The organism is Nocardiopsis sp. FR4, from assembly GCF_009830945.1.
Classification (GTDB): Bacteria; Actinomycetota; Actinomycetes; order Streptosporangiales; family Streptosporangiaceae; genus Nocardiopsis.
Genome location: NZ_VWVV01000035.1, coordinates 1 through 57,671, shown reverse-complemented (window position 1 = coordinate 57,671; position 57,671 = coordinate 1). Strand labels below are relative to the sequence as shown.

The following is a 57,671-nucleotide window of genomic DNA, read 5'->3' as shown; positions in this document are numbered from 1 at the left end:
ACTCCCACCGGGCCGTCACGTAGGCGTCGGAACGGCGCCTACTTGTCTTCCTTGACGTCGATGTGCGAGGAGTCGCCGTGCATCCCGGCCTCCTCGGCGCGCTTGACCGAGGCGATGATCTCCTGCTCGGCCTCGTGGCGGCCGACCCAGGTGGCGCCCTCGACCGACTTGCCCGGCTCCAGGTCCTTGTAGACCGTGAAGAAGTGCTCGATCTCCAGGCGCTCGAACTCGTTCACGTGGTGAATGTCACGCAGGTGCTCCTGGCGCGGGTCCGTGGCGGGGACGCAGAGCAGCTTGTCGTCGCCCCCGGCCTCGTCGCGCATACGGAACATGCCGATGGCACGGGCCCGGATGAGGCAGCCCGGGAAGGTCGGGGCCTTGAGCAGGACGAGGGCGTCCAGGGGGTCGCCGTCCTCACCGAGGGTTCCCTCGACGAAACCGTAGTCCGCGGGGTAGGTCGTGGAGGTGAACAGCATGCGGTCGAGACGGATACGACCGGTCTCGTGGTCCACCTCGTACTTGTTGCGCTCCCCCTTGGGGATCTCGATCGTAACGTCGAATTCCATGCTGATCTCGGCTCCCAATGCGACTAATGTCGCCGTATAACTACAACGTCAGGCCACGACACCGACGGAAGGGCGGGTGCCCCGGGTGCGACGGGTACGAGGCGAGGCGCTCCTCGCGCTGGCCCTGCTCAACATATTCGTGCTGATTGCCGGGTTCGTCGCCCTCGACGTGATCAGGGCCCGACCGCTTCCCGCGGTGCCCAACCCGGTCACGAACGCCGAGGGCGTGGCGGCGGCGCACACCGCGGCCTCGACGCCGGCGGACCCGGAACGGATCGCGGACATCCTCGATGATCCCATGGCGGCCTCCGGGCTGGACGAGGGCCTCTCCGGTTTCGTCGTGGACGGGTCCACGGGGGAGACGCTCTTCGAGCTGGACGCCGACACGGCGGTGACCCCGGCCTCCACCACGAAGATCGCCACGGCCGTGGCCGCGCTGGACGCGGTCGGCCCGGACCACGTGCTGCGCACCGAGACCTACCTCGACGGCGACCGGGTGGTGCTGCGCGGCGCGGGCGACGCGACCCTCACCTCGACCGCCGACTCCGCAGCCTACCCGCAGGTAGCCACGCTGGAGACGCTGGCAGAGCGCACCGCGGACGCGCTCGCCGTGCGGGGGGTCGACACGGTCTCCCTGGGCTACGACGACTCCCTGTTCACCGGTCCGGACACGGGCCCCGGCTGGAAGCCCACCTACGTCACCGAGGGCAGCACCGCCACCGTCCACGCGCTGCTCATCGACTCCGGACGCCACACCCCCGACGCCAGCGGCTACGGTTCCCGGGTGCCCGACCCGCCGCTGGCCGCCGCCGAGGCCTTCGCCGAACGGCTGGAGGAGGCGGGCGTCACGGTCGAGGGCGCCCCCGCGCCCGCCGCCGCGGCCGGCGAGCCGGTCGCGCACGTGGACTCCCCGCCGGTGTCGGCCCTGGTCGAGTTCATGATGCTGGCCAGCGACAACAACATGGCCGAGTCGCTGGGCCGGATCGCCGCGATCGAGATGGGCGAGGAGCCCTCCTTCGGGGGCGCCGCCGCGGCCACCCACCGGGTCATGGCCGACCTGGGAGTGACCGGGGTGGAGCTGTCCGACAACAGCGGTCTGAGCCCGCGGAACCGGATCACCCCCCGCGCGCTCGTGGAGCTGCTGGACCTGGCGTCCAGCGGCGAGCGCCCCGACCTGAACTCCGCCGTCACCGGGCTGCCCACCGCCAACTCCACCGGCACCCTGGCCAAGGGGGGCCGCTACTCGGAGTACTCCAACGCGCACGAGGGCGCGGGCGCGGTGCGCGGCAAGACCGGAACCCTCAACGGGGTGAGCACCCTGGCCGGAACCGTGCACGACCGGGAGGGCAACCTGTACCTGTTCGCCTTCATGGCCAACCACCCGGCCGCCGAGGGCCACCGCCTGGACCCGCTCGCCGCCGCCCTCAGCCGGTGCGGCTGCTCCTGACCGGCTCCGCCGACCGGGAGCGGCCCCGGCCCGGTACCGGGGGCGGCGCGCGCCCACCCGGATTCGGGTGTTCTCAGGGGTATCCCTGGAAGCACCCGGAATTGCCTCCCTGATCCCGGTGCCGTCCGGCGCCCCGTGGGTAGGCTGGCGACTGTGACTGTGATCGACTGGGACGTAGCCGTCAACACCGGTGTCCGTCTTGTGCGCCCCGGGCCGCAGGTGGACCTGTCCGACGCACGGCAGGCCGTGGCGCAGTTGCGCGAGCTCTCCACCGTGGCGGCCGGGCACGTGCGCGACTTCACCGGTATGAACCCCCTCGAACCAGCGGGCCCCGCGACCATCGTGGACCGTCCCGGGTGGATTCGAGCCAACGTCGACGGGTTTCGCGTGGTCATCGAACCCGTACTCGAGCAGATGGGCGCTGACCGGCTCAACAACGGCCCCGCCGGGAGCCTGACCACCGCGGTCGGCTCCCGCGTCACCGGGATGCAGCTCGGGGCCGTGCTGTCCTACCTGGCGGGGAAGGTCCTGGGCCAGTACGAGCTGTTCCTGCCGCCGGACCCCGACGGCAACCTGCCGACCGGCCGCCTGACCCTGGTGGCCCCCAACATCGTCAACGCCGAACGCGAGATGGACGTCGACGCCCGGGACTTCCGGCTGTGGGTGTGCCTGCACGAGGAGACCCACCGCATGCAGTTCACGGCCACGCCGTGGCTGCGCGGCTACGTCCAGGAGCTGATGCAGGAGCTGCTGCTGTCCTCGGAGATGGACGCGGGCGACCTCATCGACCGGCTGCGCGCCGCGGGTGAGGCCGTCGCCGACGCCGTGCGCGGCGGCGAGGGCAACCTCATCACCGCCATCCAGAGCCCCGAGCAGCGCGAGATCATGGACCGCGTCACGGCGGTCATGAGCCTGGCCGAGGGCCACGGCGACTTCGTCATGGACGAGGTCGGCCCCGAGGTGGTGCCCACCGTGGCCACCATCCGGGCCCGGTTCCAGAAGCGCCGCGAGGCGGCCAACCCGGTGGACCGGATCCTGCGCCAGCTGCTGGGCATGGACATGAAGATGCGCCAGTACCAGGAGGGCGCCGCCTTCGTCAGCGCCGTGGTGGGCCAGGTCGGGATGAGCGAGTTCAACAGGGTCTGGACCTCGCGCGAGACACTGCCCACCCTGGCGGAGATCCGCAACCCCACGGCTTGGATCGACCGGGTCGTGCGCCCGGCCGCCCTTCCGGAGTGAGCGGTCCCCACCCCGCCGTGGCCGCCGTGCGCTCGGCGGTGCGGCGGGCGCTGTCCGCCCTGCCCGCCGACACGACGGCGCTGGTGGCGTGCAGCGGCGGCGCCGACTCCCTGGCCCTGGCCGGGGCGGTGGCCTTCGAGGCGCCGAGGGCGGGCCGCCGCGCCGGGGCGGTCACCGTCGACCACGGCCTCCAGGAGGGCTCCGCCGAACGGGCCGAGGGGGTGGCCAAGGCCCTGACCGGGCTCGGCCTGGACCCGGTCCTGGTCCGCGCCGTGCGTGTGGACGGCCCGGGTGGTCCCGAGGCGGCGGCCCGGCGCGCCCGCTACGCGGCACTGGAGGGCGCGGTGGCCGACCACGCCCCGGCGGTGGTGCTGCTGGGCCACACGCTCGACGACCAGGCCGAGACGGTCCTGCTCGGCCTCGCCCGGGGCTCGGGGGCCCGCTCCCTGGCCGGGATGGCCCCGCGCGCGGGCCACTACCTGCGCCCCCTGCTCGACCTGGACCGCGCCACCGTGCGCCGGGCGTGCGAGAGGATGGGCCTGGACCCCTGGGAGGACCCGCACAACCTCGACCCCCGCTTCGCCCGGGCCCGCGTGCGCCACGAGGCGCTGCCCGCCCTGGAACGGGCGCTGGGTCCGGGGATCGCCGCGGCCCTGGCCCGTACGGCCGGGATGCTGCGCGCCGACGCCGACACCCTGGACCGGCTCGCCGACGACCTGCACGCCCGGGCCGGGGCGCCGGGCGGACCGGAACTGCTGGTGGCCCCGCTGGAGGCGGCCCCCGGCTCCCTGCGCACCCGGGTCCTGCGCCGCGTCGCGCTGGCCGCGGGCTGCCCGGCCAGCGCGCTCACCGCCCGTCACGTGCGCGAACTCGACCGGCTCGTCACCGACTGGCGTGGCCAGTCCCACATCGACCTGCCCGGGGGCGTGCGCGGCCGCCGCACCTCCGGGCGCATCCGGTTCGAGCGCTGAGCCCCGGCGTGTTCCCGGGCCCGGGGCGGATTCACGCCGCGGAGGGCGTCGTCCGGCGCCCCCGCCGTGTTCGGCACGTTTATCCTGGTTGCCGCAAACGGGGAAACCACCAGCGAGGACATTGAGCGTGGACGCTAAGGACATGGGCCAGGATCTGGAGAAGATCCTGGTCACCGAAGAAGAGATCAGGACGCGCCTGGAGGAGATGGGCGCCCGGATCGACGCGGACTACGCGGGCAAGGACCTGCTCATCGTCGGTGTGCTCAAGGGCGCGGTCATGGTCATGGCCGACCTCGCGCGGGTGCTGCACACCCCCGTCTCCATGGACTGGATGGCCGTCTCGTCCTACGGCGCCGGAACCACCTCCTCGGGCGTGGTCCGCATCCTCAAGGACCTGGAGACCGACATCAAGGACCGCGACGTCCTGATCGTCGAGGACGTCATCGACTCCGGCCTGACCCTGTCCTGGCTCATCGGCAACCTGCGCTCGCGCGGTCCCCGCTCGGTCGAGGTGTGCACCATGGTCCGCAAGCCGCTGGCCTTCGACGTCGACCTCGAGGTCAAGTACATCGGCTTCGACCTGCCCAACGAGTTCATCATCGGCTACGGCCTCGACTACGCCGAGAAGTACCGCAACCTGCCCTTCATCGGCACCCTCGCCCCGCACGTCTACGAGAAGTAGCCCGGGCCGCGCCGGGGGCGGGAGGGGAGCCGTCCCGGGAACAACACGGGCGGGTGCCGTCGTTGCCATCATGACGGTCCCCACCCGTCCCCGTGCGGTGCGCCCGCCCGACGGGGCGCGGTGTACCGTCGAAACTCCCGGCGGTTTCGCGGGGAGCCGTGTCCGTTAGGTCCTGCTTCGGAAAGTCCTCTGGGGCGGGCGGCCTGGTCAGGAGGGACGGACCCGACAGGGTTTCGCTCACATGAATCTGAAGCGCTTTTTCCGCGGCCCGTGGATCTGGATCCTGGCCGTCGGCCTCATGCTCATCATCGGTTTCCGCGTGTTCGACGTCGGCGGCGGTCCCCAGCCGGAAGAGGCCGACATCTCGACCATCCACCAGCTCATCGAGCGGGACCGGGTGGTCGACGCCGAGATCGTCGACCGGGACCAGCGCATCGTGCTGACCACCGTCGACGACGAGATCTACGAGGCGTACTGGGTCGAGGGCCAGGGGCTGCAGCTGGCGGACATGCTCCAGGCCTCCCTGGACAGTGAGGACACCAACCTCGACTCCTACCAGGTCTCGGTGGCCACGACGCCGATCTGGACCACCGCCCTGTTCAGCCTGCTGCCGCTGATCATCATCATCGTCATCTTCTGGTTCATCTTCAGCCAGATGCAGGGCGGCGGCTCGCGGGTGATGAACTTCGGCAAGTCCAAGGCCAAGCTCATCACCAAGGACACGCCCAAGAACACCTTCGCCGACGTGGCCGGGGCCGACGAGGCCATCGAGGAGCTCCACGAGATCAAGGAGTTCCTGGAGAACCCGGCCAAGTTCCAGACGATGGGCGCCAAGATCCCCAAGGGCGTGCTGCTGTTCGGCCCGCCCGGAACCGGTAAGACCCTGCTGGCCCGCGCCGTCGCCGGTGAGGCCGGGGTCCCGTTCTACTCCATCTCCGGCTCGGACTTCGTCGAGATGTTCGTCGGTGTGGGCGCCTCCCGGGTGCGCGACCTGTTCGAGCAGGCCAAGGCCAACGCCCCCGCCATCATCTTCATCGACGAGATCGACGCCGTCGGCCGCCACCGCGGCGCCGGCATGGGCGGCGGGCACGACGAGCGCGAGCAGACCCTCAACCAGATGCTGGTCGAGATGGACGGCTTCGACGTCAAGGGCGGCGTCATCCTCATCGCCGCCACCAACCGGCCCGACATCCTCGACCCGGCCCTGCTGCGCCCGGGCCGCTTCGACCGGCAGATCGTCGTGGACCGCCCCGACATGGACGGCCGCCGCGACATCCTCAAGGTGCACGCCAAGGGCAAGCCCATGGCCGACGACGTCGACTTCAACGTCATCGCCCGCCAGACCGCCGGAATGACCGGCGCCGACCTGGCCAACGTCATCAACGAGGGCGCGCTGCTGTCCGCCCGGGCCGACAGCAAGGTCATCACCCACGCGGTCCTGGAGGAGGCCATCGAGCGGGTCATGGCCGGACCCGAGCGCAAGACCCGGGTGATGTCCGACGAGGAGAAGAAGGTCATCGCCTACCACGAGGGCGGCCACGCCCTGGTGGGCCACGCGCTGCCCAACGCCGACCCGGTGCACAAGATCACCATCCTGCCGCGCGGCCGCGCCCTGGGCTACACGATGTCGGTGCCCACCGAGGACAAGTTCCTCACGTCCCGCTCGCAGATGATGGACCAGCTCGCCATGATGCTCGGCGGCCGGGCCGCCGAGGAGCTCGTCTTCCACGAGCCCACCACCGGCGCGGGCAACGACATCGACAAGGCCACCACCCTGGCCCGCAACATGGTCACCGAGTACGGCATGAGCGAGCGCCTGGGCGCCCGCAAGTTCGGCTCCTCCAGCACCGAGCCCTTCCTGGGCCGGGAGATGGCGCACGCGCGCGAGTACTCCGAGGAGATCGCCTCCATCATCGACGAGGAGGTGCGCCGCCTCATCGAGTCCGCCCACGACGAGGCCTACGAGGTCCTCGTGGAGTACCGGGACGTGCTCGACGACCTGGTCGTGGCGCTGCTGGAGAAGGAGACCCTGACCAAGGACCAGGTGCTGGAGATCTTCGCGCCCGTGCGCAAGCGCCCCTCCCGCGGCTCCTACACCGGCTACGGCAAGCGCCAGCCCTCCACGCGGCCCCCGGTGCGCTCGAAGAAGGAGCTCGCCCGGCTCAACGGCGCCGAGTACCCGGCCCCCGCCGGGCAGCTCGGCTCGTCCGCCAGAACCGAGGGGGACGACGCGTGAACGGTGCCGAGGAACTGCCGCACAGACCCGCCAACCCGGACGAGCTGCCGCCCAGGTCCGTGGACCGGCGGCGCATCGAGCGGGCCGTCCGCGAGATCCTGCTCGCCATCGGCGAGGATCCCGACCGCGACGGCCTGATCAAGACCCCCGAGCGGGTCGCCCGTGCCTACGAGGAGCAGTTCGCCGGACTGGGGCAGAAGCCCGGGGACGTGCTCACCACGGTGTTCGAGGCCGACCACGAGGAGATGGTCATGGTCAAGGACATCGAGCTCTACTCCACCTGCGAGCACCACCTGGTGCCCTTCTACGGGGTGGCGCACGTGGGCTACATCCCCGGTGCCGACGGTCGCATCACCGGCCTGAGCAAGCTCGCCCGCCTGGTGGACGTGTACGCCCGCCGCCCGCAGGTGCAGGAGCGCCTCACGGGCCAGGTGTCCGACGCGATCATGGAGTACCTTCAGCCGCGCGGCGTGATCGTGGTGGTCGAGGCCGAGCACCTGTGCATGACCATGCGCGGTGTGCGCAAGCCGGGGGCCAAGACGGTCACCTCCGCGGTGCGGGGGATCTTCCGCAGCAGCGACCGCACCCGCGCCGAGGCGATGAGCCTCATCCTGGACCGCCGCTAGGCCGTGCTCCCCCTGGGCCTCCGCTTCGCTTCGTTCTGAGCGCGCATGGGCGGGGCGGAGCACGCCCGGGGCCCGTCACACGTGCCCCCTCGTCGGTGTCTGGTGCCCGAGGCCCTCAGGACGGGAGCCGCCACGGCGCCGAGGGGACACCCCCGTCCACAGGCTGTGGACGGGTGGCGTCGCGAACACTCCCGACCGCGGCCGGGGGACACGCCCTCCGGCTCCGCGGCATACGCGTAGGGTGAGCCTTATGGGGCCGAAACACACACTTCCGGGCCTGCCCGACCTCGGGCGCTGCCTGGTCATGGGGGTCGTCAACGTCACCCCCGACTCCTTCTCCGACGGCGGTGCCTGGTTCGATCCCGACCGGGCGGTCGAGCACGGCGTCCGCCTGGTCGAGGAGGGCGCCGACATCGTCGACGTGGGCGGTGAGTCCACCCGTCCCGGCGCCCAGCGCGTCGCCGCGGACGAGGAGCTGCGCAGGGTCGAGCCGGTCGTACGCGGACTCGCCGCGCGCGGGATCGCGGTCAGCGTGGACACCATGCGCGCCGAGGTGGCCGAGAGGGCGGTGGAGGCGGGCGCGGTGCTCGTCAACGACGTCAGCGGCGGCCTGGCCGACCCCGCCATGGCCCGGCTCGTGGCCTCTTCCGGCGTTGCCTATGTGTTGATGCACTGGCGTGGGCATAGTCATGACATGCAGAGCCGTGCCGTGTACACGGATGTCGTCCAGGAGGTCATCGATGAGCTCCGCGATCGTATGGAGGCCATGATCAGTGCAGGCGTCGACCCCGGGCAGATCGTTCTGGACCCCGGGCTGGGATTCTCCAAGCGCCCCGAACAGGCGCACAACTGGGCCCTCCTCCACCACCTGGAGCGCTTCCACGAACTCGGCCGCCCGGTGCTGGTGGCCGGCTCCCGCAAGCGGTTCCTGAGCCGCCTACTCGGCGACCCCAAGGGCGAGGACCGCCCCTTCGTCGAGTGCGACGCCGCCACAGCGGCCGTCACCACACTGTCCGCGGATCGGGGCGCGTGGGCGGTGCGGGTGCACGACGTGCGCCCCAGCGCCGACGCCGTGCGGGTGGCCGCGGCCTGGTCCGACGGAGGCGCCAGCCTGGACCAGGGGCGCGCCGAGCCGGTGGACCGGGGCGGCCTGTGAAGCCGCGCCAGGAGGTCATGGAGCGCGTTGCCGAGGTCAACGCGCAGTTCTACAGTGCGATCGAGAACGGTGACATCGACCTGATGCGCACCGTGTGGGCGGAGGAGCACGAGGCCCCCGACCTGGTGTGCGTCAACCCCAGCTGGCCGCTGCTGCGCGGACGCACCGAGATCATGCGCGCCTGGTCGCTGATCATGGCCAACGTCACCTACATCCAGTACGTGCTCACCGAGACCCACATCGGTATCGGCGGTGACATCGCCATGGTGACCTGTGAGGAGAACGTGCTGACCGCCGAGGACGACAGCCCCGGCTTCGTCGCGGGCGGCCGGGTGGTCACCACCAACCTCTTCATCAACACCGACCAGGGGTGGCGGCTGTGGTCGCACCACGCCTCACCCGTGATGCTGGGCGAGGACGACGAGGAAGAGGTCGAGGACTGATGCGCGACCGCGTCGCGCTGCGCGGCCTGCGGGCGCGCGGCCACCACGGCGTGTTCGACTTCGAGCGCCGCGAGGGCCAGGACTTCGTCGTCGACGCGGTGCTCCACCTGGACACCGCCCCGGCGGCGGCCTCCGACGACGTGGCCGACACCGTGCACTACGGCCTGCTCGCCGACCGCCTGGTCGCCGTCGTGACGGGGGAGCCGGTCAACCTGATCGAGACCCTCGCCGAGCGGCTGGCCCGGGAGTGCCTGTCCGAGCCGCTCGTCGAGCGGGCGGAGGTGACGGTGCACAAGCCGTCGGCGCCCATCGGGCACGAGTTCGCCGACGTCGCGGTCACCGTGGTCCGGGACCGGGCCGCGGGCGCCCGGGGGCGTCTGCGGCGCGAACCCGGGGACCTCGGCGACGTCAGGGACCCGGGCGGCCCGGCCGACCCGGGCGGCTCCGGGGCGAGGGGGGAGCGGACGTGACCCGCGCCGTCCTCTCCCTCGGCTCCAACCTCGGCGACCGGATGGCGACCCTCCAGGGCGCCGTGGACGCGCTGCTGGCCGGGCCGGACGCACCGCGCCCGGTGGCGGTGTCCCCCGTCTACGAGACCGCGCCCGTGGGCGGACCCGAACAGGGCGCCTTCCTCAACGCGGTGCTCGTCGTGGACACCCGGGACACGCCCCGGGCGCTGCTGGAGCGCGCCCGGGCGGCCGAGCGGGACTTCGACCGGGTCCGTGAGGTCCGATGGGGCCCGCGCACGCTCGACGTGGACGTCATCGCCTTCGGCGACGTGCGCGACGACGACCCGGAACTGACCCTGCCGCACCCGCGCGCGCACCTGCGGGCGTTCGTGCTCCAGCCGTGGCTGGACACCGACCCCCTGGCCCAGCTGCCCGGCCGCGGCCCGGTCGCCGACCTGCTGGCGGAGGTGCTGGCCTCCGACAGCGGGGGCGAACAGCGGCTGCGCCAGCGCACCGACCTGCGGCTGCGCCTGCCGGAGGAGGACCGGAGCTGATGCCCCAGGACGAGGAGGGAAGGCTGCGTCCCACGGGCTGGCGGGTTCCGGCGGTGCTAGCGGTGGCCGGGGGCCTGGTGGGCGTGCTGGTCACCAACGCGCTGCCGGGCCTGCCGCCGCTGCCGTGGTCGGCGATCCCGACCCTGCTGCTGCTCGCGCTGGCGGAGTTCCTCACCGCCGGGCGGACCCGGCGGCGGATCCGCCGGGAGCCGGGCACCGAGCCCATGCAGCCGCTCAGCGCCGCCCGCCTGGTCGCCCTGGCCAAGGCCAGCGCCCTGTTCGCCGCGCTGGCCATGGGCTTCTTCGCGGGGATGGCGCTGTCGGTGTCGGACACCCTGGTCCTGCCCATGCACTGGAGCGTGTTCCTCACGGCGCTGGGCACGGCGCTGTCGGCCGGTCTGCTCCTGGCCAGCGCCCTCTACCTGGAGTTCGCCTGCCGGGTGCCCGAGGACGACCACGGGGACGATCCGCCCGGCGCCGCCTGAGCTCGGCCGGGGCCGACCGGTTCCACACGCGGGGTCCGAAACGGCGGCAAAGCAATCCTTTGCCGGATTTCGGCGCTGAGCCGAGCCGCTCCGGCGCGAGCGTGTCCCCGGATGGTTGACTGGCTCCGTGGACACCAGCGACCCGACACCGCCGCCGAACCCGACCCCGCCGGAGGGGCGGGACCCGGGAGCGCTCCGGGAGGGCGAACGGCCCCCGGCCGACGAACGGCCGTTCGAGGCCGCCTTCGCCCCGCCCGGGGACGCCCCGTGGAGCCGTGTGTCACCCGCCCTGGCCTGGTACCGCAGGATCGTGGTCGGAGCGCTCTGCCTCGCGGTCGGGGTCGCGGGAGCCGTCCTGCTCCTCCTGTGGGCCTCCTGGCCCTGGGCCGTGGCCTGGGCGGTGCTCGCCCTGCTCGGCCTCGTCGCGGGCTGGGTCCTGGCCGGGCTCTTCCACCGCTCGTGGGGGTACGCGGAGGCGGCCGAGGAGCTCTACCTCACCTACGGGGTGTTCGTCCGGCAGCTGGTGGTCGTCCCCTACGGTCGCATGCAGGTCGTGGACGTCACCGCCGACCTCCTCGAACAGGCGCTGGGAATCGCCACCGTGCGGGTGCGCACCGCCGCGAGCACCGCCGACACCAGGGTGGTGGGGCTCCCGCTGACCGATGCCGTCCGGATGCGCGACCGACTCGCGGAGCGCAGCGAGAGCTTCTCGACGGGGTTGTAAGTGCACGGACCAGCTCATCCGCCACAGGGCCCGCACGGCGCCCCGCGACCGCCCTCCGGCCCGCCGGGGCCGCCGCCCGGCCGCCCCCCGGGGCCTCCTCCGGGGCCGCCAGGACCGCCGCCGGGGGCGCCCCCCGGTCCTCCGGGGCCGCCGCAGGCGCCCGTGCTCCTGCCCCCGTCCGTCGGCTGGCGTCCGCCGCCGGTCCCGCGCGCGCGGCCCGAGGACGACGTCACCACGGGCGTGTACCGCTCGCACTGGATGATCGTCCCCATACAGGTCACCGCGGTGACCCTGGTGTTCGTGGCGCTGGTCGGCCCGATCCTCAACACCTTCGGCTTCGGCTGGGTGGTGATGATGGCGGTGGCCGTCGTCTTCGGCACCCTGGCCTACGCCCTGCCCTCGTGGTGGTACGGCACCTTCGGGCTGCGCGAGGACCACCTGGTGGTCCACGGCGGCCTGGTCATGCGCAGCTCGCGCGAGGTCCCGCTCAGCCGCCTCCAGGCGGTGGACGTGGTCCAGCCGCTGCTCATGCAGGTCTTCGGCATGGCCGAGCTGCGGATCGAGATGGCGGGTGGCGACGCCACCGCCGTGCGCCTGCGCTGCCTGCCACGCGGCCTGGCCGAGCGGCTGAGGGTGGCCGTCCTCGCGCACGCCGCCGGACTCCCGGGGCGCTCGCCGGAGGCGCCGGAGTGGCCGTTCTACCGGCTGCCGTTCATCCTGCTTCTGGGCGCGCTCACCTTCCGCGTGCCGGTGCTGCTCTCCTTCATCCTGCTGCTCATGCTCGCCACGGCCGGAGCCGTCTTCACCGAGTACGGCGTGATCGGCGCGCTGCTGCCGCTCACCTTGGGGCTCCTGCGCTACTTCTGGGGACCCCTGGCCCGCTACACCGACTACTACGCCTCCCTGTCCTCCGACGGCCTGCGGCTGCGCTACGGCATGTTCCAGCGGCGCATGCAGACCGTCCCGCCGGGCCGGGTCCAGGCGGTCCGGGTGGTCGAGCCCCTGCTCTGGCGGGCCCTGGGCGTGGCGCGGGTGGAGGCCAACGTCGCCGGGTACGCGGGCGAGCGCCAGGGCGACTCGGCCACCCTGCTGCCCGTGGCCCCCAGGCGCCGGGCCTTCGCCCTGGTCAACGAACTCTTCCCGGAGAGCGAGGCGGCGCACGTGCCGCTGGTGCCCAACCGCGGTCCGGTGCCCAGTCTGGTGGGTGTGGACGAACGCCTGTTCGTCAGTAGCCGCGGCCTGTTCTGCCTGGTCACCGAGATCGTCCCGGTCGAGCGGGTGCAGACGGTGCGGCTGGTGGCGGGTCCGCTGGCGCGGCTCACCGGCCGGGCGGCGGTGGACGTGGACACGCCTCCGGGCCCGGTGCGCGCCCGGGCCGCGGGCCGCGAGGCGGGGGAGGCCCGCCGCTTCCTGGACGCGCTGGTGGAGTACGGACGCCGGGCCCGGGTGCCCGCGGCAGGTACCGAGCGCTGGGCGACGCGCTCCACCCTGTCCCGGCGGCCCTCCGGGCGCCCCCCGCGCGGGGAGGCCGGAGCGGACACCGCGAGCCCGGAAGTCGGGGGACCGGGGACCGGGAGTCCGGGATCCGGGGAGCCGGAGACCGGGAAAACCGGCACGCCGGACACTCCGGACGAGCGGGGCGCATCCGAGGCGGACGACACCCCCGGGCGCTGATATGGCGTGCATCACATCGGGTGGCCGAGTGCCTTCCGCTTGTGGCTCACATGTCGGACATGGAGCCTCACGGATGGTGGTACTTCCAACGTGGCGGTCCGAACGGCTTCGCGAATCCGGCCGCGCGGAGCGACTGAGTATGGCTAAATGGTGACCGAACACGAGGTGTGTTCACTGTCATACGCATCGTCAACGTTATCGGCCGGTTGGTACCCCCAGTCCTCCGGTCTGACAGGAGTAACCACATGCTGAAGAAGACCTTCGCTGCCAGCGCCATCGTCGCCGCCGCCGCGGGCGTGCTGTTCACCGGCGCTCCGGCCATGGCCAACAGCAACGTTTTCACCTCGGGCAACGGCTCCATCCTCGGTGGCAACCAGCTCGTGGTCGACGCCGACGTGCCGATCAACGTCTGCGGCAACGCCATCGCCGTCCTCGGCGTCGCCGGCGCCAACTGCGTCGACTCCAACGCCATCGTCAAGAACTGACAGAGACCGAGGGCCCCGTCCGGCCGGGCGGGGGTGTCCGGCCGGACGTGCTCCGGTCGAACCGCTGCGGCCGCGACTCCGGGCCTTCCCCACCAGGCGCCATCCCGTGACGACGGGGTGGCGCCTTTCGCGTGTACGCGGACCCGTGTGCGCCCGGACCCGCGTGGACCCGAACCCGCCGCACACGCCTCCCCGCCGCCCCACCCGTCCCGGTCGGCCGTAACCCCCGTTGGTACCGGACTGGAGCTCCTCCGGCCCGTGACGCTGTGCTCCCAGGGGCGCCGCCGGCGTGCGGACCTTTGCCCCGATCGGCACCGAAAAGCCCCGGCATGGAGTGTGAACATACCGCGCCTTCTCGTTATAAGCGCAGCTCAAAGCTGTCGAATCAGGTTTCGTCGGGGGTAGCTTCTTGCTCGGTGTCGCAGGGTGCCGGCCAACCACCACCAGTCCGGCGGTCCCCCCGACCGGAGACAGAAGGAGAAGCGCAGTGCTCAAGAAGACGCTCGCCACCGCTGCCGTGACCCTCGCCTCCGCCGGGGTCCTCCTCACCGCGGCACCGGCGTCGGCGCACGTCGACACCTGGACCTCCAACCACGGATCCGACGTCAGCGGGAACCTGGCCTACATCAACGGCACCGAGAACGCCAACGACGGCTGCGGCAACTCCAACGCCGTCCTGGGCCAGTCCCTCGCCTCCTGCTTCAACTCCGGGGCGCTCATCCAGGGCTGACCCCGTCCCCCCGTGAGGGGTGACCGAGGGGACCACGGCGTGGGGGCGGGCAGACGTGTCCGCCCCCACGTGCGTGTCCGGGGGCGGGGCGGCAGGTCACCGGACCGGGAGGGCTATCGTGTGCTCAGGCGTCACGGCGCGGCGGGACCGCGAAGCGCCGGACGCACCGGAACACGAGGGGGCACGCACATGGAGACGACACAGGGGCGCCCCGCCCGCCTGCGGGTCGGCGTCATCGGACCGGGCAGGGTCGGCTCCGTCCTCGGCCAGGCCCTCGGCCGCGCCGGACACAAGGTGGTGGCCGCCTCCGCGGTGTCGGAGGCCTCCAAGGAGCGCGTCGCCGAGCGCCTGCCCACCGCCCGCGTCCTGGAACCGGCCCGGGTCGCCGAGGCCAGCGACCTCGTCCTGCTCACCGTCCCCGACGACGCCCTCCCCGAACTCGCCGAGGGGCTCGCCTCCACCGGCACCGACCTCCGCGGCAAGATCGTGGTCCACGCCAGCGGCGCCCACGGGTACGGCGTCCTCGCCCCCGCGACCGTCGCCGGAGCCCTCCCGCTCGCGCTGCACCCGGCCATGACCTTCACCGGCCGCGACGAGGACGTCGACCGGCTCGCCAACTGCTCGTTCGGCGTCACCGCGCCCGAACAGCTGCGCCCCATCGCCGAGGCCCTCGTGGTCGAGATGGGCGCCGAACCCGTGTGGATCCCCGAGGACAAGCGCACGCTCTACCACGCGGCCCTGGCCGGAGGCGCCAACCACCTGGTCACCCTGGTCGCCGACAGCGCCTCCCTGCTGGCCTCCGCCGGGGTCCCCGAACCGGGCCGCGTGCTCGCCCCCATGCTCAGCGCGGCCCTGGACAACGCCCTGCGCCTGGGGATCCACGGACTCAGCGGACCGGTCCTGCGCGGCGACGCCGGAACCGTCGCCGGGCACATCGAACAGCTGCGCTCCACCGCCCCCGAGAGTGTGGCCAGTTACGTCGAACTCGCCCGGCTCACCGCCGACCGCGCCATCAACGCCGGAATGCTCAAGCCCGAGGACGCCGCGCGCCTGCTCGACGTCCTGCGCCGCTGAGGCCCCGCCGCGCCAGGACACCGCACCGCGCCCCCACACCACCACGGGAACACACTGATGACCGAACCCACCCAGCGGCCCGCGCCCACCGGCGGGCCCCTCCTCACGCACACCGCCGACGAGCTGCGCGCCGCCCTCGCCGACGCCGGACGGGTCGCCCTCGTCCCCACGATGGGCGCCCTGCACGAAGGGCACCGCAGCCTCATGCGGCTGGCCCGCGCCCGGGCCGACACCGTGGTGGTCAGCGTCTTCGTCAACCCGCTCCAGTTCGGCCCCGACGAGGACTTCGACCGCTACCCGCGCACCCTGGACACCGACACCGACGTGTGCGCCCAGGAGGGCGTGGACGTGGTCTTCGCCCCCTCGGTCCGGACCATGTACCCCGTCGAGCAGATGGTCACCGTCTCGGCCGGGGCCATGGGCGACCGCCTGGAGGGCGCCTCCCGGCCCGGGTTCTTCACCGGCGTGCTCACCGTCGTCAGCAAGCTCCTGCACCTGGTCCGGCCCGACGTCGCGGTGTTCGGGCGCAAGGACGCCCAGCAGCTCGCCGTGGTCCGCCGCATGGTCGCCGACCTCAACATGGGCGTGGAGATCGTCGGCGCCCCCACCCTGCGCGACCCCGACGGCCTGGCCACCTCCAGCCGCAACGTCTACCTCTCCGCCGAGGAGCGCGCCAGCGCGCTGGCGCTGTCCCGCGCCCTGGATGCGGGCCGCGGCGCCGCGGCCGGGGGGCCCGACGCCGTACGGGCCGCCGCCGGGGCCGTCCTGGACGAGGCCGCCAAGGCGGAGCCCCCCGTCGAACTCGACTACCTCGCGCTGGTCGACCCCGAGACCTTCGCCGACGCCCCCGCCGACCACACGGGCGAGGCCGTCCTCGCCGTCGCCGCCCGCGTGGGCACGACCCGGCTCATCGACAACGTGTCGGTCACCCTGTAGCCGTGCCCCCCGAGGAGAGAACCCAGATGAGCACACCCGCCCAGACACGGCTCGACGCCCCCGAACCCGGGTGGACCGTCGAGGCCGACGTCGCGGTCGTCGGTTCGGGTATCGCGGGCCTGAGCACGGCGCTGCGCTACGTCCAGCGCACCGAGCGGGGCCGGGTCGTCCTCGTCACCAAGGACCGGCTCTCCACCGGGTCCACCGCCTACGCCCAGGGCGGGATCGCCGCCGCCATGGCCCCCGAGGACGGCCCCGTCGCCCACATGGTCGACACCCACCTGGCGGGGGCGGGCCTGTCCGACCCCCTCGCGGTCCACATCCTGGCCACCGAGGGGCCCGACGCCCTGCGCTGGCTCATCGGCCTGGGCGCCGAGTTCGACCTCGCCGACGACGGCCGCCTGGCCCTGACCCGCGAGGGCGGACACCGCGCCGACCGGGTCGCCCACGCGGGCGGGGACGCCACCGGGGCCGAGATCCAGCGCGCCCTCGTCGCGGCGGTGCTCGCCGAGGAGCGCGTCGAGACCATCGAGCGCGCCATCGCCCTGGACGCCCTGCGCGACCCCGGTACCGGGGCCGTGTGCGGCGCCACCCTGCACGTCATGGGGAAGGGGGCCCGCGACGGGGTGGGCGCCGTCCTGGCCCCCGCCGTGGTCCTGGCCACCGGCGGCATGGGGCAGGTCTTCGCCGCCACCACCAACCCGCCCGTGTCCACCGGCGACGGCCTCGCCCTGGCCGCCCGCGCCGGAGCGCGCCTGCGCGACCTGGAGTTCATCCAGTTCCACCCCACCGTGCTCTGGCTGGGCCCCGAGGCGCGCGGCCGCCAGCCCCTGGTCTCGGAGGCCCTGCGCGGCGAGGGCGCCTACCTCGTCGACGCCGAGGGGAACCGGATCATGGCGGGCGTGCACGAGCTGGCCGACCTCGCCCCCCGCGACGTGGTGGCGCGCACCATCGCCCGCACCATGGCCGAGCAGGGTGTGGACCACGTGTACCTGGAGACCCGCCACTTCGGCCGCCAGACCTGGGAGCGGCGCTTCCCGACCATCCTGGCCTCCTGCCGCGAGCACGGCATCGACCCCCTCAGCGAACCCGTCCCGGTCGCCCCGGCCGCCCACTACGCCTCCGGCGGCGCCGAGGTCGACATCGACGGCCGCACCTCGGTCCCCGGCCTGTGGGCCGTCGGCGAGGTCGCCCGCACGGGGGTGCACGGCGCCAACCGGCTCGCCTCCAACTCCCTTCTGGAGGGGCTGGTCTACGCCGACCGGATCGCCGCCCGCCTGGCCGGGGAGCCCGCCCCCCGGGCCGCGCGCGGTACCACCGACGCGAGCGTCACCCCGCTCGTGCCGCCCGCCACCGCCGCCCGGGTGCGCACGCTGATGTCGCGCCACGCCGGAGTGCGCCGCACCGGCGAGGGCCTGGCCGCGCTGGTCCGTGAACTGGACGATCTGGCCCGGCCCGAGGTCCCGGCCGTCCCCGACGTCGCCGCCTGGGAGGCGGCCAACCTGCTCACCGTGGCCCGACTCGTGGCCGCCGCCGCCCTGCACCGGACCGAGAGCCGGGGCTCGCACCAGCGGGCCGACCACCCCGAGCCGCGTCCGGAGGCACGGATCCGGCCCGTCGTCGTCCGCCTGGAAGGGAACGCCATCGTGACCACCGACGAGGACTGGACCCCCTCGCTGCCGCCCGCGCTCGTCGCGGAGCTGGACACCATCGCCCTCCCGCTGGCCGTCCCCGGACGGGACGACCCGGAGGAGCGCGCGGAGTTCACCCTGCCCCACACCGCCTCCTGGCGGTCGCACGCCGACCTGGTCCGCCGGGCCCTGTCCGAGGACCTCACCGCGCCCCCGGGGATCGACGTCACCACCGTGGCCACCATCCCGGCCGACCAGGTGCGCACCGCCCACGTGGTGGCCCGCGCCGACGGCACGGTCAGCGGTCTCCCGGTGGCCGAACTCGTCTTCTGGCTGGTCTGCGACGGCGCCCTGGAGGCGCACCGGACCGTGGAGGACGGCGCCGCGGTCAAGCGCGGGGACGTGCTGATGTCCGTCACCGCCCGCACACGCGACCTGCTCACCGCCGAGCGGACCGCCCTGAACTTCCTTACCCACCTGTCCGGAATCGCCACCGCCACCCGCGCGTGGGTGGACACGGTGTCCGGTACCGGCGCCCGGATCCGGGACAGTCGCAAGACCCGCCCCGGGCTGCGCGCCCTGGAGAAGTACGCGGTGCGCTGCGGCGGCGGCGTCAACCACCGCTACGGCCTCAGCGACGCCGGACTGGTCAAGGACAACCACGTGGTCGCCGCCGGGGGCGTGGGCGCGGCGGTCCGCGCCATCCGGGCCCGCTTCCCCGACCTGCCCCTGGAGGTGGAGGTGGACCGGATCGACCAGATCGAGGAGGCCATCGCCGCGGGGGCCGAGGAGATCCTGCTCGACAACTTCACCGTGGAGCGGCTGCGCGAGGCCGTCGCCCTGGTGGCGGGCCGCGCGCGGCTGGAGTCCTCCGGCGGCCTGACCCTGGACGTGGCCGCCGACGTGGCCGCGACCGGTGTGGACTACCTGGCGGTCGGTGCCCTCACCCACTCCAGTCCGGCGCTGGATATCGCACTCGACCTGTTGTGAGTGTCCCGGGTGGTGGAAGATTCCTTGGGAACACACCACTTCGACCACGGATGAGGCCCCCAGCATGCTGCTCGCGATCGACGTCGGCAACTCCGAGACGGTGTTCGGGCTCTTCGACTCCGACGACCTTCTCGAACACTGGAGGGTGGGCACCGACACGCGCCGCACCGCCGACGAGTGGGCCGTCGTGCTCAGAGGACTGGTCGAGGGCAGCAGCATGAACGGCCCCGAGGACATCGACGGGATCGCCATGTGCTGCTCGGTGCCCTCGGTGCAGCACGAGATGCGCGACATGTTCCGCCGCCACTTCGGCGACGTCCCCGCGGTGATCGTCGAGCCCGGCGTCAAGACCGGCGTGCCGATCCGGATGGACAACCCCAAGGAGGTGGGCAGCGACCGGATCATCAACGCGCTGGCCGCCAACCACCTCTACGGGGGGCCGGCCGTGGTGGTGGACTTCGGCACCGCCACCACCTTCGACGCGGTCAGCTCCAGGGGGGAGTACGTGGGCGGCGCCATCGCCCCGGGCATCGACATCTCCGTGGACGCCCTGTCCCGGCGCGGCGCGCAGCTGCACATGGTGGAGATCGTCAAGCCGCGCTCGGCCATCGCCAAGAACACCACCGAGGCGTTGCGCTCGGGCATCGTGTTCGGTTTCGCGGGCCAGGTGGACGGGATCGTGGACCGCATGGTCGCCGAGCTCACCGACACACCCGACGACGTCACCGTCGTGGCGACCGGGGGGCTGGCCTCCACGGTCGTGGGGGAGTGCGAGACCGTCGACCTGCACGAGCCCTGGCTGACCCTCATCGGCCTGCGCCTGGTCTTCGAGCGCAACGTCTCCTGACCCCCTCCCGGGCGGGGAGGCGCTCCGCCCCGGCCGACCCCAGCTCTGGGCGTGCCGCCGGGCGCGCAGCCGCGGGAGCACCTCGGCGAGGTGGCCGGCATGCACCTGGGGCCGTCGGGCAGGGCTGATCCCCTGGGGCCGTCCCTCCCCCCGGGCTGCGGCCCCTGGCCGGGGCGGGGGGTCGGCGCCGGTAGGATCGGGCGCGTGAATGACGCGCACGACGACACCTACGACGACCTGCCCGAGCAGATGCGGGTCCGGCGGCAGAAGCTGGACCGGCTGCGGGAGGAGGGCATCGACCCCTTCCCCGTGACCTTCCCGCGGACGACGTCGATCGGGGCCGTGCGCGACAAACATGAGGGACTGGAACCGGACACCCACACGGGTGCCGAGGTCGCGATCGCGGGCAGGGTCATGCTCTACCGCACCGGCGGCAAGCTGTGCTTCGCGACGCTGCGCGACGAGACCGGCGACCTCCAGATCATGCTGTCGCTGGACCAGGTCGGCCAGGAGCGCCTGAACGCCTGGAAGTCCGACGTCGACCTCGGCGACCACGTGGGCGTGGAGGGCGAGGTCATCACCTCCCGCCGCGGCGAGCTGTCCGTGCTGGTCCGCTCCTGGACCCTCACGGCCAAGTGCCTGCGCCCGCTGCCGGAGAAGCACAAGGGCCTGACCGACCCCGAGGCCCGCGTGCGCCAGCGCTACGTCGACCTCATCGTCAACCCCGAGTCCCAGCAGATGGTGCGCCGCCGCTCGGCCGCCATCCGCGCGATCCGGGAGGCGCTCAGCTCCCGCGACTTCGTCGAGGTCGAGACGCCCATGCTGATGCGGGTTCACGGCGGCGCCACGGCGCGTCCGTTCACCACCCACATCAACGCCTACGACATGGACCTGTACCTGCGCATCGCCCCCGAGCTGGCGCTCAAGCGCCTGGTCGTGGGCGGCCTGGAGCGGGTGTTCGAGATCAACCGCAACTTCCGCAACGAGGGCGCGGACTCCACGCACAACCCCGAGTTCACGATGCTGGAGTTCTACCAGGCCTACGCCGACTACAACGACATGGCGGACCTGACGCGCTCCCTCATCCAGGAGGCGGCGCGCGCCGTGTTCGGCTCGACGGAGGTCGAGCGGGACGGGAAGGTCTACGACCTGGGCGGCGAGTGGCCGCAGACCACCCTGTACGGCGCGGTCTCCGAGGCGCTGGGCACCGAGATCGACCCGCGCACCCCCGTCGAGGAGGTGCGCCGCCTGGCCGGGACCCGGGGTGTGGAGTACGCCCCCGACTGGGGGCAGGGCAAGCTCGTCGAGCACCTCTTCGAGGAGCTGGTGGAGCACACCCTCATCCAGCCGACCTTCGTGCGGGACTTCCCGGTGGAGACGAGCCCGCTCACCCGCCAGCACCGCGAGGACCCGCTGCTCACCGAGAAGTGGGACCTCATCGGCTTCGGCATGGAGATGGGCACCGGCTACTCGGAGCTGGTCGACCCGGTCGAGCAGCGCGAGCGCCTCACCCGGCAGTCGCTGATGGCGGCCCAGGGCGACCCCGAGGCCATGCAGCTGGACGAGGACTTCCTGCGGGCGCTGGAGTACGGCATGCCGCCGACCGGCGGCGTGGGGGTCGGTATCGACCGCCTGCTCATGGCCTTTACGGGCAAGAACATCCGGGAAACTGTCCTTTTCCCCATCGTGAAGCCCTCGGGGAGTTGAGCCCCTGTTCTTGACCTCGCTTTGGCGGGGGACGTAACAGGCTCAGCAGATGTCCGAAAGTCAGGACGGGGTCGTCGCGCCCGGAGCGCGGCGGCCCCGTCGGGCGTTCGGTGATGTGGTGTGGACCACGTCGGATCCGCTGTCGAAAGCACAAAGGGAACAGAGCCGCAGCCGGGCGCGGCTGGTCTCTCCGACAGGACCCGGTTTTTACCATGAGGGCTCCTTCCGGGGCGGCTCCCTTCTTCCGGAGATTGTTTACGCAGGTCAACGCGGATGGCGAATTTTCTCTTCTGTTACCTTGTCACTGCGGGGGCTTGTGTGGTTACGCATGGTGATTTATCAGGCCTTGACGGTACCCTCTGGGCGGCCTAGCGTGCTGAGAGCGGGCTTCGGTCCGCGAGTTCGCCGAAGTGGATCGAGAACGACGGTGAGCGGGGACGAGGGCCCCTTCGGTGGCCCGAGCGCCCCGCGCGCGTGTGTGCCCTCGGTGGAGTCTGTCCGTCCCAGACCCAGCGAACCGGCCCCCGCCACCCGCGTACCCGTCCCCCCGGGCCCTGTGCCAGAGGGTTTCCTCGGGGGTGACCGCTGTGCGCGGGGTGCTCCGTCGCGTCGGTGTCGGGGGTAGGACCCCCCGATCCGGTGTGCTCGTGTTCACCAGGTGACGAGTTGATGTTCCGCACTCACATGGATGAGGGAGGACGGAGTGGAACAGGCCACACTCGTACGACGCACCGTTGAGGACCAGGGCACTCTCCAGGGCCGGGAGCACCGGGAGAACGTGGTTCCCCTGCAGGCCCGCCCGCGTGAGACGGCTGTGAACAGCCCGTACGCGCCGGTGGAACTGAGCCACGAGGAGCTCGAACTGCTCGCCGAGATCGCCACCGGGGTCACCACCGAGGTGGCCGCGCGGCACCTGGAGCTCAGCGCACGGACCCTGCGCCGCCGCATTCGCAACATCTGCGACGTGCTCGGCGTGAACACGCCCATCGAGGCGGTCGTCTGGGCGGCGCGGCGCCAGCTCATCTGAGCCGGCCTCCGCGCCCGCGGACCGCCGCGGCGTACGGCAGCCGCCGGAGGAGGAGTGCTCCGGCAGGCGTACCCGCGCGCCCCGAACCGACACGGCACCCACCGGCCCCCATCCGGTGGGTGCCGTCGCGTTCTCCGCGCCCGCGCGGCGCCCCATGGGCATAGTCTGGTCCGGTTATGCCCGTTCGCCACGTTCACGTGCGCCGCGCCAGGACGCGCGACGTCGCCCACATCCGCCGCCTGGTCGACACCTACACCGCCGACCGGCGTGTCCTCTCCAAGAGCACCGTCAACCTCTACGAGGACGTCCAGGAGTTCTGGGTGGCCGAGGCGGAGACCACCCCCGAGGCCGGGGCCCCTCCGGGGGTTTCCGAACCCGAGTACCGCGTGGTGGGCTGCGGCGCCCTGCACGTGCTCTGGGAGGACCTGGCCGAGGTGCGCACCGTCGCGGTCGACCCCTCCCTGCGCGGTTTCGGCGTCGGGCACCGCATCGTGACGGCGCTGCTCGACACCGCGCGCGAGTTGGGGGTGCGCCGTGTGTTCTGTCTGACATTCGAGACCGGTTTCTTCGCCAAACACGGCTTTGCCCCGATCCAGGGCACCCCCGTCTCCTCCCGTGTGTACGAGGAACTTCTGCGTTCCTATGACGAGGGCGTCGCCGAATTCCTCGACCTGGAGCGGGTTAAGCCCAACACCCTCGGGAACACCCGGATGCTTGTGTACCTCGACGAGGCGGCGCGAACCGCCCATGCCTAAAGGCTTTCCACCCCACTCGGCACGGAGTTCCCGGTGCGGGCCCCAAGCCGGGTCGGCCCGGGGGCGCTTATACACAACCGGATGCGGGACGGGTGGAAGCGTGCGGGTAATGTGTCCCTGCGGGGAGGGCCTCCGTGCGCAGAAGTGACGGTGACCAAGGGTTGTGATTCCCTCCGGACGCCGTGTTCCCCCAGGCCCGACGGGGACGCCGAACGCACGGCCGGACATTGGCCACCATCTGGTTTGCCAGGGGGTGCTTGGGTGCGTCCGGTGTCAAACCGGGGGCAAACGATGTCTATGATGTCGGGTATACGTTTGCCCCGGTGCCCGGCGAGCCATCCCCAGGGCCGACCCGACACTGAGTCGGGTATTTGCTGCAATAAGTAACAACCAGGAAGGGTGGACCGCTGCGATGGGGAACTTTATGTCCTCGGTGCTTCCCCCCGGACTGATCGACGTATTGTCGGCGCTGATCCCGCCGGTGGTTGTCGGGGGCGTCTTCTGCGCCTTCGTCATCCAACTGTTGCGCAGGGAGATGGCGCCTCGGCGGATGGACGGCAGCCTGGTCAGCGAGGACGAGGCCACCAACAGTGACAGTGCTGACGGTGACGACGCCCAAGCGTCCGGACAGACCGGACCCGTGAACGGCACGCCGATTGTCCGGGGCGGGGAACGCCCCGAATCCGAGGGTCGTTGATACGGTACTCGACCGACCCCGGGCCTCGCGGGGCCCGACAGGTCGGCTTCACGCGTGCGCGGACCATCTCGCCGCCGCCGCGCTGCTCAAGCGAGCTCCGAAACCATCGGCGGGCCCCGTGATTTCGGGCACGCCGGGAATTGTCTTCTGCCTTCCCGCGAGATAGCTTTATATTCAGGTGTGGAGACACTGCTCTTCTGAAAGGTTTGAATCCATGGCACAGAAGGTCCAGGTTTTCCTGGTCGACGACCTCGACGGCGGCGAGGCCGAGGAGACGGTGACGTTCGGTCTCGACGGCTCCGTGTACGAAATCGACCTCAGCGCGGGTAATGCGGCCAAGCTCCGCGAGGCCCTTACTCCCTTCGTCGAAGCCGCCCGCAAGGCTCCGTCCAAGGCGTCGCGCGGCCCGGCCCGCAGGGGCACCCGGAATGCTCCCAGCCGGGAGCGCAGCGCCGAGATTCGCGCGTGGGCCAAGGCCGCCGGGAAGCCCGTCAATGAGCGCGGCCGTATCCCCGCGGCGATCGTCGCCGAATATGAGGCCATCAAGGGTTAGGTTTGCCGTCGGCCTCCGGTTCGCCGAAATGTTGTCAGGTCTTGATCGAATGACGATCTGTGCCCGCTGGGACACACCCGAGCCCGGCAGCCCCCGGGCCACGGCCCGGTGACAGGGGCCACGAGGGGATATGACGGATCCGCCTACCGCGGTGACGGGCGCACCACCGGCCCGCGCCGACGGCAGTTGGGTCTCCGCCGCCACACCCACGGGGTGGGCCGGACGGCGAGGCCCGGCGGAACCGCCCGCCGAACCGCAGGGGCCGAGGGCCGGGCAGCCGCACGGGGCAGCCGCGCGTTCCCCGTTCCCGCGTAGGGCGTGCTTTCCGCGGAACACGCCCCGAGGCCGTCTCCGGTGGTCCTGCGGCCCGCTGAGCCGCGGGACCCGGGGACCGTGCGCTCCCGCCCGGTGCGATGACGCGCATTTCCGCTTTCCCGCCGGACGCGACAAGAACACACGGTCCTGTTCGCTCAGAGCCGATTATCCGCTTCAGCGCACGCGGCCCGGGCACTTCCGCTGTACGGGAGGTACCCGGGCCGTTCGCCTTCGGCGTACAGGGAAATCTCGCGCCGCAATTGGTAGTTGGATGTTGGGTGAACGCCCTATCGTCGGGGAAAGTCTCTGGAACGGGCGGCCTCGGTCGGCCGTACGGAGACGTCCGTCAGGGTCGGCAGCCAGTCGGCCGTCCGGACGGGTGCGACAGTGCTCCCCAGGGCGGTTCATCCCTGTGGGGCCGATATGCGGAAGAGTTGGGTCGGAGTGAACCGTCCCTGCCTGACCGCTCTGTAGAGGAGCGACGAGACATGTTCGAGAGGTTTACCGACCGCGCGCGGCGAGTGGTGGTTCTGGCCCAGGAAGAGGCCAGGATGCTCAACCACAACTACATCGGTACGGAGCACATCCTGCTCGGCCTCATCCACGAGGGTGAGGGCGTCGCCGCCAAGGCCCTGGAGAGTCTTGGTATCAGCCTCGAAGCGGTTCGGCAGCAGGTTGAGGAGATCATCGGCCAGGGCCAGCAGGCCCCGTCGGGACACATTCCCTTCACACCGCGGGCCAAGAAGGTCCTGGAGCTGTCGCTGCGCGAGGCCCTCCAGCTGGGCCACAACTACATCGGGACCGAGCACATCCTGCTCGGCCTGATCCGTGAGGGCGAGGGCGTGGCCGCCCAGGTGCTGGTCAAGCTCGGCGCCGACCTGAACCGCGTGCGCCAGCAGGTCATCCAGCTGCTGCACGGCTACCAGGGCAAGGAGCCGCAGGCCACCGGCGCCTCGTCGGAGTCCACCCCCTCCACCTCCCTGGTGCTGGACCAGTTCGGCCGCAACCTGACCCAGGCCGCCCGCGAGTCCAAGCTCGACCCGGTCATCGGGCGGGACAAGGAGATCGAGCGGGTCATGCAGGTCCTGTCCCGCAGGACCAAGAACAACCCGGTCCTGATCGGTGAGCCCGGCGTCGGTAAGACCGCCGTGGTCGAGGGCCTGGCCCAGAAGATCGTCAAGGGCGAGATCCCCGAGACGCTCAAGGACAAGCAGCTGTACACGTTGGACCTGGGCGCGCTGGTGGCGGGCAGCCGCTACCGCGGTGACTTCGAGGAACGCCTCAAGAAGGTGCTCAAGGAGATCCGCACCCGGGGCGACATCATCCTCTTCATCGACGAGCTGCACACGCTGGTCGGCGCGGGCGCGGCGGAGGGCGCCATAGACGCCGCCTCCATCCTCAAGCCCATGCTGGCCCGGGGTGAGCTGCAGACCATCGGTGCGACCACGCTGGACGAGTACCGCAAGTACCTGGAGAAGGACGCCGCGCTGGAGCGGCGCTTCCAGCCCATCCAGGTGGACGAGCCCACGATCAAGCACGCCATCGAGATCCTCAAGGGCCTGCGCGACCGTTACGAGGCCCACCACCGGGTCTCCATCACCGACGGCGCACTGGTGGCCGCCGCGCAGCTGGCCGACCGCTACATCAGCGACCGCTTCCTGCCGGACAAGGCCATCGACCTCATCGACGAGGCGGGCTCGCGGATGCGCATCCGCCGGATGACCGCTCCGCCGGACCTGCGCGAGTTCGACGAGAAGATCGCCGCGGTGCGCCGCGACAAGGAGTCCGCGATCGACGCGCAGGACTTCGAGAAGGCCGCTTCGCTGCGCGACGACGAGAAGCAGCTGCTGAACAAGAAGGCGCAGCGGGAGAAGGAGTGGAAGGCCGGCGACATGGACGTCGTGGCCGAGGTGGACGAGGAGCTCATCGCCGAGGTCCTGGCCGCCTCCACCGGAATCCCGGTCTTCAAGCTCACCGAGGAGGAGTCCTCCCGGCTGCTGCGCATGGAGGACGAGCTGCACCGGCGCGTCATCGGCCAGGAGGACGCCATCAAGGCGCTCTCCCAGGCGATCCGCCGTACCCGCGCCGGTCTGAAGGACCCCAAGCGCCCGGGTGGTTCGTTCATCTTCGCCGGTCCGTCCGGCGTGGGTAAGACCGAGCTGTCCAAGACCCTGGCCGAGTTCCTGTTCGGGGACGAGGACGCGCTGATCCAGCTGGACATGTCCGAGTTCATGGAGAAGCACACGGTCTCGCGGCTGTTCGGCTCCCCGCCCGGGTACGTCGGCTACGAGGAGGGCGGCCAGCTCACCGAGAAGGTGCGCCGCAAGCCGTTCTCCGTGGTCCTGTTCGACGAGATCGAGAAGGCCCACAACGACATCTTCAACTCCCTGCTCCAGGTGTTGGAGGAGGGCCGTCTCACCGACGCCCAGGGTCGCATCGTCGACTTCAAGAACACGGTCATCATCATGACCACCAACCTGGGCACCCGGGACATCTCCAAGGGCGTGGCCATGGGCTTCGCCAAGGAGGACGACGCCCAGACCAACTACGAGCGGATGAAGGCCAAGGTCAGCGAGGAGCTCAAGACCAACTTCCGGCCCGAGTTCCTCAACCGTGTGGACGACATCATCGTCTTCCACCAGCTGACCGAGAAGGAGATCTTCCAGATCGTCGACCTGATGATCACCGGGCTGGACACCCGTCTCAAGGAGCGGGACATGGGGATCGAGCTGCGCCCGGCCGCCAAGAAGATCCTGGCGGAGCGCGGGTTCGACCCGGTGCTGGGCGCCCGGCCGCTGCGCCGCACGATCCAGCGCGAGATCGAGGACCAGCTGTCGGAGAAGATCCTGTTCGGCGACCTCAAGGCCGGTCAGATCGTCGTGATCGACGCCGAGGGCCAGGGCACGGACGCCAAGTTCACCTTCAAGGGTGTGCCCAAGCCGGCCGCGGTGCCGGACACTCCCGAGGTCGAGCAGTCGGCCGCGGGCAAGCGCGAGTGACCCGCGGGCGCGGATGAGCGCCGCGTAGGACCACGAGGGGGCGTCCCGTTCGGGGCGCCCCCTCCGGCGTGCCCGGAGCGCGGCTCGGGGAGCGCAACCACGGCGGGGTGCGCATCCGCCCGACACGTCCTAGGGTGCGGGTGTGACCCAACCAGATCCCCGCCAGCACGGGCAGTGGCCGCCTCAGGGCCCCCAGCCCGGTCCCGTCCAGCCCCCGCAGGGGCCTCCTCCGCCGGGTTACCAGGGCGGCCACCAGGGCGCGGTTCCGCCCGGCGCGCAGCCTTCCCCCGGCGCCCACCCGGGCGGTCCGCCGCCCGGCCCGTACCAGACACCGCCCCCGGGCTCGCCGCCCCCGGGCTCGCCGCCTCCGGGCGGGGCGCCCCCACCGGGATACGACGGGCCCCACCCGCCGCAGCCGCCCCGTCGCGGGAACGGTCTGGCCGTCGGCCTCATCGTCGGCGCGGTGGCCCTGGTCCTCGTCCTCATGGCGGGCGCCGGGTTCGTGGCCCTCCGGCTGATGCCCGCCGGGGACTCCGGCGGCGGAGGCGGCACGGCCTCCTCCGGAGGCGGGCTCGACGGCGTCCTCTACTACGAGGACCTGCCCGCCGACCACGTCGAGGTGGGCGAGACCGTCGAGTACGAGATGTTCCCGCCCGCGGGCGGACCGCACTACCCGGCCTGGCAGGACTGCGGTGTCTACGAGGAGCCGCTGCGTACCGAGCACGTCGTTCACTCCCAGGAGCACGGCGCCGTGTGGATCACCTACGACCCCGGGCTTCCGGACGAGCGGGTCCAGGCCCTGCACGCCCTCTACGCGCCCGGCGACTACCTGGTGATCAGCCCGATGGAGGGCCTGCCCAGCCCGGTGGTGGCGTCGGCCTGGGGTTCGCAGATCCTCCTGGAGGGCGCCGAGGACCCCCGTCTGCCCGAGTACCTCATCACGTTCGTGCAGGCGGACAGCGCACCCGAGCCGGGCGCGCCGTGCAGCGGCGGTTGGAGCGGGACCGAGGCCGACTTCGCCGCGGAGTCGGCCACCGACGCCAGGACGGCCACCGACTGAGGACGCCGCCCCGTCCGGGGCCGCGCCCCCTCAGCCGGGCAGGGCGTAGCGGCCGTCGTCGAGCGGGTCCACCAGCCCGTCGGAGACCAGCGCGTCCAGGGCCCGCTCGCGCTGCACGTGGTCGTCCCAGACCACGTCCAGCGCGTCCTTGGGCACCGGGTGGGCGGAGTCGCGCAGCACCGCGAGCAGCCGTCCCCGCACCTGCCGGTCGGTGCCCGCGTAGGTCTGGCCGCGCCGGGGCGGGCCGTCGTAGGCGGGCTTGCCCGCCAGCCTCCAGGCGCACTGGGCCGCGATCGGGCAGTCGGCGCACGCGGGGGAGCGGGCCGTGCACACCAGGGCGCCCAGCTCCATCACGGCCACGCCCCAGCGGGCGGCGACCGAGGGGAGGGGCGGCAGCAGCGACTCGGCCAGGGCGGTCTCCGCCTTGGTCTGGGTTTTCGGTGGGTACTGGACACCCGTTTCGGCTCTAGCCAGGACACGCCGAACATTGGTGTCCAGAATGGCGTGCCGTTGTCCGAAAGCGAAGCTCGCCACCGCCGCCGCAGTGTAGGAGCCGATCCCCGGCAGGGACAGCAGGGTGGCGTGGTCGTCGGGTACCTCGCCGCCGTGCTCCTCGGTGATGGCCACCGCGCAGGCGTGCAGGCGCAGCGCGCGGCGCGGGTAGCCGAGCCGGTTCCACATGCGCACGGCCTCACCCGAGGGCTCTTCGGCCAGGTCGGCGGGGGTGGGCCACCGTTCCATCCAGGCCCGCCAGGCGGGCAGGACCCGCACCACGGGAGTCTGCTGGAGCATGATCTCGCTGACCAGGATCGACCAGGGGGAGGCCTCCGGCCGTCGCCAGGGCAGGTCGCGGGCGTGGGTTTCGTACCAGGCCAGAACAGCGGTGCTGTAAGGGTTATCGCTCATCTTTAACTGGGAATCGGCGGGTTGAGTAGGTGGGGTCAGCGCAAAACCGCAATACTACGGCGCATGGCGTCAAGTACCGGACATCCAGGAGCCGTCAGCCGCGAGACCTACTGGAAGCGTCGTGCCTTCGTGCTGGCCGGGGCCCTGTTGCTGCTCGCGATCATCGCGTACGCCTGCCGTCCCGACGGCGGTGAGAGCGGCGATCCGAGCCGGTCCGACGCCGGTCTGGGCGAGCAGGCCTCTCCCAGTGTCGCACCCACCGAGCCCTCCGCGGCCGAAAGTGGGGAACCCGAGGACGGAGCGTCCGAGGGGGCGGGTGAGAGTGCTGAGCCCTCCGAGGGCGACGAGGAGGCCGGTGCGGGTTCGTCCGGTTCCGGCTCCGGCGGCGGTTCCGGCGGTGGTTCCGGCGGCAACGCGGGCGGAGAGGTGCCCGCGCCCGAGCGGCCCGAGGACCCCTGCCGCTCCCAGGACGTCGTGGTCACCTTCGAGTTCGCCGAGAAGGACCAGGAGATCTACGGTGCGGGCGCCCAGCCCGGGTTCAGGATCACCATCGTCAACACCGGTGAGCAGCCCTGCACCGTGGACGTGGGCGGTGAGGCCCTGGAGGTGCGCATCCACTCCGGAGACGACCGGATCTTCTCCACCGCCGACTGCGTGGAGGGCGAGGGCGGCGAGAAGCGCCAGCTCAACCGGGGCGTTCCCTACGAGCACGTCGTGGAGTGGGGGCGCGAGCGCTCCTTCACCGACTGCCGGGACAGCAACGCCACCGCCCAGCCCGGCTGGTACCGCGCCAACCTGCACGGGAACTACGCGGGCAACCAGCCCCAACTGGCCTTCCAGCTGAAGGCCTGACGGACGGGGCGCCGCCGCGGGGCCGGGAGCACCCTGGGGGGTGCCGTCGGCCCCGCGGCGCGTCCGGGACCGGGACCCCCCTTTACGGGATCCGTGTTCGGAGTTAGGCTGCTCCGCGTTGGGAGCGCTCCCAAGCGGGTGCTCCCTTCGGGAGTACCCGCTCTCAGCGCAAGGAGTCGCCCCATGAGGAACCGGTTCCTGCGGGCTGCGGCGCACGTCGTCGCCGGTCTCGCCCTGACCGCGGCCGCGGTGGCGGCTCCCCAGCTCCCCGCCCGCGCCGACGCGGGCGGGGAGCTGGCGGCGGAGGACACGGTGCGGATCATGCCGCTGGGCGATTCGATCACCGGCTCGCCCGGGTGCTGGCGCGCGCTGCTGTGGGCCGACCTGAGTGAGGCGGGCCGCACGGACGCGGACTTCGTGGGCACCCGCCCCGGGGACGGCTGCGGTTTCGAGTACGACGGCGACAACGAGGGCCACGGCGGCTTCCTGGTCACCGACGTCGCCCGGCGCGGACTGCTGGTGGACTGGTTGGACCGGACCGACCCGGACGTGGTCATGATGCACTTCGGGACCAACGACGTCTGGAGCGCGGTCCCCACCGGGCAGGTGCTGGAGGCCTACGGCACGCTGGTCTCGCAGATGCGGGCCCACAACCCCCGCATGAGGATCCTCGTCGCCCAGATCATCCCCATGGACCCCGATCGCAGCTGCGCCGAGTGCGGCGAGCGCGTGCGCGACCTCAACGCCGCGATCCCCGGCTGGGCCGCGGGCCTGAGCACGCGCCGGTCGCCGGTGACCGTGGTCGACCAGTGGACCGGCTTCGACACCGACACCGACACCTACGACGGGGTGCACCCCTCGGCCAGCGGTGACCGCCGGATCGCCGACCGCTGGCGCGAGGCCCTGCTGCCACTACTCTGCTGACCCACGGAGCCGGTTCGGGAGGAGGACGCGACGATGCGCTACCGGGGCCCGAGGGAGATCGCCGCGGTCCGCCACGGCCAGAGCGCGTTCAACGCGCTCCCGGCCGGGGCCGGCAGCGGCGGCGGCCGTCCCGACCTGCCCGCGCGCAACGCGGACGTGGACCTCACGCCGCTGGGCGAGCACCAGGCCCGCGCGGTGGGCTCGGTCTGGCTCGCGGGCCTGCCCGGGTACCGCGGTCCCGACGCCGTGTTCTCCTCCACCTACCTGCGGGCCCGACGCACGGCCGAGCTGGCGCTGCGGGCCTCCGGGACCACCCTGCCGGTCGACCCGGACGAGCGGCTGCGCGACCACGACACCGGACCGTTCGCCCTCATGACCCCGGAGATGGCGGACGAGTACGACCCGCGCGAGCGGTCCCGGCGGCTGGCCGACCGCATGCACCACCGCCCCGAACGAGGGGAGTCCCTCGCCGACGTCCTGCTGCGCCTGCGCTCCTTCCTGCGGGACCTGTGCGCCGGGCACCCGGGGGAGCGGGTGCTGCTGTTCACCCACGAACCGGTCGTGGTCCTGCTCCGGGCCGCGCTGGAGGGTTTGTCCGAGGAGGAGGTGTGGAGGGTGGCCCGCGAGGAACCGGTGGGAGCCGCCTCGGTCAGCCGATGGACCGCCGACGGCGCGGGCGACCTGCGGCCCGACGGCTACGGGATGGTGGCGCACCTGTCCGGGCTGGAGGAGGGGCCGCGGGACACGGCGGTTCCGGACATTCCGCCCTCCCGGGGCTGACCACCCGGCATTCGGACCCGGCCGGAACCGGGGCGCACCTCGATTTCGGCGATTCTTCGGAAAAACGGAAGCTCTGAGTGTCGTTTCGATTACCATCCGTGGTGACCTGTCGTCCCGCACTTCCTGGAGCCGTCGTGAAGCACACCGCCCTGGCCCTGGTGGCCGCCCCCGCCCTCGTCCTGGCGCTCGGCGCGCCCGTCCAGGCCGCTCCGTTCGCCGCCGAGCAGCGCCACGTCCTCTTCGTGCAGAAGGAGTCCGAGGACTGGGCGCGGCAGGCGATCCTGGAGTGCGGCCCCGCCGGGGGCACCCACCCCAGAGCCGAGGATGCCTGCGCCGCCATCGCCGAGGCGGGTTCGATCGCCGACATCAGAAGCACGCAGAGGCTCTGCCCGCTGGTCTACGACCCCGTCATCGCCACGGCCTACGGCGACGACGGGATCTACCACGAGACGTTCGCCAACCAGTGCGTGCTCCTCAGCGAGAAGGGACCGGTCTTCGACTTCTGACCCGCCTACTCCTCCTCGGCCCCGGCGGCGGGCCGCCGCGCCCGTCGGGACCGCCGGGCCACCCGGCTCAGGGCCTCGCTCAGCTCCTCGACCTCGTGGACGCGGATGCCCGGGACGGGGTCGCCGAAGTGCCTGGGCACGACCGCCTCGGTGAACCCGAGCCGCTGTGCCTCGGCCACCCGGCGCCGCACACCGCTCACGGCGCGCACGTCGCCGGCCAGGCCCACCTCGCCGATGGCGATGAAGCCCGCGGGCAGCGCCACGTCGTTGTTGGAGCTGGCCGCGGCCATGGCCAGCGCCAGGTCCACGGCGGGCTCGGTGAGCTTCACGCCGCCCACCGTGGACGCGTACACGTCCATGTTGGCCAGCCGCATGCCCGTTCGCTTCTCCAGGACCGCCAGGATCATGTTCACCCGGGAGGTGTCCAGGCCGGAGGTGGCCCGGCGGGGCGCGGGCAGCGGGCTGGCCGCCACCAGGGCCTGCACCTCGGTGATCAGCGGGCGCCGCCCCTCCAGGGTGACGGTGACGCACGTGCCCGGTACCGGGTCGGTGCGCTCGGTGAGGAAGAGGCCGCTGGGGTCGGGCAGGCCGACGATGCCGGTCTCGGTCAGCTCGAAGCAGCCGATCTCGTCGGTGGGCCCGTAGCGGTTCTTGACCGCGCGCAGCAGCCGCAGCTGGGAGTGGCGCTCGCCCTCGAAGTGCAGCACCACGTCCACCAGGTGCTCCAGCAGGCGCGGACCGGCGATGGAGCCGTCCTTGGTCACGTGGCCGACCAGCACGGTGGCGATCCCGCGCTCCTTGGCGATCTGGATCAGGGCGCCGGTCACCTGCCGGACCTGGGTGACGCCGCCCGGCACGCCCGCGACGTCGGGGGAGACCATGGTCTGCACCGAGTCCACGATGAGCAGCCGCGGGCCGACCGCGTCCACGTGGCTGACCAGGGAGGCGATCGAGGTCTCCGCGGCCAGGTAGAGCTTGTCCGAGAGCGCGTCCAGGCGTTCGGCGCGCAGCCGCACCTGGCCGGCCGACTCCTCGCCGGTCACGTACAGCACCGGCCCCTCCGCCGCGCGCATCGCGGCGACCTCCAGGAGCAGGGTGGACTTGCCCACGCCGGGCTCGCCCGCCAGCAGCACCACGCCACCCGGGACCGCGCCGCCGCCCAGCACCCGGTCGAGCTCGTCGACGCCGGTGGGGACCGCCTCGGCGCTCTCCACGCTGATCTCGGTGATGGGACGGGCCCGGGAGGTGACGGGCGCGGCGGCGACGGCCGCGGGCGCGGGGGCGCCGGCCTCCTCCACCGTCCCCCAGGCCTGGCACTCGCCGCAGCGGCCCACCCACTTGAGGGTGCTCCATCCGCACTCCGAGCACCGGAACGTGGTCTTCGCTGCCTTTGCCATGGTGGCAACGCTAACGGCTCCCGGGGACAGCCCCGGTCGGAGGCGGGAGGGGCGGGTGGGACACATGAAAGTTACCTACGAGTTAGAAGCCTTTTCTCGTAGGCCGTGTTAAAGAATTCCTAGGGTCCGTAACTTCACGCCCCCGCTCCTTGGAGAGGAAACCCGCGTGCCCCGTACATCCGACGTGTCCCCGTCCCGAGTCCTGCGCCGTGTGCTGGCCCCCCTGGCCGCCGCCGTGCTGGGCCTGTCCCTGGCCTCCGCGCCCGCCGCCGCCGAGACGGCGCAGGCCGCCCCCTACCAGCACTACGTCTCCCTGGGAGACTCCTTCGTGGCCGGTCCGCTCATCCGCGAGGAGAGGGTCCAGGCCCAGATGCCCCTGCTGGGATGCATGCGCACCTCCAACAACTACCCGACCATGCTCGCCCAGCGGCTGGGCGTCGCGGAGTTCACCGACGCCAGCTGCTCGGGAGCGGTGATCAACGACCTCTACGAGCCGCAGTTCAGCGACACCCGCCCGCAACTCGACGCCCTCACGCCCGAGACCGACCTGGTCACGGTCGGCATCGCGGGCAACGACTTCGGCTTCTCCGAGATCCTGGTCGAGTGCGCCAAGCGCAGTCTGACCAACCCGCTGGGCAGCCCGTGCGCCAGGCACTACGGCGACGAGCTGGACCAGCGGATCGAGAACCTGCGCCCGGCCGTCGCCCAGGTGTACGCCGACATCGCCGAGCGCAGCCCCAACGCCACGGTCCTGGCCGTGGGTTACCTGCAGATCCTGCCCGAGAGCAGGGGCTGCTGGCCCAGCACGCCCATCGCGCGCGGCGACGTGCCCTACCTGGACCGCGCCCAGACGGCCCTGAACGCGATGATCGCCGAGGAGGCCGAGGCCCAGGGAGCCGTCTTCGTGGACGTCTTCGAACGCGGCCACGACGTGTGCCAGCCCTCCAGCACCCGCTGGGTGGAGGGGCTGCTCCCCGAGAACGGGGCCCCGGTGCACCCCAACTACCGCGGCATGGTGGCCACGGCCGACTTCGTGGGGGCCCGGCTCGGTCTCCCGGTGGACGAGGCGGCGTAGCCGAGAGTGACCGGAAGCCGAAGAGATGAGTCCGATTAACCGGCTCATGACCGTTTTATCCCCCTGGGTCAAGGACTCTTTACCTTCTTTGGTCACCAGTAGCGCTACGGAGAGTGACATATCGCGTTTTCTGTGTGACGAATGGTGAGGACGTCGCGGCGGAGAGATCCACGTCACAGTGGCGTGGGCGTCGTGACGCGCAGGGGGAACCACCGTCATGCGGATACCGCGCCACCACGAGCAAACGCAGGCCTGCCGCCCCACGGACCCGGGGCGGCGGGCCGTGTCCGTTCACACGCGACGCAGAGGGCCGCGCGCGCTCGCCGTCGCCGGGCTGACCGCGGTCGTGCTGGCCGCCGGAACGCCGCCCGCCCCGGCCCGGACCGCCCAGCCCGCACCGGCCGGACCGGTCGGGCCGACCGCCGTGGGGGAGGCCGGGGGGCCCGCCCGGGTCCACCAGCTGTCCTCCTCGAAGGTGGAGGAGGCGATCAGCGCGGCCGAGTCCCAGAAGGGCACCCCCTACGGCTGGGGGGGTACCGGGCCGCACAGGTTCGACTGCTCGGGCCTGGTCCAGTGGTCCTTCAAGCAGGCCGGGATGAGCCTGCCCCGCGTGGCCCACGACCAGGTCAGGTCCGGGACCCGCGTCTCCTATTCCGACGCCCGCAGGGGGGACATCCTCTACTGGGCCGACAGCGGAGGGTACGCCTACCACGTCGCCATCTACCTGGGCGACGGCCGCATGATCGACGCCCCGCGTTCGGGGGACCACGTCCGCGAGCGGGCGGTGCACCGCCACAACCTCAGAGGAGCGGTCCGGCTGTGACGCCGGGCGGGCCTCGCGCACGGCGCTGACGGCCCTCCTCCACGCCCCGGGCGCGCAGCCCGGCCAACACGCCCCGAGAGCACCCCGGACCCGGTGCTCACCACCGCCTCCGCCGCGGATCCGCCGTCCCGGACGCCAACGGATCCGAGGGCCCGGGTGGACAGCGGGCGGGGCACCCGACATCCACCGGCGCCGCGAGGACGCGGCGGCCGGAACCACGTACCAGGACCCGCGGCCGTACCCGCGGGCCGGCCGTTCCACGGTGTACGGACCGTGGAACGGCCCGGAACGCCCGGGAGCGGCGCGCCGCCCCGTCGCACCCTCCCGCCGCCCTCCGTCGCGGAGAACGCCACGCCGCGTTCACGCGGGCGGGAGGCGAGAGGAGGACGAAAGCACATAGTCTGTGTGCCGTGAGCCCTATCCAGGTCCCAGACGCGCCCGTCGTCCTGTCGTCGGCGTCGGTCTACCCGGAGAAGACCCCGGCCGCCTTCGAGATCGCGGCGAAGCTGGGGTATGACGGCGTGGAGGTGCTCGTCTCCTCCGACCCCGCCAGTCAGGACATCGAACTCCTCCGGCGCCTCTCGGACTACCACCAGATGCCCGTCACCGCCGTCCACGCTCCCTGCCTGGTCCTCACCCAGCGTGTGTGGGGCCGGGAGCCCTGGCACAAGCTCGTCCGCTCCAAGGAGATGGCCGAGGCCCTGGGGGCCACGACCGTCGTGGTGCACCCCGCCTTCCGCTGGCAGCGCGAGTACGCCCGCGACTTCGAGGCCGGTGTCGCCCGGATGCAGGACGAGACCGACGTCGTCTTCGCGGTCGAGAACATGTATCCGGTGCGGGTGCGCGACCGCGAGGTCGTCCCCTACGCGCCGAGCTGGAACCCGCTGGACCGCGACTACCCCGACGTCACCCTCGACATGTCGCACACCGCCATGTCCGGGTCCGACGCCCTGGACATGGCCAAGCGCCTGGGCGACCGCCTCTCCCACGTCCACGTGGCCGACGGCCTCGGCGGCCAGAACCTCGACGAGCACCTCATCCCCGGGCGCGGCCGACAGCGGGTCGGGGAGGTCCTGGAGTACCTCGCCGAGGGCGGCTTCGAGGGCCAGCTGGTCCTGGAGGTGAGCACCCGCAAGGCCCCCGACCGCCAGGCGCGCATGCGCGAGCTGGCCGAGGCGCTGGCTTTCACCCGGCTGCACTTCGCCCGGCCCGCCGCCTCCCCGGACCAGCCGCGTGACCGGCGCGAGCGCATCGCCCTGCTGCGCCGCCAGCCCGGCCCGCCGCCGCACCGCTTCGCGGTGGACGCCAGCGGCACCGCCGACGACGAGGGCACGGTCGAGCCGGGCCGCGAGTGAGCCCGCCGCCCCGAGCGCGGCCGCTGGCCGGGGCCGCCGTCCGCTGCGGTTCCCGGATGCGGCTAGCGTGGGAGGTCTCCGCAGGAAGGACCCTTCATGATCGCGATCATCGGCGCCGGAAAGATGGGCGAGGCGCTGCTCGCCGGGATGCTGGCCAAGGGACACGCGCCCGGGGACGTGCTCGTCACCGAGCCGCGTGAGGAGCACGCCCGGGAGCTGCGCGAACGCTACGGGGTCGAGGTGGTCCCCGCCGCGGAGGCCGCCAAGCGCGCCGACACGCTGCTGCTCGCGCTCAAGCCCCAGGACATGGTGGCGCTGCTGGACGACCTGTCCGCGCACCTGGGCTCCGACCGCCTGGTGATCTCCGTCGCGGCGGGGATCACCACCGCCGTGCTGGAGGCCCACCTGCCCGCGGGCACGCCCGTGGTCCGGGCCATGCCCAACACCCCCGCGCTCATGGGGCAGGGGATGACCGCCCTGGCGGGCGGCGCCCACACCGCGACGGCCCACCTGGAGCGCGCCGAGGCCCTGCTCGGCACGGTCGGCGAGGTGATCCGCGTGGCCGAGCAGCACATGGACACCGTCACCGCCATCTCCGGAAGCGGTCCCGCCTACTTCTACTTCATCGCCGAGACGATGATCGAGGCCGGTGTGGCGATGGGCATGCCGCGCGCCACCGCCCAGAAGCTGGTCGGCCAGACCATCACGGGGGCCGCCGCCATGCTCAACGACTCGGGCGAGCACCCCGTCGTGCTGCGCGAGGCCGTGACCTCGCCGGGAGGCACCACGGCGGCCGCGCTGCGGGAGCTGGAACGGCACGGCGTGCGCACGGCCTTCACGGACGCGATCGAAGCCGCCCGGGACCGCAGCGGGGCTCTCTCCGGCAGCTGACGGGCACGGGTGGCCGGAAGCGGTCCGTCCTGGGAGCGACGGCGTCATCACGCATGGGTAATGTGCTTAGGGAAGGGCTGACTTGAGCCCTTTCGCTCCCGCCGTGCGCGGCTTTTCCCCGTCTCCCGAACCCAGGGTCCCCCATGACTGCTCCTCCCCCTCCCCCTCCCTCTGATTCCTCGCGGCCGCCCGGAGGAGGTGTACCGCCCTCGGGCGGTACACCCCCCGGAGCCCAGCCCCAGCGGACGCCCCCCGGCGGTACGCCCGCGGGCGGCGTGCCCCACGGTCCGACCGGCGGCCAGCCGGGTGTGGGCCACCCCGGCGGCGCTCACCCGACCGGTGGCCAGCCGGGCGGCCACCCCACCGGCGGCACCCCCGCCGCCGGGATGTACGCGGCCGGAAGGCAGGGCCCGCCCCCGGGCGGAATGCCGCCTGGCGGAATGCCGCCCCCCGGCGGAATGCCCCCCGGCGGAATGCCCCCCGGTGGAATGCCGCCGGGCGGTCCGCCTCCCGGAGGGATGCCCCCCGGTGGCCCGCCTCCGGGCGGAATGCCCCAGTTCGGCGGTCCGCCCCCGCAGCCGCCCAAGCGCCCCCGCCTGGGCCTGCTCTCCTCGCCGTCGGCGGTGCGCGCCGCGCTGCTGAACCTCTCCGGCACCGGCGCCGGGTACTTCTACCTGCGCCAGTGGCCGTTCTTCGCCGTCGCGGCGGTCCTCACCCTCGGCCTGCTGGTGGCGGCCGCGATCGTCGGCGCCACCGACAACGTCCTGCTCTGGGCGCTGGTCTTCGCCGCCTGGTTCGCCGCCGCGGCGGTGCACGGCCTCTTCGCCGGGCGCTCCCGTGACGAGCGCGCCCTCGGCCGGGGGGAACAGCCCGCCAAGGGCAGGATGCCGTTCGTCGTGGCCGCCGTGCTGGTGGTCGCCCTGGTCGTCTCGGTCACCGGCGTGTGGCAAGCGGGTGAGTGGCGGCTGCGCACGGCCGACGCCGCCCACGCGCGCGGCGAGTGCGCTCCGGGCGAGGCCGTGGCCGCCTACGAGGGCGTGGAGAACCTCTTCCAGCTCTCCTTCTCCCCGTCGCTGATGGAACGCGCCCGGGCGGGCGCCGAGGCCTGCGTGCTGCTGGACCGCGCCCAGGCCGACGTGGACTCCGGGGACTACGAGCGGGCGCTGGAATCCTACGCCTCCTACTTCAACCACCCCGCCTCCCGCTGGGAGGACACCGACGGTGAGATCGCCGACATCCACCTGTCCTACGCGGCCGACCTGGTGTCGACGGCGCGGGAGGGCTACCGCGGCGAGGTCACCGAGGACTACCGCGAGAGCATGCGCCAGGCCCACGAGGTCTACAGCGTGATCCCCGTGGACTACGAGGGCACCGAGGCGGCCGGGCAGGTGCCCACCGCGCTCGCCGAGATGTACGAGACCGGCACCGGCGAGTACGCCGACGAGCGCTGGTGCGCGGGCTTCGACCAGATCGACGTGTTCGCCGACCTGGACTGGTCGGCCGTTCCCGAGGTCGCCGAGCGCATCGCCACCGAGCGCCCGGACGCCGCGCTCCGGTGCGGCTGGGAGCACGTCGACGCGGGCCGCTTCTCCCCGGCCGAGGACATGGTGGACCTCCTGGAGTCGGAGTACCCCGACCACGAGGCCGCCGACGTCGAGAAGATGACGGTCCACATCGGCGCCGGGAAGATCGAGGAGGAGATGGACACCCTCACCATCCTCGGCGAGAGCGACTTCAACTCCACTCCGACCAGCAGCTCCGGCAGCGGCAAGGCCGTTCTGGAGGTCACCAACAACACCCCGTTCGAGATGCGGTTCCTCTACGTCGGGCCGGACAAGGTCCACGACGAGATCATCACGGCCGCCTGTGAGAACTGCGAGGTCTACACCTCTCCGCCCACGGGCAACTCCTGCTTCGACGACGGCGACGTGATGCGGGTGGAGTTCGACCCGGGCAAGTACCGGGTCCTGCTCACCTCGTCCGAGTCGCTCTTCGACAAGCCGCTGCACGGCAACATCACCTTCGAGGCGGGCGACAAGCACCAGGTCTGCTACTACAAGATGGAGCAGTAGCCCCGCGGCCCGGGGCCGGAGCGCGAAGGGACCCCGCGCTCCGGTCCCGGGGCCGTCCGCGTTGAGCCGCCGGTCCCCGCACGTTCACGTCGGACGCCCGCACGGGTCCGGGGCGCGTCCGGCACCGGACCCGCCCCGACGCCCACGACCGTTCCCCGGTCCGGCGTCCCGCGCCTGCCCCGGGCCTCGGCCGGATAAGGTGTGGCGCGGCGCGCGTACGGCCCCTCCGGCCATCGCGCGCCCGACCTCCCCCCGCCTCTCCCCGCTCAGGTCCCCCCATGACTCCTCCCCCTTCCGCGTCCGGCCCCGTCCAGCCGGGGACCGCTCCGTCCCCGGACACGCCTCCGGACGGAACGCCCCGGTCCGGCGGCTCGCAGCCGCGGCCGCGCAGGGGACGGGTGCCCTTCGCCCTGGCCGCCGTGCTGGTGGTCGCCCTGGTCGTCTCGGTCACCGGCGTGTGGCAGGCGGGTGAGTGGCGGCTGCGCACGGCCGACGCCGCCCACGCGCGCGGTGAGTGCGCTCCGGATGGGGCCGCGGCCGCCTATGAGAGCGCGCGGAGCCTCTCCCGGCTCTCCCTCTCCTCGTCGCTGACGGAGCGGGCCCTCTCCGGGGCCGAGGCCTGCGCGCTCCTCGAGAGCGCGCGGGCCGGTGCCGTGGCCGGGGAGTACGGTCAGGCCCTGGACTCCTACGGCGCCTACTCCGCCCATCCCGCCTCCCGCTGGGAGGGCACGGACGGTGAGCTCGCCGCGCTGTACGAGGCGGGCACCGGCGGGTACGCCGACGAGCGCTGGTGCGCGGGCTTCGACCAGATCGAGGTGTTCGCCCACGCGGACTGGGAGGCCGTTCCCGAGGTCGCCGAGCGCATCGCCGCCGAGCACCCGGACGCCGCGTTCCGCTGCGCCCGGGAGAGCCTCGACGAGGGGGATCTCGGTACCGCCGAGGACGTCATCGACCTCCTGGAGTCGGAGTACCCCGACCACGAGACCGACGAGGTCGGGAGGATGGCCGCCCGCGTCGGCGCCGAGCGCCTCGGGCAGAGGATGGACGCCATAGCCAGCTTCGGGGAGGAGGAACTGACGATGCCCCCCACCCGGAGCTCCGGCGCCGGCGGGAGCGTCCTGGAGATCAGCAACGGTGTTCCGTACCCGATGCGCCTGTTCTACGTGGGTCCGGACGCCGTCCACGGCGAGATCACCGCTCCCGCGTGCGAGGGGTGCGGGACCTATGACACGTGGGAGCAGGACGTCCCCTGCTCCGGACCCGTCCTGCGCGCGGAACTGGAACCGGGGGAGTACCGGCTGCTGCTCACCTGGGACGGTGACACCGGCCACCCGTGGCACGGCACCGCCGACATCGCCGTCGGCGGTCTGCACGAGGCCTGCTTCGTCTACTACAGGGAGTAGCCCGCCCGTCCCGGTTCCGGCCCCGGGACGGTCGCACCCGCACCCCCGGGTTTCGGTCCGGTACCCGTTTGTGCGTACTGTGTGCTTCGGAGCACGTACACGTGGAACGGGGGTCACCATGGGAGGGCGCACGTCCTGCTCGCTTCGGGTGGCATGGGACGACGGACTCACCGCCTACGACTTCGGCCCCCAGCACCCGCTGGCACCGGTCCGCGTCGAGCTGACCATGGCGCTCAGCCGCGAGCTCGGCGTCCTGGACGCGCCCGGGGTCGGCCTGCTGGACGTCGAACCGGCCTCGGACGAACTCCTCGGCCTGGTGCACGACCGCGCCTACATCGAGGCGGTCAAGCGCGCGGGCCGGACCCTGGAGCCCGACGACGCCCACATGCTGGGCACCTCGGACAACCCCGTCTTCAAGGACATGCACGACGCCGCCGCGCTCATCTCGGGGGCCTCCGTGGCCGCCGCCCGGGCCGTGTGGTCGGGGGAGACCGCGCACGCCGCCAACGTCGCGGGCGGCCTGCACCACGCCATGCGCAGCAACGCGTGGGGCTTCTGCGTCTACAACGACCCCGCCCTGGCCATCGCGTGGCTGCTGGAGCAGGGCGCCAAGCGCATCGCCTACGTGGACGTGGACGTCCACCACGGGGACGGCGTCCAGAGCGCCTTCTACAACGATCCGCGGGTGCTCACCATCAGCCTCCACGAGTCGCCGGCGACCCTCTTCCCCGGCACCGGCCAGGCCAGCGAGACCGGCGGTCCGGACGCCGAGGGGTACGCGGTCAACGTCGCCCTCCCCGCCGGGACCGGCGACAGCGGCTGGCACCGCGCCTTCGACGCCGTCGTGCCGCCGCTGCTGCACGAGTTCCAGCCCGAGATCCTGGTGACCCAGCAGGGCTGCGACACCCACGCCCTGGACCCGCTGGCCAACCTCACCCTGAGCCTGGACGGCCAGCGCCGCGCCTACACCGAACTGCACCGCCTCGCGCAGAAGACGGCGGGCGGCCGGTGGCTTCTGTTCGGCGGCGGCGGATACGGCCTCGTGCAGGTGGTCCCCCGGGCCTGGACCCACCTGCTGGGCGAGGCCGCGGGCCGCCCGATCGACCCGGAGACCGAGACCCCGCAGGGCTGGCGCGACTTCGTGCGCCAGCGCACCGGGGAGCTGGCACCGCTGTACATGACCGACGGCCGCGAGGTGGCCTTCGAGCCCTTCGAGGACGGCTACGACCCCGGCGACCCGGTGGACCGCGCGATCCACGCCACCCGCACCGCCGTCTTCCCCAGCCACGGCATCGACCCGAGTCTGTAACCGCTCCTCCGCCGGAGATAACACCCCGGTGTCGACCGGGCGAATTCCGCGACCCCCGCGCGTGGCACGCCCGAAGCGGGTAGGACAGAGGTTGAATACCGGGCGAACAGGAGCAGGCGTCGTGGTGGCCGCAGGGCGTGGCGCACGCTCGCTGCGCAGACGAGGAAGGGGAACGCCAGGTGACGCCGCCGACACGCGCTGAACTGATCACCTATCTGGTGCGCACGGGGATCGCCGGACACGTCGACACCCCACGCCAGAACAACCTTCGGCACTACCGGCGGCTCGTCCAGAAGGACCCCTACCACCAGTTCGGCCTCACCTTCTCCCACGACTGGACCTACGAGGAGGTCCTGTCCCTGATGAGCAAGCGCTGCGGGGTGGTGGCCGACGAGGAGTACGTCTGGGGGATCGACACCATCGACCCCGACCTGACCATCGACGCCCTGGAGGCGGTCGCCGACCGCCTCGCCCTGGCCGCCGAGCGCCGCGAGCGCGTCATGTTCGCCACCGGACACCCCCGCAACCTCCGGGAGACCTACCGCGCGTGGAAGGACTCCCTCGTCGCTCAGGGGTGCCCGGTTGTTACCGCAGGGGCCGGCTACTCCTACGAAGTGACCACGGAACGGCCGCCCAACCGCCGGATCGTGGTCTGGGAGGATGAGGTGGCCCTCGTGACGGATACCCGCCTCGCACGCCACAGCCATCACCCCTTCGCCATGCGTGCCATCCTGGCGGACCTCGCGGAGCGGCAGGCGCCGTGGCCGCAGTTGGTCATCGCCGACCACGGGTTCGCGGGTGCGGCGGGGGAGGCGGGAGTGCCCACGATCGGCTTCGCCGACTGCAACGACCCGGCCCTCTTCCTCGCCGAGGCGGAGGGGAAACTCCTGGTCACCGTACCTCTGGACGACGGATACCTACCCGAGGACTACGCGCCGCTGCGCGATTACGTCCTCGCCCGCGCCGGTCTGTTGTGACCGGGGGCGACCATTTATACCCACGGCTAAACCTCATCTGACCCGTCATCAACGCATATCGCCAAAGACAGCAGAAACGGCCTTTCGCCGGAGGGAACTCGGCTCTACCCTGAAAACGGACGTGTCAGTAGTGACAGCATGACACGCTGGCGTGGCGTGTGGTCGGGTACATCGGGGTCGCCGCCGTACACCGCGCCGGGCTGAAGGATAGACAATGCTCACGTCCGGGAATGAGGGCGTCGGAAGATGAACGGGAGCAAGCCTCCTCTCGAAGAGGTCAGGTTCTTGACCGTGGCGGAGGTCGCCACGATCATGCGTGTGTCCAAGATGACCGTTTACCGAATGGTGCACTCGGGAGTTCTCCCCGCGATCCGCGTGGGGCGTTCCTACCGGGTTCCCGAGCGGGCCGTGCACGACTACCTCCGCGAGGCCTTCGTCGAGGCTGGTTGATCCAGGGCCGGGCCGACCGGGGCTGCCCCCAGCCACCGGTCAGCCGACCACCACGGGGGCGGTGTCCTGCGGCCATCGCCCCCGCTCCTCCCTCTCCCTCCCGCGCACCCCCTCCACGGGTCCGCGTCCCCCTCCGCGGTTCCCGGAGGTCCCCTCCGCGTTGTGCCGGGGCGGCGGAGTCGTGTCCAGGGCATCTACTACACTTTGTCGTTGTTGTAGTCGCCCTGTTCACACCCCGTTCGCGAGGTCACCTCGATGCCCAGCACCAGCGCCGGTAGGCACCGGAGCCGCGCCGTGCCGCGCCTGGCGGCGACCGCCCTCGCCGCCGCCCTCGCCCTCACCGGCTGCGCCGGGGGTACCGAGATCCAGAGCGGCGACGAGGACAGCCGCTTCGTCTCGGGGGACGGCAGCGCCACCTCCTTCGCCGCCGACGAGCGGGTCGGGGCCCCCGACGTCACCGGGACCACCCTGGGCGGCGACGAGGTCTCCCTCCGCGACTACGAGGGCGGGATCCTCGTCCTCAACGTGTGGGCGAGCTGGTGCGGCCCCTGCCGGGCCGAGCAGCCCGTGCTCGACGAGGTCCACACCGAGTACGCCGACCTGGGCGTGGACTTCCTCGGCGTGAACATCAAGGACGACGAGACCGCCGCCCGGGCCTACGCGGACAACAAGGGCGTCGCCTACCCGAGCCTGTACGACCAGCCCGGCGAGGTGCCGCAGGCCTTCCGCGACACCGTTCCGCCCCGGTCCATCCCCAGCACGCTCGTCATCGACCCCGAGGGCCGCATCGCCGCGCGCGTCATCGGCCCGACCACCTACAACCAGCTGACCGGCCTGCTCGACCCGCTCGTGGTCGAGTTCGGCCTCGGCGACCCGGAGGAGCGCCCGCGCGTCGCGGAGCAGGAGACCGGGCGGGCCGGGGAGAGCGAGCGGCCGGAGGAACCCGGTCAGGAGGCCGGCGCGGAGACCTCCGGGGACGGCGCGGACGAGGAGCCCGAGGCGGGCTCCGGGGACGGCGGCTGATGGACCCGATCGGTACCACCGTCCTGTCCGGCTCCCTGCTCGCCGCGGTCCCGCTCGCCCTGGCCGCCGGGCTGGTGTCCTTCCTGTCCCCCTGCGTGCTCCCGCTCGTGCCCGGCTACCTGTCCTACGTGACCGGCATGAGCGGCACCCAGACGCGCGAGAGCGCGGGCGCCGCCGGGGGCGGGTCGGGCGGCACCGCCACGGCGACCGCCACGGCGACGGCCGCCGAGGCCGACGCCGCCCTGGCCGCGCGCCGCTGGACCATGGTCACCGGCAGCGTCCTGTTCATCGCCGGGTTCACCCTCGTCTTCGTGGCCGTCGGCGGCTTCGTCGGCTGGCTCGGTGAGGTCCTCATGGACTACACCGACCCCATCACCCGGGTCCTCGGCGTCCTCACCGTCGTCCTCGGGCTGGCCTTCATGGGCCTGCTGCCGGGCTTCGGCCGCGAGTTCCGCTTCCACCGCCTGCCCCGGGCCGGGCTGGCGGGCGCGCCCCTGCTCGGCGTCCTGTTCGGCCTGGGCTGGACCCCCTGCATCGGCCCGACCCTGGCCGCCGTGCAGACCCTGGCCTTCGTCGAGGGCGGGGCCGGGCGCGGCATGCTGCTGTCCCTGGCCTACTGCGTCGGGCTCGGACTGCCGTTCGTGCTGGCCTCGCTGCTGTACCGGCGCGCGCTGACCGCCTTCGGCTGGCTCAAGCGCCGCACCCGCCTGGTCACCGTGATCGGCGGGGCCATGCTCGTCCTGGTCGGCCTGGCGATGGTGACCGGGCTGTGGACGCACCTGACCATCGCCATGCAGGGCTGGGCCGCCGACTTCCAGACGGTGATCTGATGAGCACGACCACGAACGACACCGAGGCCGGGACGGACAACGCGTCCGGGAGCGGGCCCAGGGGGCTGGGCCCGGCCGGCTGGCTGCGCTGGGCCTGGCGGATCCTCACCTCCATGCGCACCGCGCTGATCCTGCTGTTCCTGCTGGCGGTCGGCGCCATCCCCGGCTCGATCCTGCCGCAGAACGTCGTCAGCGTCGACCAGGTGAACTCCTACTTCCAGGACCACCCCGACCTCGCGCCCTGGCTGGACCGGCTCTATCTCTTCGACGTCTTCTCCTCGCCCTGGTACGCGGCGATCTACCTGCTGCTGTTCGTCTCCCTGGCGGGCTGCGTCATCCCGCGCGCGGTCGCGCACGCCCGCGCGATCCGGGCCCGCCCCGTGCGGACCCCCCGCCACCTGGGCCGCATGCCCTACGCGGCCCGGTTCACCACGGACGCCGCGCCGGAGACCGTCCTGGACCAGGCCCGCGCGGTCCTGAAGGGCTACCGCACCGAGCGCTACGGCGACTCGGTCTCGGCCGAGACCGGCTACCTGCGCGAGGCGGGCAACGTACTGTTCCACCTGGCGCTGCTGGGCCTGCTGCTGGCCCTGGCCGCCGGGGCCTTCTTCGGCTACCGCGGCAACCTGCTGCTGGTGGAGGGTGACGGCTTCGCCAACACCCTGCCCTCCTACGACGCCATCTACCCCGGGCACTGGACCGACACCGACGACCTGGAGCCCTTCACCCTCCACCTGGACGACTTCGAGGCCACCTTCATCGAGGAAGGCAACCTCAGCGGCCAGGCCGAGTCCTACGTCGCGGACGTGACCTACCGGGAGTCCCCGGAGGCGGAGGAGGGCCGGCACCGGCTGGAGGTCAACCACCCGCTGAGCGTGAACGGCGTGCAGGTCTACCTGCTCGGCCACGGCTACGCGCCCGAGTTCGAGGTCCGCAACGCCGAGGGGGAGGTGGTCTTCGACCAGGCCGTCCCCTTCATCCACCGCGACACCCGCTCCTTCACCTCCGACGGCGTCGTCAAGGTGCCCGACACCGGCGGCGAGGAGCTGGGCTTCGTGGGCGTGTTCCTGCCCAGCGCCGTGGAGACCGAGGGCGGCGAGCTGGTCTCGGACTTCCCCGACGCGCGCGATCCCCGCGTTACCCTGGAGGGCTACCAGGGCGATCTGGGGCTGGTCGACCCGCAGTCGGTCTACCAGCTGCGCACCACCGGCATGGAGCCGCTCGGGAGTTCGCCCGTCATGGAGATCGGCGACACCTGGGAGCTCCCCGACGGTGCCGGGTCGATCACCTTCTCGGGCTACCGGGAGTACGTCAGCCTCCAGACCAACCGGGACGGCGCCCGGCTGCCCGCGCTGACCGCGGCCTCTCTGGCCGTGCTCGGCCTCGTCATCACCCTGTTCGTCCGCCCGCGCCGCGTGTGGGTGCGCGCGGAGCGGACCGGGGACGGCCGCACCAGGGTGGAGCTGGCCGGACTCGGCAAGACCGAGGTGGCCGGGAACAACGCCGAGTTCCACGAACTGACCACGGACCTCGCCCGACGGCTCCGCAGCGGGCCCGGCGGCACCCCGCCTTCCCCCGGGCCCGACGAGGGGTCCGGACCCCATTCACCAACCGACCCGCCAGAGTCGACGACAACGAGGGAGTGACCGGTGACGTACACACTCGCCGGAACGGTGGACGAGACGATGGCGTCGGCCAGTGACTCACTGATCATCGCGATGATCGTCACGTACGCGGCCGCCCTGTTCCTCTTCGCCATCGAGGCCGCCTACGGACGGCGCACCAAGCTGAAGGCCGGCAGGCTCATGCCGGTCGGCGCCGGCGCGGCCGAGGACGGCGCCGACGACGCGATCGAGGTCAACGTCCGCACCGCCGAGGGCGAGGCACGGGCCTCCCAGAGCGTCCTGGGCACGATCGCCCTGGGCGTGACCGGACTCGGGTTCGCCATGGGCGTGGCCCAAATCGTCACCCGGGGCCTGGCCGCCGGGCGGTGGCCGTGGGGCAACATGTTCGAGTTCGTCGTGGCCCTGTGCCTGGTCGCGGTGGGCGGCCTGCTCTACGCCTCGCTGCGCTACCAGGCCCGCTTCCTCGGCGCGTTCGTGCTGGTCCCCGTGCTGATCCTGCTCGGCATCGGCGTCCGGTGGCTGTACGTGGACCCGGGCCCGCTGATCCCGGCACTGCACTCCTACTGGGTGCCCATCCACGTGACCGCGGCCATCCTCGCGGGCGGCGCGTTCATGGTCTCCGGCGCGGCGGGCGTCACCTACCTGGTCTCCCACCGGGCCGAGGCCAGGCGCGCGCTGGGCGAGAGGGTCACCGGCGTCGCGGGCCGCCTGCCCAGCCCCGAGCTGCTGGACCGCATCTCCCACCGCTTCATCCTCTTCGCCTTCCCGCTGTGGACCTTCGGCATCATCGCCGGTTCCATCTGGGCCGACGAGGCCTGGGGACGCTTCTGGGGCTGGGACCCCAAGGAGGTCTGGTCGTTCATCTCCTGGGTGATCTACGCGGCCTACCTGCACGCCCGGGCCACCGGCGGCTGGCGCGGGCCCAAGGCCACCTGGATCAACGTGGTGGGCTTCGCGACCATCCTGTTCAACTTCTTCGCGGTCAACTACATGTTCAGCGGCCTGCACTCCTACGCCTGAACCGCCGCCGGAACGAGGGGTCCCGCCGGGTGCGGGGCCCCTCGCCGTATCCGGGCCCCGGGGGGTCAGCCCGCGGGGGGAGCGGTGGACCCGCGCACGATCAGCCGGGTGTCCAGGGTGACGGTGCCCGGGGCGTCCCCGCTGGTGATCCGGCGCAGCAGGAGGTCGATGGCGGCCCGCCCGGCGGCGGCGGTGGGCATGTCGACCGTGGTGAGGTCGCAGTGGCGGGCGGTGTCGGTGTTGTCCACGCCCACCACGCTGAGGTCGTCCGGCACGGCCAGGCCGCGCGAGCGCAGCTCCCCCACCAGGCCGAGGGCGACCAGGTCGTTGTAGGCCAGGGCGGCGGTGGCCCCGGTGGCGAGCAGGTCCGGCGCGGCGGCGGCCCCGCCCTCCTCGGTGGGCTGGTTGGGGCCCAGGCGGTGCAGGCGCACTCCGTGCCGCTCGGCCTCCTCGGCGGCGGCGCGCTCCAGGTTCTGGTTGGTCCAGGAGGCGCGGGGGCCGGAGAGCAGGGCGACCTCGCGGTGCCCGAGGCCGGCGAGGTGCTCCACCGCCTGGCGGGCTCCGGAGGCCACGTCCATCAGGACGGCGGGCAGGCCCGGGGGGCGGCGGTTGACGACGACGAAGGGGACGTCGGCGCTGAGTTCGTTGATCACGCGGTTGCTCAGGCGGGACGCGACCAGCAGGGCACCGTCGACCTGGGTGGCCATGGAGCGGATCAGCTCCTCCTCCACACGGGCCTGCTCGTCGGTGTCGGCGACGAAGACGTGGTGGTCGCTCGCGCGGGCGTGCGCCTGGGCCGCCTTGATCAGCGGCGGGAAGAAGGGGTTGGCGATGTCGGCGACGATCAGCCCCAGGTTGCCGGTGCGGCGCGTGGACAGGGCGCGGGCGGCCCGGTTGGGCCGGTAGCCGAGCTGGTGGGCGGCGGCGAGCACGCGGGCGCGGGTCTCGGCGTTGACCAGGTGCGCGGCGGAGAAGGTCCGGGAGACGGTGGAGACGTGGACGCCGCTCGCGTGGGCGACGTCCTTGATGGTCACGGCCACCCGTGGCCTCCTTTGCGTTGGTATGGACAGAGACTAACGGCAATCGGTTGTGGTTGGCCACTGCGTGCTTTGGTGGTTGGTGCCCGGTTTTCCGCAGTTTTCCCGGGTCAAGGGGTTGACGGAAACACGGGCGATAAGAGATGTTCATGCAACCGTTTGCAAATTCCCCCCTGAGGAGAAGAACCATGCGCAAGCTCGCACTTCCTCTGAGCGCGGTGTTGGTGATGACCGCCGTGGCACCCGTCCAGGCCGCCCCCGACATCGGCAGGCAGGTTCTGGCGGAGGGCGACGGCTGGGGCTCGGCCGGTGCCGGCACCACCGGAGGCTCGCAGGCCGCCGCGGAAAGCGTCTTCCGCGTCTCCACCGCCGAGGAGTTCCGCCAGGCGGTACGCGGTGACCAGCCCAAGATCGTCTACGTGGAGGGCCTGATCGACGCCAACACGGCGCCGGACGGCACCCCCCTGTCCTGCGAGGACTACGCGGTGGACGGCTACACCCTGGAGGACTACCTGGCCGCCTACGACCCCGAGGTGTGGGGTTGGAAGGACCCCAGCGGCCCGCTGGAGGAGGCCCGCGAGGCGTCCTACCGGGTGCAGGCCGAGCGGGTCCGGGTGAACGTCGGCTCGAACACCACCATCGTGGGCGCCGGGGACGACGCCGAGCTGACCGGCATGCACCTGCGGGTCACCGACGTCGAGAACGTCATCCTCCGCAACCTGACCTTCTCCGACGCGCACGACTGCTTCCCCGGCTGGGACCCGAACGACAGCGGCAGCGGCAACTGGAACTCCGAGTACGACCAGCTGGAGGTCTCGGGTTCCACCAACGTCTGGATCGACCACAACACCTTCGACGACGGCGACAACCCGGGCGCCGAGCTGCCGGAGTACTTCGGGCGCAAGTACGAGGTGCACGACGGCCTGCTCGACATCGTGCGCGAGGCCGACCTGGTGACAGTGTCGTACAACCACTTCGACGGCCGCGACAAGGCCATCCTCATCGGCAACAGCAACAGCCGGACCACCGACCGCGGCAAGCTGCGCACGACCTTCCACCACAACCACTTCGACGGTCTGGGCCAGCGCGCGCCGCGCCTGCGCTTCGGTCAGGTTCACGTGTACAACAACTACTACACGCTGGCCGGGGACCTGTACCAGTACAGCCTGGGCGCGGGCAAGGAGTCGCACCTGTACGTGGAGAACAACCTGTTCGACCTGCGCGACGGCATCGGCGCCGAGCAGATCATCGAGAACTGGGGCGGCACCGACGTCGCGGGGCACGGCAACGCGGTGCTGCACGAGGGCCGCGGGCGCCTGGGCTTCGTCGACCTCGTCCAGGCCTACAACGACGCCAACCCCGACAAGGCCCTGGGGACCGAGCAGACCTGGACCCCGGAGTACGCCGGGAAGGTGCAGCCGGTGCACGCGCTGCGCGGCCTGCCCCGTAGGACGGGCGCCGGGCACCTGTAACCTCGGGACTCGCGCTTCGCTTCGGCCCGGTCGCGAGCAGGCCGGGGGCGGACAGCGGTGGGGCCGCGCCCTTTCGGGCGCGGCCCCACCGTCGTCAGCTCAGTCTGTCAGTGCGTCGTCGCGATCACTCGTCCGGGTCGATGCGGCGGTTGAGCCGTCTGAGGAACTCGGGGTCGTCATCCGGCCCCAGCGGATGCGTGCTCCCCGAGGGTTTTGCGAAGTCGGACGGGTCGAGGTCGTCGGCCGAGGAGAGGCCCGCTGCCGGGGAGGGCGCGCTCCCGGCGACGGCGTCCTGGCGCGGGCGGCCGAGGAAGAGCCACAGGATCGAACCGACCGGCATGAACAGCGCGATGACCACCACCCACAAGACCTTCGGCAGGTTGCGCACCTCAGCGGACGGGGTGGTGAGCGCATCGAAGAACGCGTACACCCAGAGAACGATCGATACGAGCGTGATCAGGCCACCAAGCCACACCATGGTTCCAGCCTAACTCTTGCTGTCCACTCCTCACGGTCGGCACACCTGCCCAGGGCCGCGGGAGGCCCTCGGAGCGCTCACACCGTGGACGGAGCGGCCAGGGGATACAGGCGTACCCCGGGTATACCCGCTCTCGGAGAGGCCTTCGTTCAGGGGGTGCTCTCGCTCGGTTCCCCGAGCAGGAGCGCGCGCACCTCGGACTCTCTGAAGCGGCGGTGGCCGCCCGGGGTCCGGATGCTGCTGATCCGCCCGGAGGCGGCCCAGCGGGTCACGGTCTTGGGATCAACCCGGAAGAGTGATGCCACTTCCCCGGGGGTCAACAGGCGTTCGCTTGCTCGTTCCACCTTCACATTCCCCCAATCATGCCCGCCTCGGACTGCGGGGGCGGCGGGCGTTTGATCCCCTAGTGTGCACGAGTTGGTCCGTTTCCTCCCTAGTTTTCGGAGAAATTGCGGTGTTGGGGGGAGGAGTACGGGATATGTGACCGGAACGTGATGTTCGGGCCCTGCTGTCGGGATTGGAAACATCCCATGACGCTGTGAATCGGGTCCGTATACGTTCCGACCGCCTGTGCGGAGGGCGACACACCGCCCCGCCGCCCGGTGCACCGGGCACGCCCTTAACCTGGAGACAAGGACATGCGAGACCCACCCGCCCGACCCCGTGCAGGGGTCGGAGGCGCCACGGACCACGGTCGCGGACCGGTCGCCTGCGCGTCGCCGGTGGGCATGGCGACCAATCTAGTCCAGGTAAACGTCTGTTGTGAGGCTTTTGGATGCGTAGCTTGCTGACCTACACCGTCGCCCGCCTGGGCCTGTTCGCGGCGGCCTTCGGAGTGGTCTACCTTTTCGGCGCCCGTGAGTGGATCGCGCTCATCCTCGCCTGGCTGATCAGCGGACTGGCCTCCTACGTCCTGCTGTCCACGCTGCGGGACCAGATCTCCACCAGCGCCGTGCGGCGGATCGAGAGCCGCCGCGGCGCCAACGTGGGCGACCGCCTCTCCGGCGGGGCCGCACGGGAGGACGGCCTCCAGGAGGAGGCCCCCGCCGCCCCGTCGGCCGCCGACGGCCGGGACGCTGGCGATGAGGCCCCGGCGGCCCGCGAGTCCTGAGCGGACCGGCCGGCCCGGTCACCCCGGCGGGCCCTGCCCGGGGGCCCGGACCCGGCCGGGGCCCGGGGCCGAGAGCCCCGGCGCGGCTCTGCCCACCACCGGGGCCAGGGCCGCGACCAGGTAGACGGCCGCGCAGGCCACGAGCACCGGCGCCACTCCTGCCAGCACGACCGCCGCCCCCGCCACGGGCGCGCCGAGCGGGGCCGCAAGCCGGGCCAGCGCGCCGATCATCGCGGTACCGCGCCCCACGGCGCGGCGGGGCAGGCGCTCGAACAGCACCGCGCCCAGGATCGGGTTGAGCACGCCGCCGCCCAGCCCCGAGACACCCCACACCACCAGCACCGCCCACAGCGGAACGTCCAGCGCCAGCACCAGCAGGCGGGGCGGTCCGGCCACCACCAGCGCGACGAGGAACACCGCCCGCCGGGGCAGCAGGTGCCCCACGGCCGCGGCCGCCAGCGAGCCGGCCACGGAGGCGGCCCCGAGCACGCCGCCGACCGCGCCGACCACCGCCGGGCCCATGCCGTTCTCCCTGACCCACACCGGCAGCAGCACCGAGGTCACGGACATGTCGATCATGTTGGTCACCGCCAGCACGACCACCAGCGCCCGCAGCGTGGGGTCGTGCCAGACCACCCGCCACCCGGTGCGCAGCCGGGCCAGGTAGCCCGCCTCCGCCTCGGGGTCTCCCGCCGGGTCCGGGCGGTCCGCGGGCTGGGTGGCGGCCAGCACCCCCGCCGCGGCCAGGAGCAGGGCGGCGTTGGCGTACAGGGCGGGCAGTTCGCCCGCCAGGGACACGAACCCGCCCGCGGCGAACGGCCCCACCGTCATGGAGAGCCGGTCCACGGTCCCGGTGAGCCCGGTGACCCGCTCCATCCGCAGACCGCCGCGCTCGGCCACGGCCGGGGCCAGGGACACCTTGGCCGCCTCGGCCGGGCCCGTGGCCAGGCCGATCACGGTGACCAGGACCAGGAGCACCGGGAGGGGGAGCAGCCCGGCCGTGTGCAGGACCGGTACGCACGCCACCGCCCCCGCCGCGACCAGGTCGGCGCGTACGCTCACCGCGCGCTGGCCGATCCGGTCGAGCACGGGGCCGGCCAGCAGCCGGGCCAGGGTGTAGGAGCCGATCTCGCAGAGGGCCACCACGCCCATGGCGGTGGGGCTTCCGGTGCTCTCCAGCACGAACCAGGGGATGGCGATCATGGCCACCCGGGTGGCGGTGTAGCAGAGGGTCTGGGCGGTGAGCAGGCCTGCCAGGCCCCTCACGTGGCGTCCCCCGCGTCAGCACCGTGCTCCCCGGGGTCGGGGAAGGCGGCGAACTGGATGTGCACCGGGCGGCTGCCGGGGGCGCCGGTCTCGCGCGTGTAGCGGTCGAAGAGCGCGCGGACCTCCCGTCGGAACTCGGCGAGCTCCTCCAGGGTGAGCCGGGTGCGCCGCCCGGACATCACCTGGGCCTCACGCCAGCCCTCGGGCTGGGCCGCCCACAGGTCGACGGCGGCGGCCAGCTCCTCGCTCCAGCTGGCGGCCAGCGCCAGGCGCACGGCGGTGCTCAGCTCGGGTTCGTCGGTGTCCAGGTGCTCGGGGAAGCGGAAGCCCTCATGCCGGGCCCGCCACCAGCGCTCCCGGGAGGTGCCGAGGTCGGGGTCCTCCTCGATGAACCCGTGGGTCTCCAACTGCCTCAGGTGGTAGCTGGCCGAGGCCGAGGAGGCGCCGACCCACTCCGCGACGGTCTTGCCGGTGGCGGGGCCGCGGTCCTGGAGCAGGGTGAGGATGCGTACGCGCAGGGGGTGGGCCAGCCCGCGCAGGGAGCGGGCGTCGAGGGTCGTGGCCCGGGCGAAGGGGTCGGGAAGGCGGGGGGTGCTGTCGCTCATGCCGTTACGGTAAATAACCAAAATTCCTTGGCCAAGGAGTCTTGGCCAACCATTCTTGGCCATATGCGGACACGGTGTCGCGACGGGATACCGAAAAGCGGAAAAGGCACAGGTGACGGGGGCCCGCATGGTATTCGTCGAACCGGAGAGCAACGGGAGGACGTGATGACCGAATACACCGTGACCGTGGTCTGGGACGAGGGCCTGTGGTCCGTCGCCGTCGACGGTCTGCCGAGGCACGCCGCCGGGCTCGCCGACCACAGGCACCTCTCCGAGCTCAGGGACGAGGTCCCCGAGGCCATCGCCGACCTGACCGACAGCGACCCCGAGGACTTCACGATCACCTGGCGCTACGAGCTCGGGGGCCGGGACGTCACAGAGGAACTCCTCCTCTACCTGGCGGCGGAGGAGCGGTTCCGCGCGTCCCAGCGCGAGCGGGACAGGACCCGGGACCGGATCCTGGAGTCCCTGCGTGACGCGGGCCTGTCCCCGGGGCAGATGGCGGACATCGTCGGCATCCCGCACCAGCGCGTCCACCAACTCCTCCACCGGGTGGACGCGCCGGTGCGCGGCGGCCGCGGGGCCGCGGTCTGAGGGTCAGGACAGCGGGAACATCCCCAGGCGGGCGTGGTACTCCCCGGCGAGCCGGTCGGTGTCGCTGCCCACGTAGAGCCCGTCGGAGGTGGCGTGCAGCGCCTCCACGCCGTGCCCGCGCGTGCGTCCGGGGTTCCACTCCAGGGCCTTGCCGGTGCGCGGGTCCACGGCGGCGATGCCCTCCCGGGCCACCGACCCGGGTCCGGGGTTGAGCGCGCCCTCGGGGTTGTCCATCCAGCGCTGGTGCCCGCCCACGTACACCGCTTGGGAGGTGACCTCCACCGCGTACAGCGAGTCGCCGCCGGTCTTGTTGCTCCAGGTGGGCTCCATACCGGGCGCGTCGGTGTTCTCGAAGCGGGACACGGACTTGCACAGGCCCGGCTTGACCTCGGGGCCGCCCGCGGTCACCACGGCGAAGTAGGAGCCGTCCGGGGCGAAGGCCATCTGCCGCATGTAGGTGTGGATCCGGGAGTAGTCGCACTCCGGCTCGTAGGCCCTGGTGGACCACGCCGTGGGCGTGCCGCCGGCGGTGTCGAGCATGGCGATCTGGTAGCGGTCCTTGCCGTTCACCTTCGTGAACGTGCCGTTGACCACCAGCCGCCGCCCGTCCGGGCTCAGCGCCATGTCCTGGACCTTGAGGGCGCCCCGGCGGGGCTCGGACACGCGCGGCGCGAAGCCCGGGTCCACCTTCCCGGTGCGGGCGTCGAGGCGGGCCAGAGCGGCCTGCCCGCCCCCGTTGACCCCGGAGAAGGTGCCGCCGACGTAGAGGTTGTCGCCGTCCCCGGCGATCCGGGTGGCGTGGCCGCCGTCGAGGGCGGCGCGGAACTCCGGCACCGCCCGGCCGTCGCGCAGCGACAGGCGGGTCAGCCCCCGGGACGGCCTGCCGTTGACGGTCTGGAACTCGCCGCCCGCGATCACCGTCCCCTCCGGGCCCTCGGCCAGGGAGGTGACGGTGCCGTCCACGCGCGGCTCGAAGCCGCGCAGCAGCCGACCGGTGCCGTGCTCGAACGCGAACAGGTTGCGTATGTCGCGGGCGCGGCCCCCGTCGGCCTCGGCCACCTGGTTGAACTTCCCGGCGACCACCACGGTGTCCCCGATGAGCAGGATGTCCTTGACCGTCCCGTCCAGGACGTGCGGGGTCCACGGCGCGGGCTTCTCGCTCACCACGCGCGCGTGGTCGACGGGTGGCGCGGCCGGTGCCGCTGCGGCGGTGCCGGTGGGCATCAGGAGGAACGCGCCCACGAGGGCGAGGAACGGACGGGTGGAATTCACGGAGGACTCTCCTTGGTCGTACGGCCGGGGCCCGGGGCCTGGTGTCGACCGTATTCTTGCAAAGAGTGGCCGTAAAATCACAAAGAGTGACTGGCTTTGCGGTGTGTGTCCGTGAATCCGCCGCCGGAGAGCGGCGGTCCGCTGACGCCGTCGAAGCGTACGCCGTCCCCGCCCCACCGGGCCGGAGGCCGCCCGGCCTGCGCCGAGCGTCCACACGCCGACCTGGTCCGGTGAACCGTCGGGCCCGGCAGCCGCCCCCCGCGGGGCCTGCCTGTGGCGCCGTACTCCCAAGCGGACCGGGGCGGCGCGGTGGTCGTCCGCCCGGGCCGAGCCCGCCCCGGCCCGGTCCCGGGGCGGGCTCGGCCCGGTCCTCCGCCACCGACGTTGGGGTGTCCCAGGGGAGGACCGGGTCGCCGAGCCGCCTTCACCGACGAGCGGCCAGCACAGCCGAGAGGCCCTCGCGCAGGTCCTCGACGAAGTACTCGGGAACCTCCAGCGAGGGGAAGTGCCCCCCGGTCTCGGGCGACCTCCACCGGACGATCTGCCGGTACCGCTCCCGC

The 57,671-nt window shown here is 72.3% G+C and carries 54 protein-coding genes and 1 pseudogene; 46 read left to right on the top strand and 9 right to left on the bottom strand.

The window, feature by feature from the left end; translation table 11 throughout:
- Positions 1-38 precede the first annotated feature (38 nt).
- Positions 39-566, bottom strand: a complete 528-nt coding sequence (locus FYW95_RS24410) for an inorganic diphosphatase (RefSeq protein ID WP_201295016.1) — start codon at positions 564-566, stop codon at positions 39-41.
- A 76-nt stretch (positions 567-642) separates the two neighbouring features.
- On the opposite strand from FYW95_RS24410, the gene FYW95_RS24405 reads away from it, so the two are divergent.
- The 26 genes and pseudogenes from FYW95_RS24405 (at position 643) to FYW95_RS28485 (ending at position 29,058) form a co-directional block, all read left to right on the top strand.
- Positions 643-2,013 carry a D-alanyl-D-alanine carboxypeptidase/D-alanyl-D-alanine-endopeptidase gene (locus FYW95_RS24405; RefSeq protein WP_159944100.1) on the top strand — a complete coding sequence of 457 codons (1,371 nt, stop codon included), beginning with the start codon at positions 643-645 and terminating at the stop codon, positions 2,011-2,013.
- Between the two features lie 159 nt (positions 2,014-2,172).
- Positions 2,173-3,252 (top strand): zinc-dependent metalloprotease, encoded by a 1,080-nt coding sequence (locus tag FYW95_RS24400; protein WP_159944148.1) that lies wholly within the window; start codon positions 2,173-2,175, stop codon positions 3,250-3,252.
- The gene (gene tilS / locus FYW95_RS24395; RefSeq protein WP_159944101.1) at positions 3,249-4,223 is read left to right on the top strand and encodes a tRNA lysidine(34) synthetase TilS; all 975 of its coding nucleotides are present in this window, start codon (positions 3,249-3,251) and stop codon (positions 4,221-4,223) included. The genes FYW95_RS24400 and tilS overlap by 4 nt, the downstream gene beginning before the upstream one ends.
- 127 nt (positions 4,224-4,350) lie before the next feature.
- The gene (gene hpt / locus FYW95_RS24390; protein WP_201295015.1) at positions 4,351-4,905 is read left to right on the top strand and encodes a hypoxanthine phosphoribosyltransferase; all 555 of its coding nucleotides are present in this window, start codon (positions 4,351-4,353) and stop codon (positions 4,903-4,905) included.
- A gap of 241 nt (positions 4,906-5,146) precedes the next feature.
- Positions 5,147-7,141: an ATP-dependent zinc metalloprotease FtsH gene (gene ftsH, locus FYW95_RS24385; RefSeq protein WP_159944102.1), complete on the top strand. Its 1,995-nt coding sequence runs from the start codon at positions 5,147-5,149 to the stop codon at positions 7,139-7,141.
- Positions 7,138-7,767, top strand: a complete 630-nt coding sequence (gene folE / locus FYW95_RS24380; protein WP_236567937.1) for a GTP cyclohydrolase I FolE — start codon at positions 7,138-7,140, stop codon at positions 7,765-7,767. Before ftsH ends, folE begins: the two co-directional genes overlap by 4 nt.
- Positions 7,768-8,017: 250 nt before the next feature.
- The gene (folP, locus tag FYW95_RS24375; protein ID WP_236567938.1) at positions 8,018-8,923 is read left to right on the top strand and encodes a dihydropteroate synthase; all 906 of its coding nucleotides are present in this window, start codon (positions 8,018-8,020) and stop codon (positions 8,921-8,923) included.
- Positions 8,920-9,366 (top strand): nuclear transport factor 2 family protein, encoded by a 447-nt coding sequence (locus FYW95_RS24370; protein WP_159944103.1) that lies wholly within the window; start codon positions 8,920-8,922, stop codon positions 9,364-9,366. Before folP ends, FYW95_RS24370 begins: the two co-directional genes overlap by 4 nt.
- Positions 9,366-9,722, top strand: a pseudogene (folB, locus tag FYW95_RS24365) (dihydroneopterin aldolase); the annotation flags it as partial. The gene FYW95_RS24370 and the pseudogene folB, both read left to right, overlap by 1 nt.
- A gap of 110 nt (positions 9,723-9,832) precedes the next feature.
- Positions 9,833-10,369: a 2-amino-4-hydroxy-6-hydroxymethyldihydropteridine diphosphokinase gene (gene folK, locus FYW95_RS24360; RefSeq protein ID WP_159944105.1), complete on the top strand. Its 537-nt coding sequence runs from the start codon at positions 9,833-9,835 to the stop codon at positions 10,367-10,369.
- Entirely contained in the window at positions 10,369-10,854 is a 486-nt protein-coding gene (locus tag FYW95_RS24355) for a DUF3180 domain-containing protein (protein ID WP_159944106.1), read from the top strand. The genes folK and FYW95_RS24355 overlap by 1 nt, the downstream gene beginning before the upstream one ends.
- 277 nt (positions 10,855-11,131) lie before the next feature.
- Positions 11,132-11,578, top strand: coding sequence for a PH domain-containing protein (locus FYW95_RS24350; protein WP_159944152.1), 447 nt, complete (start codon positions 11,132-11,134; stop codon positions 11,576-11,578).
- Positions 11,579-11,836: 258 nt separating this feature from the next.
- Entirely contained in the window at positions 11,837-13,252 is a 1,416-nt protein-coding gene (locus FYW95_RS24340; protein ID WP_370462999.1) for a PH domain-containing protein, read from the top strand.
- Between the two features lie 245 nt (positions 13,253-13,497).
- Positions 13,498-13,737, top strand: a complete 240-nt coding sequence (locus tag FYW95_RS24335) for a chaplin family protein (RefSeq protein ID WP_159944108.1) — start codon at positions 13,498-13,500, stop codon at positions 13,735-13,737.
- Positions 13,738-14,224: 487 nt separating this feature from the next.
- Positions 14,225-14,467: a hypothetical protein gene (locus FYW95_RS24330; RefSeq protein ID WP_159944109.1), complete on the top strand. Its 243-nt coding sequence runs from the start codon at positions 14,225-14,227 to the stop codon at positions 14,465-14,467.
- Positions 14,468-14,656: 189 nt separating this feature from the next.
- Positions 14,657-15,541 carry a Rossmann-like and DUF2520 domain-containing protein gene (locus FYW95_RS24325; RefSeq protein WP_159944110.1) on the top strand — a complete coding sequence of 295 codons (885 nt, stop codon included), beginning with the start codon at positions 14,657-14,659 and terminating at the stop codon, positions 15,539-15,541.
- 57 nt (positions 15,542-15,598) lie between these two features.
- A complete protein-coding gene (gene panC, locus FYW95_RS24320; protein WP_159944111.1) occupies positions 15,599-16,477 on the top strand; it encodes a pantoate--beta-alanine ligase in 879 nt (292 codons plus the stop codon).
- Between the two features lie 26 nt (positions 16,478-16,503).
- Positions 16,504-19,098, top strand: coding sequence for an L-aspartate oxidase (locus FYW95_RS24315; protein WP_159944112.1), 2,595 nt, complete (start codon positions 16,504-16,506; stop codon positions 19,096-19,098).
- A 64-nt stretch (positions 19,099-19,162) separates the two neighbouring features.
- Positions 19,163-19,945, top strand: a complete 783-nt coding sequence (locus FYW95_RS24310) for a type III pantothenate kinase (RefSeq protein ID WP_159944113.1) — start codon at positions 19,163-19,165, stop codon at positions 19,943-19,945.
- A gap of 204 nt (positions 19,946-20,149) precedes the next feature.
- Entirely contained in the window at positions 20,150-21,652 is a 1,503-nt protein-coding gene (lysX, locus tag FYW95_RS24305) for a bifunctional lysylphosphatidylglycerol synthetase/lysine--tRNA ligase LysX (protein WP_159944114.1), read from the top strand.
- 703 nt (positions 21,653-22,355) lie between these two features.
- Complete coding sequence (locus FYW95_RS24300) at positions 22,356-22,679, top strand: LuxR C-terminal-related transcriptional regulator (protein ID WP_159944115.1); 324 nt, start codon at positions 22,356-22,358, stop codon at positions 22,677-22,679.
- 176 nt (positions 22,680-22,855) lie between these two features.
- Entirely contained in the window at positions 22,856-23,434 is a 579-nt protein-coding gene (locus FYW95_RS24295) for an amino-acid N-acetyltransferase (RefSeq protein WP_159944116.1), read from the top strand.
- A 412-nt stretch (positions 23,435-23,846) separates the two neighbouring features.
- Complete coding sequence (locus FYW95_RS24290) at positions 23,847-24,131, top strand: hypothetical protein (protein ID WP_159944117.1); 285 nt, start codon at positions 23,847-23,849, stop codon at positions 24,129-24,131.
- Positions 24,132-24,345: 214 nt separating this feature from the next.
- Positions 24,346-24,684 (top strand): histone-like nucleoid-structuring protein Lsr2, encoded by a 339-nt coding sequence (locus tag FYW95_RS24285; RefSeq protein ID WP_159944118.1) that lies wholly within the window; start codon positions 24,346-24,348, stop codon positions 24,682-24,684.
- Positions 24,685-25,487: 803 nt separating this feature from the next.
- Positions 25,488-27,998 carry an ATP-dependent Clp protease ATP-binding subunit gene (locus tag FYW95_RS24280; protein WP_159944119.1) on the top strand — a complete coding sequence of 837 codons (2,511 nt, stop codon included), beginning with the start codon at positions 25,488-25,490 and terminating at the stop codon, positions 27,996-27,998.
- 142 nt (positions 27,999-28,140) lie between these two features.
- Positions 28,141-29,058, top strand: coding sequence for a DUF3105 domain-containing protein (locus FYW95_RS28485; RefSeq protein WP_236567939.1), 918 nt, complete (start codon positions 28,141-28,143; stop codon positions 29,056-29,058).
- Positions 29,059-29,088: 30 nt separating this feature from the next.
- Here the strand turns inward: FYW95_RS28485 and FYW95_RS24270 are convergent, their stop codons facing one another.
- Positions 29,089-29,964 carry an HhH-GPD family protein gene (locus FYW95_RS24270; RefSeq protein WP_159944120.1) on the bottom strand — a complete coding sequence of 292 codons (876 nt, stop codon included), beginning with the start codon at positions 29,962-29,964 and terminating at the stop codon, positions 29,089-29,091.
- A gap of 129 nt (positions 29,965-30,093) precedes the next feature.
- On the opposite strand from FYW95_RS24270, the gene FYW95_RS24265 reads away from it, so the two are divergent.
- The 4 genes from FYW95_RS24265 (at position 30,094) to FYW95_RS24250 (ending at position 33,026) form a co-directional block, all read left to right on the top strand.
- Complete coding sequence (locus FYW95_RS24265; protein WP_201295018.1) at positions 30,094-30,816, top strand: hypothetical protein; 723 nt, start codon at positions 30,094-30,096, stop codon at positions 30,814-30,816.
- 183 nt (positions 30,817-30,999) lie between these two features.
- A complete protein-coding gene (locus tag FYW95_RS24260; protein WP_159944122.1) occupies positions 31,000-31,740 on the top strand; it encodes an SGNH/GDSL hydrolase family protein in 741 nt (246 codons plus the stop codon).
- 33 nt (positions 31,741-31,773) lie between these two features.
- Entirely contained in the window at positions 31,774-32,520 is a 747-nt protein-coding gene (locus tag FYW95_RS24255) for a histidine phosphatase family protein (RefSeq protein WP_159944123.1), read from the top strand.
- A 134-nt stretch (positions 32,521-32,654) separates the two neighbouring features.
- A complete protein-coding gene (locus FYW95_RS24250) occupies positions 32,655-33,026 on the top strand; it encodes an SSI family serine proteinase inhibitor (RefSeq protein WP_159944124.1) in 372 nt (123 codons plus the stop codon).
- Between the two features lie 5 nt (positions 33,027-33,031).
- Here the strand turns inward: FYW95_RS24250 and radA are convergent, their stop codons facing one another.
- Positions 33,032-34,423 carry a DNA repair protein RadA gene (radA, locus tag FYW95_RS24245; protein ID WP_159944125.1) on the bottom strand — a complete coding sequence of 464 codons (1,392 nt, stop codon included), beginning with the start codon at positions 34,421-34,423 and terminating at the stop codon, positions 33,032-33,034.
- 166 nt (positions 34,424-34,589) lie between these two features.
- Between radA and FYW95_RS24240 the strand changes: the two genes are divergently transcribed.
- The 13 genes from FYW95_RS24240 to ccsB all read left to right on the top strand — a co-directional run bounded on the left by FYW95_RS24240 (position 34,590) and on the right by ccsB (position 49,276).
- A complete protein-coding gene (locus FYW95_RS24240; protein ID WP_159944126.1) occupies positions 34,590-35,498 on the top strand; it encodes an SGNH/GDSL hydrolase family protein in 909 nt (302 codons plus the stop codon).
- A gap of 217 nt (positions 35,499-35,715) precedes the next feature.
- Positions 35,716-36,321, top strand: a complete 606-nt coding sequence (locus FYW95_RS24235) for a C40 family peptidase (RefSeq protein ID WP_159944127.1) — start codon at positions 35,716-35,718, stop codon at positions 36,319-36,321.
- Between the two features lie 410 nt (positions 36,322-36,731).
- Positions 36,732-37,676 carry a sugar phosphate isomerase/epimerase family protein gene (locus FYW95_RS24230; RefSeq protein WP_159944128.1) on the top strand — a complete coding sequence of 315 codons (945 nt, stop codon included), beginning with the start codon at positions 36,732-36,734 and terminating at the stop codon, positions 37,674-37,676.
- Between the two features lie 96 nt (positions 37,677-37,772).
- On the top strand, positions 37,773-38,567 hold the full coding sequence (proC, locus tag FYW95_RS24225) for a pyrroline-5-carboxylate reductase (protein ID WP_159944129.1): 795 nt from the start codon (positions 37,773-37,775) through the stop codon (positions 38,565-38,567).
- A 518-nt stretch (positions 38,568-39,085) separates the two neighbouring features.
- Entirely contained in the window at positions 39,086-40,639 is a 1,554-nt protein-coding gene (locus FYW95_RS24220) for a DUF1109 domain-containing protein (RefSeq protein ID WP_201295014.1), read from the top strand.
- Between the two features lie 398 nt (positions 40,640-41,037).
- Entirely contained in the window at positions 41,038-42,042 is a 1,005-nt protein-coding gene (locus tag FYW95_RS24215) for a hypothetical protein (protein WP_159944131.1), read from the top strand.
- A 148-nt stretch (positions 42,043-42,190) separates the two neighbouring features.
- Positions 42,191-43,351 carry an acetoin utilization protein AcuC gene (locus FYW95_RS24210; RefSeq protein ID WP_160050890.1) on the top strand — a complete coding sequence of 387 codons (1,161 nt, stop codon included), beginning with the start codon at positions 42,191-42,193 and terminating at the stop codon, positions 43,349-43,351.
- Between the two features lie 179 nt (positions 43,352-43,530).
- Entirely contained in the window at positions 43,531-44,328 is a 798-nt protein-coding gene (locus tag FYW95_RS24205; RefSeq protein WP_159944133.1) for a phosphatase, read from the top strand.
- 246 nt (positions 44,329-44,574) lie between these two features.
- Entirely contained in the window at positions 44,575-44,778 is a 204-nt protein-coding gene (locus FYW95_RS24200) for a helix-turn-helix domain-containing protein (RefSeq protein WP_013155995.1), read from the top strand.
- Between the two features lie 294 nt (positions 44,779-45,072).
- Positions 45,073-45,801, top strand: a complete 729-nt coding sequence (locus FYW95_RS24195; RefSeq protein WP_159944155.1) for a TlpA family protein disulfide reductase — start codon at positions 45,073-45,075, stop codon at positions 45,799-45,801.
- Positions 45,801-46,631 carry a cytochrome c biogenesis CcdA family protein gene (locus FYW95_RS24190; RefSeq protein WP_160050883.1) on the top strand — a complete coding sequence of 277 codons (831 nt, stop codon included), beginning with the start codon at positions 45,801-45,803 and terminating at the stop codon, positions 46,629-46,631. The genes FYW95_RS24195 and FYW95_RS24190 overlap by 1 nt, the downstream gene beginning before the upstream one ends.
- Positions 46,631-48,277 carry a cytochrome c biogenesis protein ResB gene (locus FYW95_RS24185; protein WP_159944135.1) on the top strand — a complete coding sequence of 549 codons (1,647 nt, stop codon included), beginning with the start codon at positions 46,631-46,633 and terminating at the stop codon, positions 48,275-48,277. The genes FYW95_RS24190 and FYW95_RS24185 overlap by 1 nt, the downstream gene beginning before the upstream one ends.
- A 3-nt stretch (positions 48,278-48,280) precedes the next feature.
- Positions 48,281-49,276, top strand: coding sequence for a c-type cytochrome biogenesis protein CcsB (gene ccsB / locus FYW95_RS24180; RefSeq protein ID WP_159944136.1), 996 nt, complete (start codon positions 48,281-48,283; stop codon positions 49,274-49,276).
- A gap of 65 nt (positions 49,277-49,341) precedes the next feature.
- On the opposite strand, the gene FYW95_RS24175 is transcribed toward ccsB, so the two are convergent.
- Positions 49,342-50,316: a LacI family DNA-binding transcriptional regulator gene (locus tag FYW95_RS24175; protein WP_159944137.1), complete on the bottom strand. Its 975-nt coding sequence runs from the start codon at positions 50,314-50,316 to the stop codon at positions 49,342-49,344.
- Positions 50,317-50,501: 185 nt separating this feature from the next.
- Here FYW95_RS24175 and FYW95_RS24170 point away from each other — a divergent pair, with 185 nt between their 5' ends.
- On the top strand, positions 50,502-51,785 hold the full coding sequence (locus FYW95_RS24170; protein WP_159944138.1) for a pectate lyase family protein: 1,284 nt from the start codon (positions 50,502-50,504) through the stop codon (positions 51,783-51,785).
- 124 nt (positions 51,786-51,909) lie between these two features.
- Here FYW95_RS24170 and FYW95_RS24165 read toward each other — a convergent pair whose 3' ends face one another.
- Together FYW95_RS24165 and FYW95_RS24160 are read right to left on the bottom strand one after the other, a co-directional pair.
- The gene (locus FYW95_RS24165) at positions 51,910-52,263 is read right to left on the bottom strand and encodes a PLD nuclease N-terminal domain-containing protein (protein WP_159944139.1); all 354 of its coding nucleotides are present in this window, start codon (positions 52,261-52,263) and stop codon (positions 51,910-51,912) included.
- Between the two features lie 149 nt (positions 52,264-52,412).
- A complete protein-coding gene (locus FYW95_RS24160) occupies positions 52,413-52,613 on the bottom strand; it encodes a BldC family transcriptional regulator (protein ID WP_017535950.1) in 201 nt (66 codons plus the stop codon).
- Between the two features lie 425 nt (positions 52,614-53,038).
- Here FYW95_RS24160 and FYW95_RS24155 point away from each other — a divergent pair, with 425 nt between their 5' ends.
- Positions 53,039-53,374, top strand: a complete 336-nt coding sequence (locus FYW95_RS24155; RefSeq protein WP_159944140.1) for a DUF4229 domain-containing protein — start codon at positions 53,039-53,041, stop codon at positions 53,372-53,374.
- 18 nt (positions 53,375-53,392) lie between these two features.
- Here FYW95_RS24155 and FYW95_RS24150 read toward each other — a convergent pair whose 3' ends face one another.
- The gene (locus FYW95_RS24150; protein ID WP_159944141.1) at positions 53,393-54,640 is read right to left on the bottom strand and encodes an MFS transporter; all 1,248 of its coding nucleotides are present in this window, start codon (positions 54,638-54,640) and stop codon (positions 53,393-53,395) included.
- Positions 54,637-55,245, bottom strand: coding sequence for a winged helix-turn-helix domain-containing protein (locus tag FYW95_RS24145; RefSeq protein ID WP_159944142.1), 609 nt, complete (start codon positions 55,243-55,245; stop codon positions 54,637-54,639). Before FYW95_RS24145 ends, FYW95_RS24150 begins: the two co-directional genes overlap by 4 nt.
- 165 nt (positions 55,246-55,410) lie before the next feature.
- On the opposite strand from FYW95_RS24145, the gene FYW95_RS24140 reads away from it, so the two are divergent.
- A complete protein-coding gene (locus FYW95_RS24140; RefSeq protein WP_159944143.1) occupies positions 55,411-55,839 on the top strand; it encodes a hypothetical protein in 429 nt (142 codons plus the stop codon).
- A 3-nt stretch (positions 55,840-55,842) separates the two neighbouring features.
- On the opposite strand, the gene FYW95_RS24135 is transcribed toward FYW95_RS24140, so the two are convergent.
- Complete coding sequence (locus tag FYW95_RS24135) at positions 55,843-57,111, bottom strand: TolB-like translocation protein (RefSeq protein ID WP_159944144.1); 1,269 nt, start codon at positions 57,109-57,111, stop codon at positions 55,843-55,845.
- Between the last annotated feature and the right edge of the window lie 560 nt (positions 57,112-57,671).

What these genes read in the sequence shown, in the direction of transcription:
- FYW95_RS24410 (WP_201295016.1), bottom strand. Translation starts at nt 566, where the DNA reads ATGGAATTCGACGTTACGATCGAGATCCCCAAGGGGGAGCGCAACAAG.
- ftsH (WP_159944102.1), top strand. Translation starts at nt 5,147, where the DNA reads ATGAATCTGAAGCGCTTTTTCCGCGGCCCGTGGATCTGGATCCTGGCC.
- folP (WP_236567938.1), top strand. Translation starts at nt 8,018, where the DNA reads ATGGGGCCGAAACACACACTTCCGGGCCTGCCCGACCTCGGGCGCTGC.
- FYW95_RS24355 (WP_159944106.1), top strand. Translation starts at nt 10,369, where the DNA reads ATGCCCCAGGACGAGGAGGGAAGGCTGCGTCCCACGGGCTGGCGGGTT.
- FYW95_RS24340 (WP_370462999.1), top strand. Translation starts at nt 11,837, where the DNA reads ATGATCGTCCCCATACAGGTCACCGCGGTGACCCTGGTGTTCGTGGCG.
- FYW95_RS24335 (WP_159944108.1), top strand. Translation starts at nt 13,498, where the DNA reads ATGCTGAAGAAGACCTTCGCTGCCAGCGCCATCGTCGCCGCCGCCGCG.
- FYW95_RS24325 (WP_159944110.1), top strand. Translation starts at nt 14,657, where the DNA reads ATGGAGACGACACAGGGGCGCCCCGCCCGCCTGCGGGTCGGCGTCATC.
- panC (WP_159944111.1), top strand. Translation starts at nt 15,599, where the DNA reads ATGACCGAACCCACCCAGCGGCCCGCGCCCACCGGCGGGCCCCTCCTC.
- FYW95_RS24315 (WP_159944112.1), top strand. Translation starts at nt 16,504, where the DNA reads ATGAGCACACCCGCCCAGACACGGCTCGACGCCCCCGAACCCGGGTGG.
- FYW95_RS24310 (WP_159944113.1), top strand. Translation starts at nt 19,163, where the DNA reads ATGCTGCTCGCGATCGACGTCGGCAACTCCGAGACGGTGTTCGGGCTC.
- FYW95_RS24295 (WP_159944116.1), top strand. Translation starts at nt 22,856, where the DNA reads ATGCCCGTTCGCCACGTTCACGTGCGCCGCGCCAGGACGCGCGACGTC.
- FYW95_RS24290 (WP_159944117.1), top strand. Translation starts at nt 23,847, where the DNA reads ATGGGGAACTTTATGTCCTCGGTGCTTCCCCCCGGACTGATCGACGTA.
- FYW95_RS24285 (WP_159944118.1), top strand. Translation starts at nt 24,346, where the DNA reads ATGGCACAGAAGGTCCAGGTTTTCCTGGTCGACGACCTCGACGGCGGC.
- FYW95_RS24280 (WP_159944119.1), top strand. Translation starts at nt 25,488, where the DNA reads ATGTTCGAGAGGTTTACCGACCGCGCGCGGCGAGTGGTGGTTCTGGCC.
- FYW95_RS24270 (WP_159944120.1), bottom strand. Translation starts at nt 29,964, where the DNA reads ATGAGCGATAACCCTTACAGCACCGCTGTTCTGGCCTGGTACGAAACC.
- FYW95_RS24260 (WP_159944122.1), top strand. Translation starts at nt 31,000, where the DNA reads ATGAGGAACCGGTTCCTGCGGGCTGCGGCGCACGTCGTCGCCGGTCTC.
- FYW95_RS24255 (WP_159944123.1), top strand. Translation starts at nt 31,774, where the DNA reads ATGCGCTACCGGGGCCCGAGGGAGATCGCCGCGGTCCGCCACGGCCAG.
- radA (WP_159944125.1), bottom strand. Translation starts at nt 34,423, where the DNA reads ATGGCAAAGGCAGCGAAGACCACGTTCCGGTGCTCGGAGTGCGGATGG.
- FYW95_RS24235 (WP_159944127.1), top strand. Translation starts at nt 35,716, where the DNA reads ATGCGGATACCGCGCCACCACGAGCAAACGCAGGCCTGCCGCCCCACG.
- proC (WP_159944129.1), top strand. Translation starts at nt 37,773, where the DNA reads ATGATCGCGATCATCGGCGCCGGAAAGATGGGCGAGGCGCTGCTCGCC.
- FYW95_RS24220 (WP_201295014.1), top strand. Translation starts at nt 39,086, where the DNA reads ATGCCCCCCGGTGGCCCGCCTCCGGGCGGAATGCCCCAGTTCGGCGGT.
- FYW95_RS24200 (WP_013155995.1), top strand. Translation starts at nt 44,575, where the DNA reads ATGAACGGGAGCAAGCCTCCTCTCGAAGAGGTCAGGTTCTTGACCGTG.
- FYW95_RS24190 (WP_160050883.1), top strand. Translation starts at nt 45,801, where the DNA reads ATGGACCCGATCGGTACCACCGTCCTGTCCGGCTCCCTGCTCGCCGCG.
- FYW95_RS24185 (WP_159944135.1), top strand. Translation starts at nt 46,631, where the DNA reads ATGAGCACGACCACGAACGACACCGAGGCCGGGACGGACAACGCGTCC.
- FYW95_RS24170 (WP_159944138.1), top strand. Translation starts at nt 50,502, where the DNA reads ATGCGCAAGCTCGCACTTCCTCTGAGCGCGGTGTTGGTGATGACCGCC.
- FYW95_RS24165 (WP_159944139.1), bottom strand. Translation starts at nt 52,263, where the DNA reads ATGGTGTGGCTTGGTGGCCTGATCACGCTCGTATCGATCGTTCTCTGG.
- FYW95_RS24155 (WP_159944140.1), top strand. Translation starts at nt 53,039, where the DNA reads ATGCGTAGCTTGCTGACCTACACCGTCGCCCGCCTGGGCCTGTTCGCG.
- FYW95_RS24145 (WP_159944142.1), bottom strand. Translation starts at nt 55,245, where the DNA reads ATGAGCGACAGCACCCCCCGCCTTCCCGACCCCTTCGCCCGGGCCACG.
- FYW95_RS24140 (WP_159944143.1), top strand. Translation starts at nt 55,411, where the DNA reads ATGACCGAATACACCGTGACCGTGGTCTGGGACGAGGGCCTGTGGTCC.